Consider the following 57,170-nt stretch of genomic DNA (forward strand, 5'->3'; position numbering starts at 1 on the left):
ATGACAGAGGAACCAACCAATGATGCAGGCCAGGCCCTGTGGCAGGTCTGCGTTGAGCAACTGGGTCAGGAGCTGCCAGAGCAGCAATTCAACACCTGGATCAAGCCGCTGACGGCACTCGTTGCAGAAGATTTTTCCAAGGTCACCGTCTATGTGGCCAACCGCTTCAAGCTGGACTGGATCCGTGCCCAGTATGCAGGCCGCATCTCGGCCATGCTGGAGTCGCTCTACGGCCAACCCGTCACTCTTGAGTTAGCACTTGCTCAGCGGGAAAGCGTTGTTCGTACTTATGTGCGCCCTCCTTCATCGACTCAGCAGGCTGCACCGCAAACGCACAATGTCGCCGTGCCCACCGTCACCAGCGAAGAGGCCAGCGCACCGGTTTTCCGCACCCGATTGAACCCGGCCCTCACCTTCGAGACGCTGGTCGAAGGTACGGCCAACCGCATGGCGCGCTCGGCCGCCATGCATGTGGCAGGCTCGCCCGGTCATCTCTACAACCCGCTGTTCATCTACGGCGGTGTCGGCCTTGGTAAGACTCACCTGGTGCATGCTGTGGGTAACCAGCTGCTCAAGGACAAGCCCGACGCCAAGATTCTCTACATCCATGCCGAGCAGTTCGTCTCGGATGTGGTCAAGGCCTACCAGCGCCGCACCTTCGACGAGTTCAAGGAACGCTACCACTCGCTCGACCTGCTGCTGATCGACGATGTGCAGTTCTTCGCCAACAAGGACCGTACGCAGGAAGAGTTCTTCAATGCCTTCGAGGCCCTGCTGGCCAAGAAGAGCCATATCGTGATGACGTCCGACACCTACCCCAAAGGTCTGGCCAATATTCACGAGCGCCTGGTCTCGCGCTTCGACTCGGGCCTGACGGTGGCCATCGAGCCGCCCGAGCTGGAAATGCGCGTGGCGATTCTGATCAACAAGGCCCGCGCCGAGAACGCCGACATGCCCGAGGAAGTTGCCTTCTTCGTGGCCAAGAACGTGCGCTCCAACGTGCGTGAGCTCGAAGGCGCGCTGCGCAAGATCCTGGCCTATTCGCGCTTCAACCAGAAGGAAGTGTCGATCCAGCTGGCCCGCGAGGCGCTGCGCGATCTGCTCAGTATTCAGAACCGCCAGATTTCTGTGGAAAACATCCAGAAGACGGTGGCTGACTACTACAAGATCAAGGTGGCCGACATGTATAGCAAGAAGCGCCCGGCCAGCATTGCCCGGCCGCGCCAGATTGCCATGTACCTGGCCAAGGAGCTGACGCAAAAAAGCCTGCCCGAGATCGGCGAGCTGTTTGGCGGCCGCGACCACACCACGGTGCTGCACGCCGTACGCAAGATTGCGGGCGAGCGCCAGACCAACACCGAGTTGAACCAGCAGCTGCATGTGCTGGAACAAACGCTCAAGGGTTAAGAGCGTGTTCACGATCTGCTCGCGCCGACGTAGAGATCATGACCACGCTCTGAAAAACTCCCCCATGAATGTCACTCACACAGGGCAAAATGGGGAATTCACGCGGCATGAGGGAGCGTCCGCCCTGCCCTGCGGATGCCGCCGCGTCAAAACAAATGCGCACTTAAATCACTGAGGTTGACATGATCGTCCTGAAAGCCACACAAGACAAAGTTCTCGCGGTCCTGCAATCGGTGGCCGGCATTGTCGAGCGCCGCCACACGCTGCCCATTCTGGCCAATGTGCTGATCAAGAAGACCGGCAATGCACTGCAGCTGACAACCAGTGATCTGGAAATCCAGATCCGCACCACGGCCGAGCTGGGCGGCGACGCCGGCGACTTCACCACCACCATCGGTGCCCGCAAGCTGATCGACATCCTGAAGACCATGCCCGGCGACCAGACCGTGAGCCTGGAGACGCAGCAGTCCAAGATGATTCTGAAAGGCGGCAAGAGCCGCTTCACGCTGCAGACCCTGCCCGCCGAAGACTTCCCGCTGGTGCAGGAATCGGCCGCCTTCGGCCCCGCTTTCAGCGTGCCGCAGAAGGTGCTCAAGGACCTGCTGGGCCAGGTCTCCTTTGCCATGGCCGTGCAGGACATCCGCTACTACCTCAACGGCATTCTGTTCGTCGCCGAAGGCAACACCCTGAGCCTGGTGGCCACCGACGGCCACCGCCTGGCCTGGGCCAGCGCCACGCTGGATGTGGAAGTGCCCATCAAGCAGGAAGTGATTCTGCCGCGCAAGACCGTGCTGGAGCTGCAGCGCCTGCTGTCGGACGCCAGCGGCGAGAACCAGCCCGTCATCGAGATGCAGTTTGCCAACAACCAGGCCAAGTTCACCTTTGGCGGCATGGAGTTCGTGACCAAGCTGGTCGAAGGCAAGTTCCCCGACTACAACCGCGTCATTCCGCGCAACCACACCAACAGCGTGACCCTGGGCCGCGCCCCGCTGCTGGCATCGCTGCAGCGCACGGCCATCATGACCAGCGACAAGTTCAAGGGCGTGCGCCTGTCTGTCGAGCCCGGCACGCTGCGCGTGGCGTCCAACAACGCCGAGCAGGAAGAAGCCATGGACGAGCTCGATATCGACTACGGTGGCGACACCATCGAGATCGGCTTCAACGTGACCTATCTGATCGACGTGCTCACCAACATGAGCCAGGACATGGTCAAGATCGATCTGCAGGACGGCAACAGCTCGGCACTGGTCACCATCCCCGAGAACGAAAGCTTCAAGTACGTCGTGATGCCCATGCGCATCTGAGTGGACCGAACGCAGCCAGCCATTTCATTGCCTGAAATAACAGGAGCAGCTACCGCTCGTCCTGTAATGATTTCAGGCAAGTATTCATTTGAAAGTTATGCAGGTCAGGCGCCAACAGCTCCTGACCTTGTAGCAGCAAGGTAATTTCATGACCGAAGAGAACAAGCCAGACACCCAGACCGCCGCAGATGCAGGCGGCTATGGCGAAGGCGCAATCCAGATCCTGGAAGGCCTGGAAGCCGTGCGCAAGCGCCCAGGCATGTACATCGGTGACACCTCGGACGGCACCGGTCTGCACCACCTGGTCTTCGAGGTCGTGGACAACTCCATCGACGAAGCGCTGGCCGGCTACTGCGACGACATTCTGGTCACCATCCATGCCGACGGTTCGCTGTCCGTCATCGACAACGGCCGCGGCATTCCCACCGGCGTGAAGATGGACGACAAGCACGAGCCCAAGCGCTCGGCTGCCGAAATCGCGCTGACCGAGCTGCACGCCGGCGGCAAGTTCAACCAGAACAGCTACAAGGTCTCGGGCGGCCTGCACGGCGTGGGCGTGTCCTGCGTGAACGCGCTGTCGGTCTGGCTCAAGCTCACCGTCAGCCGCGACGGCCGACGCCACGAAATCGACTTCTCGCGCGGCTTTGTGCAAAACCGCCTGATCGAAGTCGTGGACGGCGCCGAAGTCTCGCCCATGCGCGTGGTCGGCGCCAGCGACAAGCGCGGCACCAAGGTGCACTTTCTGCCCGACCAGGAAATCTTCAAGGAGAACTTCGAGTTCCGCTATGAAATCCTGGCCAAGCGCCTGCGCGAGCTGTCCTTCCTGAACAACGGCGTGCGCATCCGCTTGAAGGACGAGCGCGACGGCAAGGAAGACGACTTCTCGGGCGCCGGCGGCGTCAAGGGCTTTGTGCAGTTCATCAACGGCACCAAGAAGGTGTTGCATCCCACCACCTTCCATGCCAACGGCTCGCGCCCTGCAGAAACCTATGGCGGCATTCCCGGCACCGAAATCGGTGTCGAAGTGTCCATGCAGTGGAACGACAGCTATGCCGAACAGGTGCTGTGCTTCACCAACAACATTCCCCAGCGTGACGGCGGCACCCACCTGACCGGCCTGCGCGCCGCCATGACCCGCGTGATCGGCAAATACATCGCCGACAACGAAATGGCCAAGAAGGCCAAGGTCGAAGTCTCCGGCGACGACATGCGCGAAGGCCTGTGCGCCGTGCTCAGCGTGAAGGTGCCCGAGCCCAAGTTCTCCAGCCAGACCAAGGACAAGCTGGTCAGCTCGGAAGTGCGAGCGCCCGTGGAAGACATCGTGGCCAAGAGCCTGACCGACTTCCTCGAAGAAAACCCCAACGACGCCAAGATCCTGTGCGGCAAGATCATCGAGGCGGCCCGCGCCCGTGAAGCCGCGCGCAAGGCCCGCGAAATGACACGCCGCAAGGGCGTGCTCGACGGCATGGGCCTGCCCGGCAAGCTGGCCGACTGCCAGGAAAAAGATCCTGCGCTGTGCGAAATCTACATCGTCGAGGGTGACTCCGCCGGCGGCTCCGCCAAGCAGGGTCGCGATCGCAAGTTCCAGGCCATCCTGCCGCTGCGCGGCAAGATCCTGAACGTGGAAAAGGCCCGCTACGAAAAGCTGCTGTCCAGCCAGGAAATCATCACCCTGATCACGGCCCTGGGCACCGGCATCGGCAAGGTCAGCGAAGACTCGGGCAAGAGCAGCAGCGACGACTACAACCCCGACAAGCTGCGCTACCACCGCATCATCATCATGACCGACGCGGACGTGGACGGCGCCCACATCCGTACTCTGCTGCTGACCTTCTTCTACCGCCAGATGCCTGATCTGGTCGAGCGCGGCCATATCTACATCGCCCAGCCGCCGCTGTACAAGGTCAAGAACGGCAAGGAAGAGCTCTACCTCAAGGACGGCCCGGCCCTCAACAAATACCTGCTCAAGATCGCGCTGAACCATGCCAGCGTGAACACCGGCGGCGACAATCCGCGCACCGTCGAGGGCGAAGAACTGGCCAAGCTGGCCAACATGCACCTGGCCGCCGAAACCGTCATCGAGCGCCTGTCCAACTTCATGGATGCCGAAGCCCTGCGCGCCATTGCCGACGGCGTACAGATCAAGCTCGACACCATCGAGGACGCCCAGGAGTGCGCGCCGATTCTGGAAGCCAAGCTGCGCGAGCTGACCACCACCGGCGTGCCCGCCGATGTGACGGCCGAGATCGACCCCAACAGCGAGCACCCCATCCTGCGCATCAGCCGCCATCACCACGGCAATATCAAGAGCTCCATCCTGACCCAGGAGTTCGTGCGCAGCCATGACTACGCCGCCCTGTCCGACGAAGCGCAGAACTTCGTCGGCCTGCTGGGCGAAGGCGCCAAGGTCACGCGCGGCGAAGGCGAGAAGGCCAAGACCGAAAAGGTCGGCGACTTCCGTCAGGCCATGGCCTGGCTGATCTCCGAAGCCGAGCGCACCACGGGTCGCCAGCGCTACAAGGGTCTGGGTGAAATGAACCCCGAGCAGCTCTGGGAAACCACCATGGACCCCAATGTCCGCAGCCTGCTGCAGGTCAAGATCGGCGACGCCATCGAAGCCGACCGCGTCTTCACCATGCTCATGGGCGACGAGGTCGAACCGCGCCGCAACTTCATCGAAGACAATGCGCTGCGGGCGGGGAATATCGACGTTTGATGTCCTCGGGCGACGTGGGTACCAGTATGGATCAGGATTCACAGGAGGCGCATGCGCTGCCTCCCATGCCTTTTGTTGAAGACTATCTGCCGGCGCTGCTAGCGCAGGCCAGCAAGCTAATTTCAGCTGAATTCCATACTGTGGTCGAGTCCGAGGGCTTCTCAATCACCGAGTGGCGAATCCTAGCCTCGCTGACAGGCACCTCCGGCATCAGCACCGGCCGCCTGGCGCAGATCTCGGTCAGCAAGCAGCCAACTGTCACGCGCCTTCTTGATCGCATGGAAGCCAAGGGCTATGTGGAGCGCTTCGCGCACGATACCGACCGACGTCTCACCATGGTGCGCATCGCGCCGGCCGGCCAGACTATTGTGGCCGACCTGATCCGCAAGGCCAAGGAGCACGAGTTGCGAGTGCTGCAGCCCTTCGGCCTCAAGCGCGCCGAAGCGCTCAAGGTCACGCTACGGCGCATCATCGAGCTACACCTGCCTCCGGGCTGAGAGGCGGATTCACTTCAATCCGCCTTGATGCCCTGCGTCCTCACGATAGGACCAAACAACGCCTCTTCCTCGCCGACCATGGCCGTCAGTTCAGCGGGCGACAGCGTCATTGGTTCGGCTCCGACCTCTGCAAACCGGGCTTTGATGACAGGCTGCGCGAGCAACCTGTTCAGTTCACGGTTCATGCGCATCACGTGGGCCGCTGGCATCGCTGCTGGCGCATAGACCGCAAACGGCGTGTCCACGTAGACTTTGCCAAAACCAGCCTCCTCAATCGTGGACACATCGGCAGCATAGGATGGCCGACGTCGGCTTGCCACGGCCAGCAGCTTGAGCTTGCCGGCCTTTACGCTGGGAAATACCGTGCCTGGCACCAGCGCATAGTCGACCTGGCCGGCCATCACGCTTTGGATTGCCGGCGCTGCCCCTCGATAGGGAATGTGCGCCGCGGTGATGCCCGCCGCCTGCTTGAACAGCTCACCGCCCACATGCGGCGTGGTGCCGTTGCCGGCCGATCCGTAGCTGAGCTTGCCGGGGTTGGCCTTCGCATAGGCCACGAATTCGGCCAGCGTGTCCGCCGCCAGCGTTGGCCGCGTCACCAAAAACAACTGGGTATTGGCCAGTAGCGCCACATGCTGCAGGTCCTTAGCAGGCTGGATCGGCATGCGCTCGAACATCAACGGATTGACCGACTCCAGCGTGGTCACGTTGACCAGGAAGGTGCGGCCATCGCTGCCGTTGCGTGCCACCTCCACTGCAGCGACATTACCGCTGGCACCGCTACGGTTGTCGATAATCACAGGCTGACCAAGCGCTTCGCTCAGTTGAGGTACCAGCAGGCGCATCAGCACATCGGCCAATCCTCCCGGAGGAAAAGCCACAACAAAGCGTACGGGCTTGCCGGGCCAGACAGCCTGGGACAGCGCCGGAGTGCCGACCATGGTCATAGCCCCTGCCAAGGCCAGCAGGTCTCGGCGGCGTGGAGAGTGAAAACGTGAGGCCATCAATATGCTCCTGGAAATGGTCCTACAGTGCCAGGCTGCCGACGCTGGTGCCGCCGCAGACGTAGAGTACCTGGCCGGTCACGAAGCTGTTGGCCGCATCGGCGAAGAAGCCGACGGCGCGCGCCACGTCGGCCGACTCGCCGAGCCGGCGCACGGGCACCGAGGCGGCGAGCTGGCGCTCGCGGTCGCTGCCCTGCTCCACCACGTCGTAGAACATGTCGGTGCGGATGGGCCCGGGCGCGACCACGTTGACGGTGATGCCCTCGGGCGCCAGCTCCAGCGCCCAGGTGCGCGCCATGCCCAGCATGCCGGCCTTGGTGGCCGAGTAGCTGGTGCGCGTGGCCAGGCCCAGCGCGGCGCGCGACGACAGCAGCACCACGCGGCCGAACCGACGCGCGCGCATGGCCGGCAGCGCCGCCTGCAGCATCTGCACAGCGCAGCCCAGGTGCAGGTCGACCAGCGCATCCAGGTCGCTGAGCTTCACGTCGGGCAGCAGCGCGGCGCGGATCACACCGGCGTTGTGCACGATGGTGGTGATCTCGTACCGCCGCACCATGGCCTGCACGGCCTCGGCCGTGGCGGCGCGGTCGGCCAGGTCTACTTCGATGCTGTGCAGCCGGGGGTGGGCTATCTCGGTGCGCCGCCGCGCCAGCGAGACGACTTCGTAGCCCTGCTCCAGCAGTTGTTCACAGATGACCTTTCCGATGCCGGCGCTGCCGCCCGTCACCGCCGCGACCTTGTTGGCCCCCACGCTCCCCGCTGCGCGAGGTTCGCTGCCCCCCAAGGGGGCGCTCGTGTTCGCTTTCATGCCTTGCCCTCCACCAGAGCCAGCACGCGCAGCGGGCTGCCGCTGCCGTTCTCGATCTTCAAGGGCGCCGCCACCACCAGCGCGCCGGTGGGCGGCAACTGGTCGAGGTTGGTGAGGCACTGCAGGCCGTACTTGCCGGCGCCGTGCATCAGCGAATGGCAAGGGTACGGCGGGCGCAGGTGGTAGCCCTGGCCGGCGTCGGTGCCTATGGATTCGGTGCCGAAGCCCAGCACGCCGCGCTGCTCGACCAGGAAGCGAACGGCTTCGGTGTCCGGCCCGGGCGTGTGCTGGCCGCTGGCGTCGAAGTTCTGGAAGGCCTCGGCATCGCGCGCCTGCGACCAGCGCCGCGCCCAGTCGGTGCGCATCAGCACCCAGTGGCCCTCGGGAATGCGGCCGTGCGCGGCCTCGAAACGCTCGATGTCGGCCACGCCCATCAGGTAGTCGGGGTCGGCCGCCGCCTGGGCGCTGCAGTCGATCACGCAAGCCGGCGCGATGAAGTGCTGCGGCGGGATGCTGTCCACCGCGTTGTTGGGCAGGTCGCGCCCTGAGATCCAGTGGATGGGCGCGTCGAAGTGCGTGCCCGTGTGCTCGCCGCAGGAGAAGTTGTTCCAGTACCAGCCGGGGCCGCGTTCGTCGTAGGCCGAGATCTGCTCGATACGGAAGGGCTGGCACTGGCCCATCTCGGGCGGCAGCGCGATGGCGGGGAAATCGGGACTCAGCGTCTGCGTCAGGTCGACAATGCGGATGCGGCCGGTGGCGATGGCAAGCGCCATGCCGCCAAGGAGTTCGAGGGGGGTCTGCATGTCAATATCCTCCTGCGGCGATTTCGCGCTCCAGTACCTTGGGGTTGTGGCGCCAGCGCTCCAGCCATTCCTGGGCAACGTCGCCGGGGTAGATGTCTTCCACGCCCTCTTTCAGCGCCTTCACGATGGCCGAGGCCAGCGCGGCCGGCGCCAGCTTCGGGGGCGGCAGGTTCTGGTTCCATTCGTCGTCGATGGGGCCGGGAAAGACGTTGATCACGCGGATTCCCGCCGCCCGCATCTCGGCGCGCAGGCACTGCGCCAGCGACAGCGCCGCGGCCTTGGAGGCCGAGAAGGTGCCGTGCGGCGGGAAGTTGGCCAGCGCATAGATCGACAGCAGGTTGACCCAGGCCGTGGCATGCGTGGCGCCGTCGGCCGCGCGGCCCTTGAGCGCCGGGCCGAAGCACTGCGCCAGCCGCAGCAGGCCGAGGTAGTTGACCTCCATCTCGGCCTTGGCCACGTCAGTGCCGCGCCGCGCGGCGATGCCAAAGCCACGGTGCAATTCGGCCGTGTTGACCACGATGTCGACCTTGCCGCCAATCTGGCCGGCCAGGGTGCTGACCGAGCGCTCGTCGGTCACGTCCAGCGGCACCAGCACGACCTGCGGCAGGGCCGCCAGCTCCGCCAGGCCCGGTAGCTTTTTCCAGGGCTCGGCGTGGCCCACCCAGACGAGGTCGGCACCGGCCTTGACCATGGCACGGACCACGGCCTGGCCGGTGGCGGACTTGCCGTCCGTCACCAGCACCTTGCGGTACTTCGGGTCGCTGGCCATCTCGCGCAGCATGGGGTCGTCAGCCATATTTTCCGTTCCTTTCTCGGGGTATCCGATCAGCACCGCCTGGCCGGCGCGGTCGAGGCGTGCGCCGACGCGCACGCGCTGGGGCGCCCCGCCGACCTCGCCATGCAGGTGCACCATGACGCTGGGGCCTGCGTCGAGCCGCACCATGCCCAGGCGCCAGGGCAGCCGCTCGCGGAAATACAGGTCGTTGCTGTGGGCCAGCGTGGTCGTGGCCAGCAGCTCGCCTGCGCCGCTCTGCGGCTGCCACGGCAGCTCGGGCGACAGGCAGCGGTGGCAGGCCTCACGCGGCGGGTACTGCACGGCGCCGCAGTCGGCGCAAACCTGCAGCGCGAAGCGGCCTTCGGCCGCCGCAGCGGTGAGGCCCAGCGCCACACGGCCGCGTGCGGCTGGCGGCAGGTTGATCTGCGGGGTGCGCAGCACCGGGTTCTTGCGCGGGGGCTTGATGAAGGGCATGGTCATGGCGCCTCCGCCGGGCCGCCCCAAGGAGAGCGCCGCGCCCCCTCGGGGGGCTGTGAGCACACGCAGTGCCGAACGTGGGGGTCTTTCATTCGCTTGTCTCCAGGATCACCGCCCCGGTGCACAGGCAGCGGTCGTAGGTCACCATGCCGAAGCCGCCCACCAGACCAGTGCGCGAACCGGCCACGCCGCGCTCGCCGGCCTGGCCGGTGAGCTGGCGCAGGGTCTCCGTCATGCCGAGAAAGCCGCCGGCCGCGCCCGCCTGCCCACACGAGAGCTGGCCGCCGCTGGTGTTGTGTGGAAAGTCGCCGGCATGCGTCAGGTCGTGCCCGCGCACGAAGGCCGGGCCCTCGCCCTTGTCGCAAAAGCCCAGGTCCTCGATCTGCATCATCGCGATCACCGGGTAGTCGTCGTAGGTCTGCAGCAGGTCGATGTCCTGCGGCGCGAAGCCGGCCTGGGCATACAGGTCGGCGCAGTCCATGCGCCAGCCGCCGCGCAGCATCACCGGGTCGTCGGCATAGGCGTTGTGGCGCTCGATCGCGCCGCGCAGCAGCACATGCGGCAGGCCCAGGTCGCGCGCTCGCTCGGGCGCCATCACTAGGAAGGCCTCGGCGCCGGCGCAGGGCATCACGCAGTCGAACAGGTGTATGGGATCGGAGATCGGCCGCGCCGTCATGTACTCATCGAGGGTCAGCGGCTTCTTGAACAGCGCGTTGGGGTTGCACAGCGCGTTCGCCCGCTGGGCCACCGCGATGCGGCCGAAATCCTCGCGCTGCGCGCCATAGGTGCGCATGTAGCTCGCGGTGATGAAGGCGAACATCGAGTTCGGCCCGCCCGCGCCATAGGGATAGCTGGCGTCGCGGGCGAAGTCGCTGAACGCGCCCAGCGTCTGGCGGAACGAATCCACATGGTTGGTATCGGCCGCCACGCAGGCCACCACCTCGGCGTCGCCGCACTGCACGGCGCGGGCCGCGCGGCGCAGCGCCATCACGCCCGAGGCGCCGCCGGTGGGGATGTGGTCCAGCCAGCGCGGCGACAGGCCCAGGTGCTGGGTCACGCCCACGGCCGTGTCGGGCGCCAGCGAGAAGCTGCTGACCGTGAGGCCGTCGATCTGCTCCTTGGCCAGCCCGCTGCCCGCAAGCAGGCCGCGCACGGCCTGGCCCAGGAACCAGTGCGCGCCCCGGATGGAGTAGCGCTCGTAGGGCACGGTGACGGGCACGGCCAGCGCCACGCCCTCGTAGCCCCTGCGTCGGATGTATGCGGTCATGTTCAGTCCAGCCTGATGCCGGCCGCGCGGATGATGCGACCGAATTTCTGGGTGTCGCCCTGGATGGTCTGCGCGAACTGCGCGGGCGTGCCGGCCACCACCGTCATGCCCACGCCGGACAGCAGCTCGCGCGTCTGCGGCATCTGCAGGATGCTGGCCAATTCCTGGTGCAGCCTGGCTATGACGGGCTGGGGCGTGCCGGCCGGCACCACGAAGCCGATCCAGGTCAGCAGATCGACGCCGGGCACGCCGGATTCGGCCAGCGTGGGGACATCGGGCAGCAGCGGGTTGCGCTGCGCGCTGGTCACCGCCAGCGCCCGCACCTTGCCACCCTTGATGTAGGGCATGGCCGGGCCCAGCGCATCGAAGATCAACGGCACCTGGCCGCCCACCGTGTCCGTCATCGCTGGCGCGCCGCCCTTGTAGGGCACGGCCAGCAGGTCCGCGCCGGTCGCGCTCTTGAAGACCTCGCCCGCCACCTGCGCCGGCATGGCACCATGCGCATAGGCCAGCTTGCCGGGCTGCGCGCGCGCCGCCGCCAGCAACTCGGACACCGTGCGCGCACTGACCGACGGGTGCGTCGCCAGCACCATGGGCATGGTGATGGCCAGCGTCACCGGCGCAAAGCTCCTGGCCGGGTCGTAGGGCAGCTTGCCGTACAGGCTCTGGTTCATGGCCAGCGTGGAATCGATGGCCACGAACAGCGTATAGCCGTCTGGCGCCGCCTTGGCGGCCGCCTCGGCAGCGATGATGGTGTTGCCACCGGGCCTGTTGTCCACCATGACGGGCACCTTCCAGCGCTCACCGAGGCGCGCCGCCACGGTGCGGGCCACCAGGTCGCTGCCGCCGCCGGGTGGAAAGGGCACGATGATGCGGATGGGCTTGCCGGGATAGGCATCCTGCGCGGCTGCGCCGCAGACCAGGCAGGCGCTGCACAGCAGCAGGGCCAAAGATCGTTTCAGGAAGGGCAAAGCTCGCATGGAAGCTCCTTCGGGTCAGCGCTTGAGCTGGATGCCGGCCGCTTCGCGGTCCCAGGTCTGCTCGGTGATGCCGCGCTCGCGCAGCTTGAATTTCTGCACCTTGCCGTTCTCGGTGGCGGGCAACGCGGCCATGAATTCGAGGTAGCGCGGAACCGCGAAATACGCCATGCGCGGCTCGCAGAAACGCACCAGCTCCACCGGGTCCAGCGCGGCGCCTTCGCGCGGCACGATGGCGGCCATGACCTCGTCCTCGGCCAGCTCGCTCTTCACCGGAAACACCGCCGCCACGGCCACGGCCGGGTGGCTCAGCAGCACCTGTTCGACCTCGTAGGATGAAATGTTCTCGCCGCGCCGGCGGATCGCGTCCTTGAGCCGATCGAGGAAGGTGAAGAAGCCGTCGGCATCGCGCACCACGCGGTCGCCGGTGTGGAACCACAGGTTGCGCCAGGCTTCCACGGTCTTGTCTGCCATGCCGAAATAGCCGGTGGCGAAGGCGAAAGGCTCGTCGGCGCGCAGCAGTAGCTCGCCGGGCGTGCCAGGCGGCACGTCCTCGTCGTGCTCGTCGGCCACCCGCGCGGTGAAGCCCGGCACGATGCGGCCCATGCTGCCGGGGCGCTGCTCGGCATCAAGGCCGATGACGAAGTTGCTCTCGGTGGAGCCATAGCCGTCAAGCAGCCGCATGCCGAAGCGCTCTCTGAACTGTGCATGAAAGCGCGGCGGAACGCCGGGTGCCAGCGCGATGCGCACGCGGTGCGCTCGGTCGTGCGGCGTCGCTTCCTTGGACAGCAGGATCGGCACCATCGCGCCCAGCACATAGGTGGCCGTGGCCTGGTGCCGCACCAGCGCGGCCCAGAAGCCCGAGGCCGAGAAGCGCTTCTCCACCACCAGCGTGGAGCCGGTCAGCAGCGCCTGGAAGAAGGCGTTCATCGCGTTGGTGTGGAACAGCGGCAGCGTGGTCAGCAGCACCTCGCCGTCGCCCAGTTCCAGCAGCGCCGCGGTGTGCCGGCCCCACCAGTAGAACTGCGCATGCGGGCAGCACACGCCCTTCGAGAGACCTGTCGTGCCCGAGGTGTAGAGGATGGCCAGCGTGTCGCCGGGCTGCACTGGTGCGGCATCCACCAGCGCATCACCCGGTGCCGGAAAAGGCTCGGTGCCGGGTTCCTGCGGCGCGTCTATGCGCCACACGCGCTCAAGCGGCAGACCATCGCGGTCTTCCAGCCCGCGCAGCGCCGCCAGTCCTTCGGCCTCGGCCACGAACAGCCGCGCGCCCGAGTTGGCCAGGATGTGCCGCAGCGTGGCGCCGCGCGCGGCGGTGTTGACCGGCACGGTGACAGCGCCGATCCAGGCGCAGCCCAGGAAGACTTGCAGGAACTCGGCGCGGTTGCCGCACATCAGCGCCACGCGGTCGCCGGCGCGCAGGCCGGCGGCCTGCAGCACCGCGCCCATGGCCTGGGCGGTGCGCAGCGCATCGGCGTAGCGCCAGCGGGTATCGCCCGCGACGAGCAGCGTGCGCTCGGGAAAGCGGCGGCACTGTTGCTCCAGCATCGCTGGCAATGTGCGGCCGGCAGGTGCGAAGGATTCAATGGCAGTGGACATCGCAAGGGGCCTCACATGAAGAGTTGCATGTTGCCGAAAGCGGCATCGCAGTTCACCAGGTCCACGCGCTTGAGGCGCATGCGCAGCGCGCCGTCGCCCTGGCCATCGCCCAGCCACACCAGCTCGTGGCTGGCCCAGCCGGCGTACAGCGTCTGCTCGTCCTGGCGCGTCTCGATGTAGTGGAAAGCCGTGCGGCAGGTGTAGGTGCCGGCCGCATCGTCGCGCGCCATCACGCGCGGCGTCTGCAGCAGGTGGTGGCAGCGGCTCGCGGGCTGCTGCGAGAAGGTGCGCGCGCCGCGCAGGCGCTCGATGCGCACCTGCAGCAGCAAGCGGTCTTCGTACAGCAGCGAGGCATGGAGCCGCGGGTCGGTCTGGCCGTGGGCCAGCGGCATCCAGTAGCGGCCATCGTCGGTGAACAGGGCCAGCCAGTCGCCCCAGCGCTGCTCGTCGAGCAGAGCGGCTTCGTCGAGCACGAAGTCGATGAGCTGCCGGTCGGTGGGCGGGAGTGTGTTCATGCCTCGGCTCCTTCGCGCATGCCGGCCGTCATGAAGCGCACCCAGGCGCGCATCTGGCTGCGCATCTGCCATTCGTTGGTGCCGTTGGTCACGGCCCCTGCTTGCGCGTCCTCCTGCACCTTTTCGGCCGGGTCGAACAGCCGGCCCAAGTTCACCCACTGCGAGCCGCGCGAGGCCAGGCCCTGCTGGGCGCGTTCGTACATCTCCAGGTCGTCGTGGCCGACCACCGAGGTGGGCGCGTTGACCAGGCGGTTGTACATGAGCGTGCGCTCCAGCAGCAGATCCGGCGCGCCCACGAGTCGGAAGGTCCAGCTCTCCACCAGCGTGCGGTCGGCCGCCAGCGGTCGGAAGATACGCAGCGTCTGGATCGGGCCCTTGACCATGATGTTGGGGAAGTACACGGTGTTGTGACGCACATCGCCCAGGATGTCCTTCGCGCGCTCCTCGCCGTAGGTGGCGACCATGCTCTCCCAGTAGCCGGGCGCGGGCGAATAGGCGGCGTGGATGGAGTCGCTGACGCCGGTGTGGCCGTGGCCGTTGGGCCAGACACGGATGCCCATGTTCTCGAAGAACTCGTAGGGATTCACGAAGGGGGCGAACAGCTCCACCGCCATGGGCTTGGGCGTACCCTCCGGCGCGTTCTCCCAGACCTTGACGGCCGTGCCGGCCGAGGACTCGTGCGCGACCATGGGGTGGCAAGTGTCGGTCTGGTTATCGACCAGCATCTTCCAGTTGCAGCGGTGCATGTAGCGCATCACGCCGCCGGCCACCTCGAGCCGGCCCTCGGGGGAGCGGTCGACCATGTTGTCCAGCGTCGAGAGCGAGGGACCGAAGAATTCCTCGAAACCCATGCCCTCTGGGTTCAGCCGGCAAAAGACGAAGTCGCGGTACACCTGCACCGCGCTCACGGCGGCCAGGCCCTTGCTGGCCTCGCAGCTTTCCAGGCCGGTGTTCTCGTAGCCCTTCTTCAGCGGGATGGACAGCAGCTTGCCGTCGGTGCGGTAGGTCCAGGCGTGGTAGGGGCAACGGAAAAACTTGCCGGTGCTGCCGCAGCCATCGGGCGCGACCTTCACGCCCTTGTGAGCGCAGCGGTTGTACAGCACCTTGATGCTCTGGTCGGTGTGGCGCACCATCACCACCGGCTGGTCGCCCACGGTGGTCGCGAAGTAGTCGCCGGGCTGGGGCACCTGGCTGGCGTGGCCGACGTAGATCCAGGTGTTGGCGAACAGCTGCTCCATCTCCAGCGCGAAGATCTCGGGATGGATGTAGCAGTCCTTGTGCACCTCGGTGTCGCGCACCAGGGCGCGGATGGCTGCGGGATTATCGCGATACTCAGACATGGCGGACATGGCGCCCTCCTTCAGTCCAGCTTGATGTTGGCTTCGCGCACCACGCGGCCCCAGCGTTCACGCTCCTGGGCTGCGAAGCGGGCCAGCTCCTGCGGCGTGCCGGGCAACGGCTCGATACCCAGGGTCTGCATGCGGGCGCGGATGTCGGCGGAGCTCAACGCGTCCACCAGGTGCTTGTTCAGCGTCTTCACCGTCGCGGCGCTGACGCCGGCAGGCGCCACCAGCGCCTGCCAGGCCGAGGCCTCGAAGCCGGACAGTCCCTGCTCGGACAGCGTGGGGATGTCGGGCATGCTGGCCAGACGCTGGGCGCTGGCCACGCCGATGGCGCGCACCTTGCCCGAGGTGATGAATGCGCCGCCGCTGGAAGTGTCGACGAACATGAACGGCAGCTGCCCGCCGACCACGTCGGCAATGGCCGGCGCCGCGCCGCGGTAGGGGACATGCGTCAGCGTCAGGCCGGTCTGCTGGCGAAACAGCTCGGTCGCCAGGTGGTGCGGGCTGCCGGTGCCGGGGCTACCGTAGCTCATGCCCGCAGGATCGCTGCGCACCCAGGCCATGAAGTCCTTGAGATTCCTGGGCTTGGCATTCGGCTGCACGACCAGCACCAGCGGAAAGCGGGCGATGGTGCCCACCGATGCGAAGTCCCTTTCCGCGCTGTAGGTCAGCTTGCTGTAGAGGAAGGGGTTGGCCGCGATCACGGCCGAGTCCGCGGTGAACACCATGTGCTCCGCGTCGCGCGCCTTGGCCACGTAGTCGCCCGCGATGTTCGAGCCGGCGCCGGGCTTGTTGATGATGATGATGCTGCGCCCCATGGACCTGCCCATGGCTTCGGCCAGCATGCGCGCCACGGTGTCGGAGCCGCCGCCGGGGGCGTAGCCGACCACCCATTCGATAGGCTTGCCATCGGCCAGGGCCAGCGAGGGCGCCGCTGCCAGCGGCAGCAGGGAGAGCACTTGGCGGCGGGACAGCGTGGTGGATTTCATCGCAGGCTCCTGGATTCGGATCGGTGGGAGAGGCAAAGAGGAAAAGCGCAGGTTCAGAGATCGAGCACCAGCCGTGCACTGCGGGCGCGCGAGACGCAGATCTGCATCACCTTGCCGCCGGCACGCTCGGCGGCGCTGAGCACGGCATCACGGTGGTCGATCTCGCCTTCGATCACCTCGGCGGCACAGACGCCGCATTCGCCGCGCTTGCAGTCGAACAGCGGATCGCAGCCGTGCTCGATCAGGCAGTCGAGGATGGACTGGCCGGCCGGCACGGTGAGCTGCCGGCCGCTTTGTGCCAGCACCAGATCGATGGGCTGGTCGCCCACGGCCGCCACCGGCGTGGTGAACAGCTCAAAATGCACCCGCTCGCGCGGCCAGCCGCGCGCATCGGTGGCCGCCAGCACCGCGTCGAGCATCGCGCGCGGGCCGCACACATAAAGCTGGTCCTCACCGGCGCAGCCGTCGAGCAAGGTGGCCACATCCAGCGCCGCGCCCCGGTCTTCATCGGCATGCACGGCCAGCGATTCGCCAAGCAGGGCCTGCAGCTCTGGCAGGAAGGCCATCAGCGCACGGCTGCGGCCCGCGTAGAGCATGCGCACCGGCAGGCCAGCGGCGCGGCGTGCCGCCGCCATGCTGGCCAATGGCGTGATGCCGATGCCCCCGGCCACCAGCACCGCGCAGCCCACGTGCGCGCCCAGCGGAAAATCGTTCTTCGGCGGCTCGATCGCGATGCACTGGCCCGGCTGCAGCCCATGCATCCAGCGCGAGCCGCCACGGCCCTCGTCCTCGCGGCGCACCGCGATGGTGTAGTGCGGCTGCGGCAGGCCGGTATCGGCGCCGGCATCGGTGTTCACTAGCGAGTAGTGGCGCCAGTCCTGCACCTCACCCTGAGCCTCGCCCGGCAGCCCCACCTGCACACGCACATGGGCGCCTGCGGCAAAGCCCGGCAGCAGGCCGCCATCCGCCGCGCGCAACGTGAAACGGCGGATCAGCGGATTCAGTTGGTCGGCGGCGACGACTTCGACAGCAATCGTTTCCATGGAGGTTCTCCTTCAGGCCAGGGCATGGCGCGCGAGCGCGGCCCGCAATGTCTTGCCGTGTTCATCGGCCAGCGCTGCCTCGCGCAGCTCGCGCAGCGTGGCCGGGGCCAGGCGCCGGCCCGCTGCGCGCACCGCGTCCATCAGGTACAGGTAGTTGGCCAGGCCGCGCGCATGGGTGTCGCTGTAGCCCTTGACGAGGCGCTGGCACTGCGCCACCTCCACCGCCAGCGCGGGGTTGTGCTGCGCGGCCGCTTCGATGTGCGCCAGCCACTGCTCGATGCGCGTGTTCTCGATCTCGTAGCGCAGCGTGCGCCGCCGCATGCCGCGCAGCCGCGACAGGCCCCACAGCAACAGGTAACCGCGCAGCGAGCTGGTGACAACCACACGGCCCTCGCGCGTGAAGCGCGCCAGCAGGCGGTGCACGGCATGCGGGCGCTGCAGCCAGCGACCCAGGCCGGCCGGCAGGGTCTCGCAGATCTCCTCGATGCGCGGGTGCATGAATTCATTGATCGCCAGTTGCTGGCCCTGCTGCACCCCCACCTCGGACTGCACGCGCGCAAAGCGCTGGGCGCGCGTCTTGAGGTCGGCCACGCGGATGGTGTCCTCGTAGCTCATCCACAGCGCGAGATGCCGCGCCGTCTCGCGCAGCAGCAGGCCGGAGCCTTCGGCCAGCGCCTGCACCCGCGCCAGCCGGTCGAGGTAGAACGCGGCATAGCCCGGGTCCTGGTAGTCGAGCATGCGGCGCACGCCCTCGATGATCACTGGCCGCGCGTCGGCCGCAAAGCCCTGCTCCACGCGCTGCAGCAGCGCCGCCACCTGGGGATCGCGCGGCGTGGCCACGGCGGCTGCGGCTGCGGCTGCGGCTGCGGCTGCGGCTGTTGCCGTTGCAGGCGATGCACTGTCCGCCTGCTGCGCCTGATCGCATGCGCCGCCAAAGGCCCCGAGGCTGGCCTTGACGCCCACGCCGCCGCGCTCGATCGTGGCCTCGAACTGCGCGCGGTTGAAGGGCAGGACGCCCGTGCCCGCCAGCGCGCCGAACAGCACGGCGCTGACCACGCTGCCGCTGGCCTGCGCAGCCGCGGCCATGTCGAAGCGCACGAAGCGCCTGGCGGCGCGCCCGGCATGGGCCAGCAACTGGGCGTCGTCCACGCGGCCGTCGCCCATGGCCGTCTTCTCGGCGATGGAATAGACGCGGTGCGTGGAGGAGATCAGCGTGGTACGGTCCGGCGTGACCAGGCCGCGCTGCACCGCGCGGCCGGCCTCCATCAGCTCGGATGCCAGCACCACGTCTACATCGCCCGGCAGCGGCATCAGCGCCAGCACCGGCTGCGCCCCGTCGCGGCGCGCCTGCTCCGCCGGGTACAGCTCGACGTAGTAGATGGTGGCGCCGGTGCGCTGCGCCACCCCGGGCACCGAGGTGGTCTGGGCGATGTAGTCGTTGTGCTCCGCGAGGTCGACGATCCAGTCGGCCAGCACGCCGCCGCCCTCGCCGCCCATGGCGAGGATCGCAATCTTGATGGGTTGGGTTTTCATGGCAGTGTCAGCTCAAAAGGCATGGCGGTCGAGGCGGCGCTGGTCGCGGCCCTGCAGCCAGCCGATCACGGCGCCGCGCAGGCGCTGGCGCAGGCGGTCCCAGCGCGTGGGGTTGCTCACGATCTGCGCGCGGTAGAACGAGGGGCAGAGCACGGCCGCGTGCGACACCTCGCCGCACAGGCCGCAGCCCACGCAACTGTCGATAACGGTCGCCACCGGGTCGGTGCGAAGCGGATCGGGGTTGGGCTTGATAGACAGCGACGGGCAGCCGGAGAGTCGGATGCACGAATGGTCGCCCGTGCAGGTGTCGGAATCGACGCCGAAGCGCTCGCGCACCACGCGCTCGCCGCGCGCTGCCGCGGCCCGCTGCTGCGGTTTGATGCGGCGCTGCTTGTTGAGCATGCATTCGCTTTGCGCCACCAGCACCTTGGGGCCCTGCTCCTTGGTGGTCAGCGCCTCGCGCAGCGTGCCGACCATGGTCTTCAAGTCATAGGTGCGGCGCACGGTCTTCACCCAGTTCACGCCCACGCCGCGCACCGCCTTCTCGATCGCATGGTTGGTGCTGCGCGTGGGGTTTTGTGCCGCCGACGAGAGGATGTCCTGCCCGCCGGTGGCCGAGGTGTAGCTGTTGTCGACGACGATGGTCAGGTTGTCGCTCTTGTTGAACACCGCGTTGGCGATGCCGCTGGTCAGGCCGTTGTGCCAGAAGCCGCCATCGCCCATGACCGAGATCACGCGCTTGCCGCCTTCCTTCGGCTGCGGGGGATTGAAGGCCGCCGCCCCTGCGGCGCCCAGGCCGTATCCCATCGTGGTGTTGCCCAGGTTGAAGGGCGGCAGGATGGAGAACAGGTGGCAGCCAATGTCGGCGCTTACATGGTGCTCGCCCAGCTCGCGCTCGACCAGCTTCATGGCGGTGAAGATCGGCCGCTCGGGGCAGCCGGTGCAAAAGCCCGGCGGGCGCGCCTGCACGCTGGCCTCGATCGGGCGCTCCGGCTCGGGCGGAGCAGGTTGCAGCGGAATGATCTTGCGCGGCGCGGGCTGCGGCTGCAGCCGGCCATGTGCTTCGAGGAAGGCGCGCAGCCCCTTGAGCACGGCGGCCGTGGTGTACTCGCCCGCGGCGGGCAGCACGTCCTTGCCATGCAGTTGGGTAACCGAGTCGGCTTGGCGCAGGATGGTCGCCACGTTCTGCTCGACGAAGTTGGGCTGGCCTTCTTCCACCACCAGCAGGGCGCGCTTGCCCTCGCAAAAGCGCAGCAGCTCGCCATCCACCAGCGGGTAGGCCACGTTCATCACATACAGCGGAATCTGCGTGTTGCCATAGGCATCGGCCAAATCAAGTTGCTGCAGCGCGCGGATCAGCGTGTTGTAGCTGCCGCCCTGGCAGGCGATGCCGATGTCGTCCGCGCCTTCGGCGAAGAACTCATTGAGCCCACGCTCCTCGATGAAACGCACGGCAGCCGGCCAGCGCTGCTTCAGCTTTTCCTGCTCGTGCAGGAAGCTCGCCGGCGGCAGCACGATGCGGTCCACGTCGCGCTGCGGCCGGGCCATGGCCTGCTCGATGGTGTAGGCCGGCCGGCGGTTGTCGCTGGCGGTGAACTGGCCGTGCACATGGCAGGCGCGGATGCGCAACTGCAGCATCACCGGCGTGTTGCTGGCCTCGGACAGCTCGAAGCCGTCCTTCACAGCCTGCACAATGCCCGGCAGGTTGGGGCGCGGGTCGAGCAGCCATATCTGCGACTTCATCGCGAAGGCGTGGCTGCGCTCCTGCATGATGGACGAGCCCTCGCCATAGTCCTCGCCGACGATCACCAGCGCGCCGCCCTTGACGCCGCCCGAGGCCAGGTTGGCCAGCGCATCGGACGCCACGTTGGTGCCCACCGTGGCCTTGAAGGTCACGGCGCCACGCAACGGGTAGTTGACCGACGCGGCCAGCGTGGCGGCGGCCGTGGCCTCGCTGGCGCTGTTCTCGAAGCGGATGCCGTGCTCGGCCAGGATGTCCTGCGCATCGGCCAGCACGTCCATCAGGTGCGAGATGGGCGCGCCCTGGTAGCCCGCGACGTAGTTCACGCCCGACTCCAGCAGAGCCTTTGTCACTGCCAGGATGCCCTCGCCGTGGAATACCTCGCCCGCGCCCAGGCGCAGCTTCTTGACCTCTTCGACAAACGAACGTTCTGCCATCGCAAGATCCTTCACAGGGCCCGCGTGGGAACGGGCATTTATGATTTTGGATGAATATGGCACGTATTACTTTAAAAATAAATATATCCAAAATCATTGTTTTCCCTAGCTTAAAAGGGGATGACAAATACCGTGTCACGGATCAAAAGCAGTGTGAAAACGCCTAGCGCACGCAATGGCCCATGCATGTGCGCCAAGGGGAGAGTGGTTCTGGAGACCCCGGGACGGTCCAGGATCAGGCACACGCCTGCCACTGTGGCCAAAGCCAAGAGCACCGAGGCCATGGATCTGATAGCGGCTAGCGGCTACCAGGAGATCGCTTCAGGCTGATTTGCGTTGAAATTCGAGCAATTTCAGCATCACACCCGATGTTCACAAGATGGGATTTGCCAGCTCTGGGCCGTGCTGCTGCAGCGGAACTACGCTGGTTCCGGGAATCCAAATCCGCCTTTGCCTTCAGCATTGCATAAATTTGCCCAGATACACGGAAGCCACTCGGAACTCAATGTCTAGTTGCACCTTATTTGCCGATCACCCCAGGCCATTCATGATGGTGTTGCACAGCGAATTGCGCAGATCCGGTGAGCTGTTGAACAGCTCCTTGCAGACCGCTTGATCAGCATCTGCTCTTACAACAACTGGCCCTTAAGCACACCACCGACATACAGAAGTTGCTCACCGTCGGTCAATTCGACCTCGAACACGCCATTCACCTTTTCGATGATTTCTGCCGAATAGGCTTTTTTCCTTTTCCGGCACCGGTCCACTACCCATGGCCTGGACCCTGTAGGTGCCAGCCTGGCTCAGACCCATGATTTCCTTGCCCACTTTTTTGAGCGAGTGATCGCGCTATCGCGTACCGTGAAGAGAGCCTATGGCCCTCTCCCATTGGGACGCAATCAGGCCTGCCACAGCCCTCATCACAAGCGCTATGGCGATTCACCGATACGCTGGCAGGCGTATTTCTTATCCCTTCACGTCCGGCATTTGAGATGCCGTCAGCCCAGCCTCTGCACCGAAGCCCTGGCCTTCACGCGCTCGAAATGGGCCGCCACGCGCGGGAATTCGGCGATGTCCACGCCGTCGCCCTTGAGCCAGCCGGCCACGGTGTAGAGATAGCCGTCGGCCACGGTGAACTGCTCGCCCATCACCCAGGTCTTGTCGCCCAGATAATGCTGCTCGATCACGGCAAAGCAGTCGCGCATGTTCTGCGGCACCTTGGCGCGCATGGCGGCCTGGGCGGCCTCGTCGTCGGCCCAGCGCGAAGCGCGCGGACGGTGGGCGTGGGCGATGTGCGCGGTAGAGGCCAGATAGGCATTGAATTCCTGCATCTGCGCCAGCGCAAAGGGGTCCTCCAGCGGCGCCAGTCGGGCCTGCGGATGGGTCTGCGCCACATACAGCAGCAGCGCCGGAGTCTCGGTCAGCACGCCGCGTTCCGTGGCCAGCGCGGGCACTCTGCCCTTGGGGTTGATGCTCAGGTATTCGGGGCTGCGCTGCTCGTTGTCGGCAAAGCTCAGCGTCTTGAGTGTGAACTGGGCATCGGCCTCATAAAGCGCAATCAGTACGGCCTGCGCGCAGGTGCCAGCTGCGTAGTAAAGCGTGGTTTGGCTTGCCAAAATCGTTCTCCCGTGGATGGTGATATGCCTGTGCAGTGTAGGCTGCTGCGCAGCCGGCTCAATCCCATGAGCCGGGTCTGCTCATAGCAATGACGCAAGGCAGACATCGACATCTCATGGCAGCATCGCGCTTCTCCCAGAAGTGCCCCACCCGAAATGAAATCCTCCATCCGCATTGTTGACGTCGACCGCCTGGAAACCTGGAGCAAGTACAAGGCCGGCATGTGCGACAGCTGCGCAGCCAATTGCTGCACCATGCCGCTGGAGGTACGCCTGCCTGATCTGGTGCGCCTGGAGCTGGTGGACCCGTTCGAGGTCGAAAACATCGAGCCCAAGCTGATCGCCAAGCGGCTGCTGAAGATGCGCCTGATCGACCACTTCAACCCCAAGCACGAGATCTTCACCATGGCCCGCCGGGCAGGCGGAGACTGCAACTTTCTGGACAAGAACACGCGCCGCTGCACGGTCTATGAAAAGCGCCCGGAGACCTGCAGATTGCATCCCAAGAAGGGGCCCAAACCGGGGTTCTGTGCCTACGGCAACAAGGCGCTTTCGCAGATCTGAAAGCTTCTGGGCAGCGCTTCAGACATCGGCCACGGCAGGCAGCCAGATGCGCGCCACCATGCCCGGATTGGCGTTGTGAAAACTGAGCTTGCCGCCATGCAGCTGGACAATGGCCAGCACGCTGGCCAGGCCCAGTCCGTAGCCTGGGCGATCCGATTCTGCGCGATAGAAACGGGTGGTCATTTTCTCCAGGGTCTGAGGATCTGCGCCCGGTCCCTGGTCCTGCACGGTGATCTCCACCCCCCATGCGCCATCGCTGCCCTGCTCCTGCGCCGGGGCCGCACGCAACAGCACGTCAGCGCCATGAATGTCGCTGGATGATGCTCCGTATTTGATAGCGTTATCAACAAGATTGGAGACGGCGCTGGCCAACAAGTCACCATCGCCCAGGGCCTGAACACCTTGCTGCACATCCAGCCTGAGAATGCCGCCGGCGTCTTCCACCAGCGGCTCGTAGAAGTCCACCACATCGACCAGCAAGGCCTGCAGGTCAACCGGCGCAAAGCTCTTGCGGCTGGCTCCGCTTTCCACTTCGGCAATCTGCAAAAGCTTCTCGAACACCACACCGAGTTCAGCGACTTCTTCGGCCACCAGCGCCAGCGTGGCGGACTGCATTTCGGGGCTGGCCTGCTGTGCGTTGCGCAGGCGCAGCAGGATGCGCGTCAGCGGCGTTCTGAGATTGTGCGCAATGCTGTTGGAGACATGACGTATGCCTTCCATCAACTGCTCGAGCCGATCGAGCATGGCGTTGATATCGCGGTTGAGCAGCGTGAATTCATCGCCGCGCTGATCGACCGGAATGCGCTGTCGCAAATCGCCCGCCGCAACGCGCGACATGGTGTTGCGAATGGCTGCCGCGCGCTCATCCACCACACGCCTGAAGACCATGGCACCGATCAGGGCCATGATGCAGGCTGCAACGGCCGCCAGCAAGCTGGCCTGACCGAACAGCTCCTCCATGTCGCGCTGCAGCTGCATGTCGCTGCCTACGGCCAGCAGATTGCCATTGGGCATTTCAACCACGGCAACCCGGCCCACCATCAGCCGCCCGTTGCGCTTCACGGTCAGCTCGCGCACGCCCATGATGCTGAGCTTGCGCGGAGGATAGACCTCGGCATTGCTGACAATGGTCTCGCCCTGCGGGTTCATGAGAATGAGGATTTCCGTGTCGGTATTCACACCGTCACGAATGGTCTGCAGTATCTCGCTTTCCAGCGCTCCGGGGCCGTATTTGGCTGAGTGCTCGGTCAGTCTGCGCACATGGTTTTCGGCCTGCTTGTCGAGCCTCACCCGCACCACGCCCACAGTCTGCACATAGAAGACGGCCAGCACAATGGCCATGGTCAGAACCAGGAGGCCGCCATAGCTGAGTGCCAGCCTGAAGGCCAGCGAACTCCAGGGTCTGGAGCGCATCATCAGACCACCTCGGGCAGGTCTTGCGGCTGGTCCGAAAGGCTGTATCCCACACCGCGCACGGTATGAATGAGAGGCGTGGCAAAGCCTTTGTCCACCTTGCTGCGCAGGCGGCTGATGTGCACGTCGATCACATTGGTCTGCGGATCGAAGCGGTAATCCCAGACCGACTCCAGCAGCATGGTGCGCGTGACGATCTGGTGCGCGTGCTGCATGAGAAACGCCAGCAGACGGAACTCGCGCGGCTGCAGCGACAGCGGCTGGCCGGCGCGCTCTGCGCTGCGCGAAATCAGGTTGACGCGCAGATCGGCCACCTGCATCTCGCGCGTGGGAGCCGGGATCTGGGCGCGGCGCACCAGGGCTTCGAGCCTTGCCGCAAGCTCGGAAAATGCAAAGGGCTTGGTCAGATAGTCATCGCAGCCGGCCTTGAGCCCGCGCACTCTCTCATCCGTGGCAGACAAGGCACTGAGCACCAGCACCGGTGTCTGCTTGCCCATGGAGCGCAGTGTCTGCAGAATCTGCAGCCCGTCAAAGCCATTGGGCAACATGCGGTCGAGGATGATGACATCCCAGTTCTCGCCAACGGCCTGTGCAATGCCTTGCACGCCGTCACCGCAGACGCTGACATGCGCGCCTTGCTGGCGCAACCCTTCAGCGATGTAACGCGCGTTGAGCGCATCGTCTTCGATGATGAGGTAGCGGTACATGCTGAGTCTGTCTCTGGCCGTTGGTGGACAGACACTATAAGCCGTTGCCTCCACCTTCGCAGCCGGCGATGCAGCAGCATCAGGAGGTGGTACAGGGGTTTGTGCCATCTCCCTCGCCTCGCTCAAGGCTGCACCTGTGGCAGATCGCCGCTGGCCAGACGCACTTCCCACTCCGCATCCAACATGTCCTTGACCAGCTCCAGATGCTCCAGCCTGTGCTCGGTGATCGAGCCCAGTGCATCGATCAGCTCCAGAATCGTTCCCTTGCCCAGCTTGTAGGCGTCTTGTGCCATCTGGTGCAGCGGCGCAATCTGCGCCAGCCCTTCCTTCTCGTAGTCGCGCACGGCCGTTCGGCGCAGCGACAGCTGCTGCAAGGCGCGCTGCAGCTCGGACTGGGCGGCAAGCACAGCCGCATCGCGGCGCAGCTCGGCCTGATCGGCCTCGACCTTGGCGCGCTCGATGGGGCCTTGACGGCGGTCGAACAGCGGGATCTCCACGCTCACGCCCACCTGGTTGAAACTGCCGTCCACGCTGTTACGAATGCGGGCCAGACCAAAGGATGGCGTGGGCAATGCTTCACGCTGCTCCAGCTTGATTTTCTGGCGCGACCTGTCGAGCTCGGCCTGCGCGGCACGCAGACTCGGCAACTGGGTCTGCGCCTGGTTCCACAGCTGCTCGTAGCTGGCTGCCTTGCGAATGTCAGTGGCCTGCAGGCTGCCTTCCACACGCACCTGCCATTGCGGCAAGGCCGCAATGCTGGCCACGCGTGATGCTGCATCCCGCAAGGCGGCCTGAGCCTTGCTGACCTGCATGCTCATCTGTGCCTGTTGCAGGTTAAGGCGCGCGCCGTCATAGCGGCTGCGCGTGCCTGCTTCGATCTGGCCCTTGACGATGTTGCCGGCCTTCTCCAGCTCATCACGGGCAGCCAACCACACCTGATAGCGCTGCTGGGCCACCAGCAGCTCATTGAAGGCATGGGCTGCATCGCTCATGGTGACGGCGACCGCCACGTCGGCATTCGCCGCTGCGGCCTTCTCGCCCAGCCTGGCGTTCTCGATGCGCATGCCGCGCTGGCCGAAGATGGGGATGGCCTGCTCCACACCCCATTCCTTTTCTCCGCGCTTGCTGGAGTAGTGCATGGCGGGATTGGGTATGGTGGCAGCCGTTTTGCTGTCTGCCTTTGCCAGATCCAGCTGCATGCGATCTGCCGCCAGATTGGGCTGGTTCTGCACGACGATGCGCAGATATTCCTGCAGGGTCACAGGCTGTGCAGGGGCCGCCAGACGGCCCGCTGCAGCATTGCTCTGTGCGGCTGCATCCATAGCCTCGGCAGCATGGCCTATGCCGCTGAAAGCACCGCAGCACAGTGCTGCGGCCATGGCCAGAGAGTGCCACTTATTCATCTTGAGCGCTTTCATCACGTTCTTCCTGCGTCAACATGTTCTTGGGGCCCAGCAAGGCATACAGCACGGGCAGCAGCACCAGCGCCACCAGTGGCAGCACCACCATGCCGCCAACGATGACCGAGGCAAAGGGGCGCTGGGTTTCGCTACCCACGCCGGTAGACAGAGCCATGGGCAGCAGGCCCAGCAGCGCCAGCAGCGCCACCAGAATGATGGAGCGCATGCGCTCGGCTGCACCTTCGATCAGCGCCTGCATCAGGGGCATGCCCTGGCGGCGCAAATCCTCGACCGCAGAGACCACCAGCAAGCCCGCCAGAGCCACCTGACCCAGCAAGGCGATAAAGCCGATGGCCGCGCTGATGGACAGCTCGATGTGTGCCAGATGCAAGGCTGCGATGCCACCCACCATGGCGAACGGTGCGCACAGCAGGATGATGCCGGCGCTGCGGGCCTGGCCCAGCGCGCCGAACAACAGGGCATAGACGATGACCAGAGACAGCGGCACCACCACCTTCAGGCGTGCAGCCGCACGCTGCTGGTTCTCCCACTCGCCGCCCCAGACGGCCTGGTAGCCTTCGGGCAGCTTCACGTTCTGCTTGAAGGTGGCCAGCGTGTCCTTCACCACCGAGCCGATATCGCGGCCTTCCACGTTGAACTTGAGCGCCATATAGCGCGCATTGCCTTCGCGGAAAATGGAGGAGTTGCCGATCTTCATGCTGACCGTACCTACCGATCCCAGGGGGACCGAACCACCATCGGGCAGCGGTATGGCGATGTTGCGAATGCGCTCCTCGTCCATGCGGTCCACATAGGGCAGACGCACGCGCACCGGTACGGGGAATTCACCCTCCCACAGAGTGGTGGCCACATTGCCTGCCAGAGCCACTTCCAGCGTCTTTTGCGCGTCTTCCATGGCGATGCCCTGGCGTGCCAGCGCCTGGCGATCGAACTGCACATGCACCTGCGGTGCCGGAGCATCGCGATACAGATCCAGGTCAACCACTCCGTCGATGCCTTTCACCAGCGACTTGGTCTGCTGAAGAATGCCGCGCAGGGTGGGAATATCGGGGCCGAACAGCTTGAGTACCACCTGGCCGCGCGCCCCCGATGTGGACTCTTCCACGCTGTCGCGAATGGGCTGCGCAAAGTTGAAGGCCACGCCGGGAATTTCACCCAGCGTCGCACGCATTTCCTCGATCAGCGCGGGCTTGGTCAAGCCCTTGCGCCAATCGCCATGGGGCTTGAGGCGCACCAGCACCTTGGCAAGATTGAGCGTCTCGTTGTCGGTTCCCGATTCGGGGCGTCCCTGCTCCGTGGTGACGGTGATCACCTCGGGGAAGACCTTGAGACGCAGACGCACATCGCGCAGCACTTCCTGGCCTTTTTCCAGCGAGATGGAAGCAGGCATCTGCACCAGCACATAGGCATCGCCCTCATCGAGCTCGGGCAGGAACTCGGTGCCCAGCCATTTGGCTGAAACCCCGGCCACCACCAGCACGCTCACAAACACGGCAATCACGGCCGTGCGGCGCTTGGCTGCGCCCAGCACCTTGGCGATCCAGTGCTGGTAGCCATGATGCGCGCGGTCGAAGATCTTGGGCTCTTCCACCATCACGTGCTTGGGCTTGAGCATCAGGGCGCACAGCGCAGGCACCAGCCCCATGGCAAACACCAGCGCACCCAGCAGGGCAAAGCTGTAGGTCATGGCCAGCGGGCGGAAGATGCGGCCTTCGATGCTCTGCAGCGAGAACACGGGAATCAGCGCCGCAATCACGATGGCCATGGCGAACAGCGTGGGCTTGGCCACGGCAACGGCCGAATCCACAATGATGTGGCGCATGTCGTTCGCCGTCTGCGGCTTGCGCTGGCGTGCATTGCGGATGATGTTCTCGGCCAGCACCACGGCACCGTCCACCATGATGCCGAAGTCGATGGCTCCCATGGAGATCAGATTGGCGGGCATGCCCAGCCAGTGCAGGCCGATGAAGGCCACCAGCAGCGACAGCGGAATCACGGTGGCCACGATCAGCGAGCCACGCAGGCTGCGCAGGAACAGCCACAGCACGGCCACGATCAGCGTGGCCCCGAACAGCAGGTTGTGCTGCACGGTCTTGAGCGTATGGCCCACCAGATCGGAGCGGTCATAGTTCGTGACCATGTGCATGCCTTCAGGCAGACCGCCACTGTTGAGCTCATCGACCTTGGCATGAATGTCATCGAGCACGATGGAAGGGTTGGCGCCGCGCTTTAGCAGCACAATGCCCTGCACCACATCGTTCTGGTCGTCCATGCCCACCGAGCCCTGACGCGGCGTATGCGACTGCGCGACACGCGCCACGTCGCCGATGGTCACGGGAGCCTTGCCACGCATGGCAACGACCACATCCTGAATCTCCTGCGGATTGCGCAACAGGCCGATACCGCGAATGATGAAGGACTGTTCGCCGCGGCGCATCAGACCACCGCCGACGTTGCGGTTGGACTTGGACAGTGCATCGCTCACATCGTCCAGAGACAGGCCCAGGCTGTATAGCTTCTCGGGGTCCACTTCAACGTGGAACTCCTTGACGAAGCCGCCAATGCTCACCACGTCGGCCACGCCCTGCACCTGCTTGAGCACGCGCACCACATGCCATTCCTGCTCGGTGCGCAGCTGCGCCAGAGTGTGCCTGTCGCTTTGCAGGCGATAGTAGAAAATCTTGCCCAGCGGCGTGTAGTCAGGCGCCATTTCAGGCGTCACGCCGTTGGGCAGATCCGCCTGCGGCAGACGCTGCGAAACCTCGGCGCGCGCGGTGAAACTTTTCGCGTCGTCGTTGAAGACCAGGTTGATCATGGAGAGGCCGAAATAGCTCTCCGAGCGCAGCGATATCAGACCCGGCGTACCGTTGAGCTCACGCTCCAGCGGCTGGGTGATCTGGCGCTCCACTTCTTCAGGAGCCAGCCCCGGTGCCTGGGTGATCACGCCGACCTGCACATTGGTCACGTCAGGATAGGCTTCGATGGCCGTCTGCAGATAGGCGTAGACGCCATAGATGGCAATCGCCAGCGTGGCGCACAGCGCCAGCAGCCGGCGATGGACGACAAATGCAATAAATGAACGCAGCATGGTTCAGACTCCTGCCGGGACTACAGCAGCTGACTGGCCGCGCCGTCGAGCAGCAGGCCACCACGCACCACGATCTTCTCACCGACCTTGAGGCCGCTGATCACCGGCACCATGCCGCGCGATGGACGCCCCAGCGTCACCACGCGTGCCTCGAACTGGTTGTTCTCATGCTGCACATAGACCACGCTGCGGCTCTCATCCTTGATGAGCACGGCAGTGACGGGAATCAGCATCTCCTGCAGATTCGACAACTGCACGCCCACCTTGGCCTGCATGCCGGGACGCAGCACCGGGTTCTGTTCGCTCAGCTCCACCACCACGGCAGCGCGGCGCGACTCCTTGTCCAGCGTAGCCCCCAGATGACGGACCGTGCCCTTGATCGGCTTGGGCAGCTGCGGTACCTCGACCTGCACGGAACTGCCCAGACGAATGCCGGGCAGATCGGACTCGAATACCTCTGCGACCACATTCATGGCCTGGGGATCGCCAATCATGAACAGCGCCGCTCCCGGCTCGGCAGCAGTACCCACCACAGCCTTGCGCTCGGCCACGATGCCGGCACGCGGTGCGCGCAGCTCGATCCGATCGCCGCCACCGGAGCCCAGCAGCGCTGCCGTGCCCTGTGCACGACCAAGCTCCTGCGAGGTTTCACGCAGCTTGGCCTGCGCGGCACGCAGATCGACTTCCACGCCCACGCCCTTGTCCACCATGGTCTGCTGGCGCTGGGCTTCCACCACAGCCACGTCGTGTGCGGTCTTGGCCGCAGCCACGTCATAGCGGGTGCGCAGTGCATCGGGGCTGACCAGCGTCGCCAGCAAATCACCGGCCTTGACCATATCGCCCACATGCGCATTGACAGCCACGACACGCGCCGATAACGGCACTGCAACCGAAGCCACACGATCCTCGACAAACGCCACGTGCGCAGGAGCCCAGGCCATCTGCACCCCTTGCGGATCGGCCACGGGCGCGATCTCCAGCATCTTCACGGATTCCGGCTTGACCTGAATAAAGCCTTTGGGCAGCTGCGCAACCGGTTTCTTCGCTTCCTCGGTGGCCTTGGAGGCATCACAGCCACCCAACAGACCCGCCACGGCAATGGCCGCAGCCACCACCGGCAGTCTTGCCCATGTCCAGTTTGGTAAATGTGCCGCTCCCGGCAGTCCCACAAGGCTTTTGTTCATCGTTCACCCTTTTCCATGACTGGCAAGTGACGAGCTGGTCCGCGGCTTCACTTGCAGTGATGCCACCATGCTAGGAACAGCCCCCAGCTGCGTGGATGACACACGCATTACGGTTTGGTAAGACCGGACACAGGTACAAGCACGACCAGAGAGCAGCCGGGCCAGGGTTGAACAGGGAAATCAGCCTGCAGACTCGACGAATTGCCCGTTTTTCAGGCAATTCATTGACAGCATCTGTCAATTGCTCAAAAAACAGGCATTTTTCATGTATTTTTTCATACATGAGTATTAAAAGTAGCCAAAAATCGTGACCAAAGCCAAGGCCACGCCTGATCTCTGAATTCCTCAGAAAACACGATCAATCCATTGATAAGCAATGGATATCTACTATCAAAAGTAGAGCTTTGAAGTTATCCACGCAGTGGATAGATTGCGCCCCTCCCTCCTCCGCATCCCGGATTTCAACAGAAATGACCGCTCTGGCATACAAACCAGCGGCATGACCGTCATCAGTGGAAAATTCAGAGCCTGCATGCCTTCATGAGCAGATCCTTCGAACCTGTGGATAAACCGAGAACTCCATACCCTGCAAGAGCGATACAAGCCATGGATAAACTTACTCACAGCGCTTGAAAACTATGCAGATCCCGAAAAATCTCAGCAGTATCGAAATCTAGAAAAAGCTTTTTATTCATAAAAATTTAACAACCATATCCACAGACATGAATACATGGTTGTCTCCAGGATATGTACAGGCCAATTCTCGGATATCTCTGTGGATAAGTTTCTTGGTAACTACCATGGACGAAATCCACAACTACAATGAACAAGTCACATACAAGTGGTGGAAAAGTTTCATTGAAACCGCCCACTAGATACAAGCGCAGAACATACAAACTCCCCTGTTTTGTATGCCGTATCACATAAGAAATTCAATCTTATTTGATACATATCTCTGTACGAATACTTATAAAACGCCAAAGCACAGCGTCTTTGCGTCTCAAAAAACGCTGAAATGCATGAAAAAAAGTGGGCTGAAGAGGCCCTGAATTCCTTTGATGCCGTGGTCGGGGCCATGCCGGGGTTTCGCAGTCGTGATGGACAGCGAAAAATGGCGGCCCAGATCGCGCAAACGCTGAGCCAGGCCCAGCTCGGAAAAGTCGATGAAGGCGAGCCAGAACCGCGTCGTGCCATCGCTGTCGTGCAAGCCGGAACCGGGGTCGGAAAATCGCTGGCCTACAGCATTCCGGCCATTCGCATGGCGCTGTCGCGCGGCACGCGCGTGCTGATCTCCACAGCCACGGTGGCGCTACAGGAACAGCTGGTGAACAAGGATTTGCCGGCTCTGGCGCAAAAGCTGGACCAGCCATTCAAATTCGCACTGGCCAAGGGGCGTGGCCGCTTTGTCTGCAAACTCAAGCTGGAACGTCTGGCGAGCACGGGGGAAGCACAGGACGAGATGGACGATCTGTTTGGCGATGAGCAGGGCCAGACCAAGTTCAGCCGTCCTCAGCATGAACTGCAGGCCCGCATGCAGTTCTACAAATCCATGGCCGATGCGCTGGCCACGGAGGCCTGGAACGGCGACCGCGATTCGCTGGAGACCCCGCCTGAGGCCGAGGCCTGGAGCCCCGTGGCAGCCGAGTCCTCTTCATGCACCGGAAAGCACTGCCCGGCCTTCGGCAACTGCGTCTATTACGAACGCCGCAAAGACCTGGTGGCGGCGCAAGTCATTGTCGCCAATCATGATTTGCTGCTTTCCTCGCTGGGCTCCAAGCTGCTGCCCGAGCTGGACAATTGCCTGCTCGTGCTCGATGAGGCCCACCACCTGCCCTCCACGGCTCTGGACCAATTTGCCGGCGAGATGGATCTGAGCCGCCTGGGCTGGATCGACAAGCTGGCCAGCCGTGCGCTGCGCGTGAACCAGGTCGCCGAAGTCGAGGAACTGGCCGACGTGCCCAAGCATGCGGGTCAGCTGCGCCAGCAGATGCAGGAGCTGGCGCGACTGGTCATGGAGCACTACGGAGAGACTCTCAAATCGCAGAAAGACAGCTATGGGCCAGCCAGGGTACGGGCACCCCGCGGAATGCTGCCAGAGGCCCTTCTGGAGCCTCTGGGACAGATTGCGCACCATGCCGACGGCTTTCTGGATGCGCTGCGTGCCGTCTCCAAGGCCCTGCGTGCCGAAATCAAGGAACAACCCGAGGAAGCACAGCGCCTGTCCACCGTCTATGCGCAGGTAGGCGCCCTGGCGCCCAGGCTGGAAGCCATTTTCAACACCACGCAATTGCTGCTGCAGAACAACGAGAGCGATGGCGACGGCAAGATGGTGCCCCATGCCAAGTGGTTCACGCTGGAGATGGACGGCGAGTTCATCGTGGTCAAGGCCCATGCCAGCCCCATACAGCCCGGCTCCACCCTGCGCCAGCACCTGTGGTCGCAGGTACGCGGTGCGGTGCTGACATCCGCCACGCTGACCAGCTGCGGCCACTTCGACTTCTTTCTGCGCGAAGCGGGGCTGGCCAATGACGATTCCGTCACCACGCTGGAAGTGCCCAGCCCATTCGACTATGCGCGCCAGGGCACTCTGGTGGCCCGTGAAACGGCCTCAGACCCGCGCGAAGCCGCCCGCTTTACCGAGGAGATGGTCGAGGCCCTGCTGAACGATCTGAGCCGCATAGAGGCCGGCGCACTGGTCCTGTTCACATCCCGCGAGCAGATGCGCCAGGCCGTGGATGCGCTTTCCACCAGCATGCGCAACCAGGTGCTGGTGCAGACCGCCCTGCCCCGCCAGACTCTGCTGGCACGCCATCGTGAGGCCGTGGCGATGGGCGAGCCCTCCATCATCTTCGGCATGCAGTCCTTTGGCGAAGGACTGGACCTGCCCGGAGCGCTCTGCGAGTCCCTGTTCATCACCAAGCTGCCCTTTGCTCCGCCCGATGACCCTGTTGGCGAGGCAAGAGCCGAATGGCTGCGCAGCAGCGGCCGCAACCCCTTCAACGAGCTGGTGGTGCCGGCCACGGCCATTCGCCTGGCCCAGTGGGTAGGCCGTGCCATCCGGACCGAGGAAGACCAGGCCCATGTGTACTGCTATGACCGCCGCCTGACGGGCACCAGCTACGGCCAATTGCTCATCAAGGGCCTGCCGCCCTTCACGCTGCAACGGCGCCCTGTTTCAATGCCTTGAAGTCCTGAGCGAAGCGCGCCTTTCACACTGCTGATCCAAGGCCGTTTCGCTGCTCTTTTGCGCCATTCCTGAGGCAGGTTTTCAGCGCTCCAGGCCTTTGCAGCATGGCTCTTTTCTGCACTGCTGCAGCGCCCTTCCTGCGCACGTTCACTCAGTCCCGGCGCACTCCGCGCAGTTGTAATTTTTCTAACAGTTGCCGGGCAATGCGAGACGGCATCCGTCTTGCAGGACTGGCAACCCGCAAGGTCTTGCCCGAAGCGGCGCAGCCGGGCAGGTGCGCTGCATACCCCATGGTTGTTGAGCAACTCCGGATTTCAGACCTGTCGGTATTGGCGGGTGCCGCACTTTCCCAGTGCTTGCCATATCTGGTCCGGGTCTTGCTCCACCGACAAGCGAAAAGTTCTTTTAAAACAAGGATCTATAGATCATTGAATTTTTTTGAATGAGTAGGGCGCAATCATGGCTGATATCGATTGCACGCACTTCTGGCCAGTTTCCCCCAGCTGTTCATAACATTCTGTGGATAACAGTCGCTTCAAAGACTCTTCAATGGGAATTTATCCCCACCTCCGATCATTGAGGAGGCGCATCTTACGCCAATTTTTCGAGATCTGGCGCGTCAATTTTCCCAAAGCCCTTTTTTTCTGAACTTCCCTCTGAATCAAAGGGATTGGAGCGCCTGATCAGCTGCAGTTTTGCATGGCCCGGGCTCTTGCCTGCGACTTTGCCTTCAGTTGTTCTTTAGAAGTTTTATAAAAATATAGTCGTAGTAGTAAGACTTGGCATCTGGTGTTGATAACTTTAAAAACTCAAGGCAAATCAAGCATCTTGCGTAATGACAAACATGGAGACAAATGACGGTTGCTGCTGTCCTCGATCCATGAACAACTTGGCCTTCTTCCATATTTTTGTGGAAAACATGAAAGTTGATATCTGCTTATCCACAGAAATCCATTTTTCTGTTGATGGGCAATAAATTCTCTTTATCCGTTGATATATATACTCTGTTAGCTATTATTTTTATAGTGAACAACTGATGAAGACATGCTTGAGCACATCGGATGTCAAGGGTGTGATGTAGCAAGAACTTCTTGAAGCCGATCTGATCAGCCTCTTTTTTTATTCAGACCATCTACGATTGCTGTGTACACTTCGGCCAAAGTTGTTATTTCTAGTCTTATCTTTTTACTTAGTAGTAATAGTAAGTAGTCCACTTAATTGTTGATAAGTAATTAAGTTAATTTAAAATCAATAACTTAGACTTTTCCAAAGTCTGTGCCCTTACATGGGCTGCCGATGTCATTGATTTGGGAACAACTTTCCAGAAGCCAGCCTGGCTGTGGAAAACAGAAAATTTCCTTGGCTTTTATCACCATGTTTATTCACAGGCCGTGCAACCGCTGCAAAGCATGAAAAAAGCCGCCCGTTGAGCGGCCAGGTCAACCCGGATAGCGCTGCCCCGGGAATTCAGAAGTGGCGTGCGTATCGCAGCTGAAGAAAGTTCTCTCCCGGATTGGGGCGCTTGATGCCTGCATTGGACTGGTGCTCGAAGCGCAGGCTGATCTCGTTTTTCAGTTGCTCGCCAAACAGGTAGCCGATGCCTATATGGCTGGCAAAGTTGTAGCGGGTCGAAAATTCCTTGTGATCGGTGATGAAGCGGTGGTTGATGGCATAGCTCACGCCCAGGCCGGCTTGCAGGAACCAGGGAGACTGGCCTTGAGAGGGGCGCCAGCGCAATGTGGGTTGTGCTCCCAGAACCCAGGTTGAACGATTGCCGCCCTGATAGTCGGCCGACCAGCGGCTGACAGAGAGATCCCAGTAACCCGTCATCCGACCCGAGCCAAGGGCGTAGCTCCAGTTCCAGGGGAGGATGACGCCGCCTGTCCAGCTGTCGGTGCTGTGCTCCGCCGAGCCGTATTGCAGATAGAGGCCGGTCGTCGATGCTTGAACAGGCTGTGCATGAAGCATGGGGCTGCCCAGGCTGATCAGCATCGGGATTACGAGATTCGTTGCCAATTGCAGTTTTTTCATGTCAATTGCCATCTAAATGTTTTGAATCTGGTCGCGACATCAATGCTTGGGTCATGCCTGGATTTCGCTCCCTCTGTGGATATGAATTTAGAAGCTTGTGAATAAATGTTCTGTCGGCAAGCGCTTGCGTTGGTAGTCAGCCAATTGATATCGAAATGAAAAAAGCCCCCGGTCATGACGACCGGGGGCTTTTATGGAGAAGGCGATTGAACTCGGCTTACTTTGCCGCAGGGGCTGGAGCTGCGGGACGCTCCTGGCCGGGTTTGCCGCCATGATGGCCATGATGGTGCTCACCGCGCTGGTGATGCATGTGCAGGGTGGCCGCATCGAAGGTCTTTTTCTGCTCGGCATTGAGCTGGGCGTAGAAGGCCTTGGTGGCTTCGGCACGGCGGTCCATTTCCGCCATGCGCTTGCCGCGCATTTCACGCATCTTGTCGATGCGCTCGGGCGTGGTCAGCTTGGCAAAGGCTTCGCGGTCGCCGGGGGCAGGGCGTTCACCGGGCTTCATGGCCTGGGTGTAGGTGGTCCAGGCAGTTTGCTGCGCAGGCGTCAGCTTCAGATCGGCCTTGAGTTTTTCCATGCGCTGCTTCATATGCTCCATGCGGTCGCCGCGCTTGTCACCACGCTGGTGCTTGTGCGGCTCTGGCGCTTTCTGGGCTGCGGCAGGCTGCTCGGCGGCAGCGGTGGTCTGGGCAAAGCTGGGCAGGCTCAGCGAGGCGAGCAGGGCGGTTGCCACAGCGGCGCTGGTCAATGTCTGGCGAAAGCGGGTCATGTCTGTTTCCTTTTCGGTTGAAGTGGAAGAAGTGGCCGCCTGGTCTTGCTCCTGAATGGGCATTCGGTAGCGGATGACTGAAGTGTGGACCCCCCATGTTTCTGAGACGTGAGGTTTTGCAGCCGCTCTGTAAAGATTTGATAAGTTTGAGTGGCTGCGACTGCGCAACAATGCATGCATGGGCTGCATTGGCGGCCGATTTTTTTCCGCGAGATCCAGCTGCAGGAGCTGGCGACGATTGAAGGTTTAGCAAAGGTTTTTGATGTTCAAGAACATGATTGTTTATCGCATTGCCGAGAGCTGGCAGGGCGATCTGCAGCAGCTCGAAGATGCGCTGCAAAAGACGGTGTTTGAGGAGTGCGGTGCGACCCAGGAGCGTTCCGTGGGCTGGGTGCCGCCGCGCGGCGAGGCCCATGGCCCGCTGGCGGAAAGCGTGGCCGGACAGTGGGTGATGCGCTTCATGAGCGAGTCCAAGATGCTGCCGGCCAGCGTGCTCAACCGCAAGGTCAACGAGAAGGCCGAGCACATCGAAAAGACCGAGGGCCGCAAGCCCGGCAAGAAGGAGAAGAAAGAGCTCAAGGACGAGGCCAAGCTGGACCTGCTGCCCATGGCCTTCACCAAGCAGGGAGCCATGTGGGTCTGGATCGATGCGCAGGCGCGCACGCTGGTGCTCGATACCAGTGCACAAGGCCGTGCCGACGAGATCGTGACGCTGTTGGTCGAAGGCCTGCCGGGCTTTGCGGTGGCGCTGCTGGATACGCAGACCAGTCCGCAGGCCGCCATGGCGCACTGGCTGATAACGCAGGAGCCGCCTGCAGGTTTTTCCATAGACCGCGAGTGCGAGCTCAAGGCCGCCGATGAGTCCAAGGCCGTGGTGCGCTATGCGCGCCACCCGCTCGATATCGACGAGGTGCGCCAGCATATCGAGCATGGAAAGTTGCCGACCAAGCTGGCCATGACCTGGGACGACCGCGTGAGCTTTGTGCTCAGCGAAGGTCTGCAGATCAAGAAGATCGCGTTGCTCGACGCAGTGATGGACGGCAACAGCCAGGACGATGGCGGTTTCGATACCGATGTGGCGATTGCCACGGGCGAGCTCTCGCGCCTGATTCCCGATCTGATCGAGGCGCTGGGCGGGGAAGGGCGCACGGGCCTGGGCGACGGCCTGCCTGCATCGCTGTCGTCGGCTCCTGCCGCAGAAACTCTGCCCGTGCGTCTGGCACAGGGGCGGAGCCAGGGGACGGTCACCGGGCCGGCCACGGCGCCCGCCGATACGGCCCCGGAAGAGGCACCGTTTTGACGCTATTTATGCTGTAGCTGTCTGCGCTTTCCAGGCAATGAATTCAGTATTTATTAATGCTGAAATCAAGCACTAGAAAGCGCAAGAAGCTATCAAAAAAGGCCTGCCAGATCACTCTGGCAGGCCTTTTTCATGGGCATTTCAGGTTCCCGGAAACGCGGGGATCAGACGCGCTCGAAAATCGCGGCGATACCCTGGCCGCCGCCGATGCACATGGTCACCAGCGCATAGCGGCCGCCAGTGCGCTGCAGCTCGTAGAGCGCCTTGGTGGTGATGATGGCGCCGGTGGCACCCACAGGGTGGCCCAGGGAGATGCCGGAGCCGTTGGGGTTGACCTTGGCAGGGTCCAGAGCGAGCTCCTGAATCACGGCGCAGGCCTGGGCGGCGAAGGCTTCGTTGGCTTCGATCACGTCCATCTGTTCGATCTTCAGACCGGTGCGTGCCAGCACCTTCTGCGTGGCTGGGACCGGGCCGATGCCCATGTATGCGGGCTCGACGCCGGCGTGGGCGTAGCCGACCAGGCGGGCAATGGGCTTGGCACCGGAAGACTTCAGTGCCTGCTCGCTCATCATCAGCACGGCAGCCGCGCCATCGTTGATGCCGGAGGCGTTGCCGGCGGTGACCGTGCCGCCTTCCTTCTTGAACGCGGGCTTCATGCCGGCCAGGGTGTCCAGCGTGGTGGCCGCGCGCACATGTTCGTCGGTGTCGAACAGCACCACGCCCTTGCGACTGGCAATCTCCACGGGAACGATCTGCTCCTTGAAGCGGCCGGCCTCGATGGCGGCAGCGGCGCGCTGCTGGCTGATGACGGCCAGCTCGTCCTGCATCACGCGGCTGATCTTGTAGCGCTCGGCCACGTTTTCAGCGGTGATGCCCATATGCATTTTTTGCCAGGGATCGTGCAGGATGCCCAGCATGTAGTCGATGCTCTTGGCATCGCCCATGCGTGCGCCCCAGCGCGCGGACATGTCGAAGTAGGGGCCGCGGCTCATGGATTCGGAGCCGGCGCCAATGGCCACTTCGCAGTCGCCCAGCGCAATCGATTGAGCTGCCGAGACGATGGCCTGCAGGCCAGAGCCGCACAGGCGGTTGACGTTGAAGGCAGGGGTTTCGATGGGGCAGCCGGCGTCCACCGCCGCCACGCGGGACAGGTAGGCGTCGCGCGTGTCGGTGGGGATGACGTTGCCCATCACCACATGACCCACGGTGTCGGCAGCGATGCCGGCACGCGCGATGGCGGCCTTGACCACGGTGGTGGCCAGCTGTGCGTTGGGAACGTCCTTGAGGCTGCCGCCAAAAGTGCCGATGGCCGTGCGCGCGGCGCTGACAACGAAGATGTCTCTGGTGCTCATGGTTTGTCTCCTGCATCGCGTCGGCAATGCTTGTGCTTGAGTGATTTGAAAAGATGAATGAGAGCAACCGCATTCATCGCACAGAGTATTCTGCAGTATTTGCTGCAGTGCAACATGTCTCGTTGTTGACGCTGCCCTGCGTGGGCGGCGATGGTTTCACGTGAAACCCGCAAGCCGCCTCAGGCTGCAGCCCTGCGCCTGCTTCTCGGAGTGGGAGCCCTGGGCTCGTGATGGGCCGGCGTCAGGTCGGTGTCCGCGCTGGCCAGGTCGTCGAGGATGGGGCAGTCAGGCCTGTCATCGCCGTGGCAGCAATGCACCAGAGTCTGCAGTGTGCGCTGCATGGACTGCATGGCGGCAATGCGCTCGGTCAGAGTGGCGATGTGCTTTTGCGCAATGGCCTTGACCTGGCTGCTGGCGCGGCCCTGGTCCTGCCACAGGCCGAGCAGGGTGGCGATCTCGTCCATGGAAAAGCCGAGATCGCGCCCGCGGCGGATGAAGCGCAGCGCATGCACATCGGCTTCGGTGTACTGGCGATAGCCGCTGTCGGTGCGGTGCACGGGTGGCAGCAGGCCCAGTGACTCGTAGTGACGCACCATGCGCGCAGAAACCCCGGCGCGGCGTGCAGCCTCGCCGATGACGACAGGCCAGTTCTGAGCGATTTTTTGTGTCGATGGGTGGTTGGGCATGGACGATCCTGAAAAAACGCGCCAGCGGCCTTCTGATGGCTCGCGTGAGGTGCTGGCGCGGTAGGGGAGGCTGCGCTCAGGCTACCTTGTAGCCCTCTTCGGCAATGGCGGCTGCCACGGCCTCGCGGCTGGCGCCGGTTTCGACTTCCACTCGGTTGGCGGCGCGGTCGATCTTGATCTGCGCCTGGGCATCGACGCCCTGGATGGCATTGGTGACGGCGCGTTCGCAGTGGCCGCAGGTCATGCCTTGAACTTCAAAAACTTGTTGCATGGATGGCTCCTTCAGAAAGTGAGTCGACCGGACTGGCGGACTCCATGTCTTGAATGGTTAACCCTAACATCATGGCAAGGTCAAGCCTTTGACAAGACATGAAGCCGGCAGGGTTGATAAGCCGCAAAGACTGCCGATAAGAACTTGTCATATTGCTGATCGCCATGGCTTGGGCATCGCAGTCACGGGGTTTTCTTGGTGTCGGTGACAATCTGAAACAATTTGCAAGTTCTGGCCCGACAATGCCAGTCGTTCAAAGTGGAGAGGGATTCATGAGTCTGTTGGAAATGATGCGGGGCTTCACCATCCGCACGCGCATGCTGGGCGCCATTGGTGTGGTGATGGTGTTGCTGAGTCTGCTGGGGGGCGCCGGGATGTTGGGCATGTTCCGCATCCAGGACATGAGCCAGGAGTTTCTGAGCAACGCCTTTGTCAAATCGGGCCATATGGCGCAGTTGCGCACCGAGCTGGGTGGCATCCGTTCCAGCGAGAAGGACATGGTCATCCAGTACGAAAAGCCCGAAGAGGTGCGCAAGGCCTATCAGCAATGGGTCATGTTCATCGACAAATCCAAGGTGACATTGGGCAAGTTTGTGACCGACCAGAACGCGCAGGACGCACAGCTGACCAAGAGCATCATTGGGCACATCGACGCTTATCGAAAGCTCTTCGAACCTGTTGCGCGCCAGCTTGAAGCCGGTGGCTATGACTCGGCCACCACGGCCAACCGCATGAGCGGCAAGGCTCTGGCCGAAGTCATGGAGGCCGACAAGCTGCTGGCGCAGCTGGACAACTTGCTGCGTGAGCAGGCCAATGCACTGGCCGCAGCCGAGCGCGACGTGGCCGACCAGACACGCTGGATGTTTGTGGCGGCCGTGATCCTGGCGCTGGTGGTGGTGATTCCGCTGACTTTGCTGAACATGCTGTCCATCTGCCGTCCGCTTGAAGTGGCCCGCCAGATGGCACTGACGATTGCCGGCGGCGATCTGTCGCACAGGGCCGAGGTCAGCGGCAAGGATGAGCTGACGGATCTGCAGCGTGCGCTGGACCAGATGCAGCAATCGCTGAGCACCACGGTGGCCCAGGTGCGCGATGCCAGCGGCAATATCGCCACGGCCAGCCAGGAAATTGCCACGGGCAATCAGGATCTGTCGGCCCGCACCGAACAGACTGCCAGCAATCTGCAGGAAACCGTCGCGTCGCTGGCTCAGCTGACGGCCACGGTGCAGCAGACCGCATCGTCGTCGCAGCTGGCCAACCAGCTGGCAGCCTCGGCCTCTTCGACGGCCGTGCAGGGCGGCGAGATCGTCGGCCAGGCCGTCAACAGCATGCAGGAGATTTCGGCCTCCAGCCGCAAGATCGGCGACATCATCGGCCTGATTGATTCCATTGCTTTCCAGACCAATATCCTGGCGCTGAATGCCGCTGTGGAAGCGGCCCGTGCCGGCGAGCAGGGCCGTGGTTTTGCCGTGGTGGCGGCCGAGGTGCGCAGCCTTGCCCAGCGTTCGGCCCAGGCCGCCAACGAGATCAAGTCCTTGATCAACACCAGCGTGCAGACCGTGGACGTGGGCGCGCGCCAGGTGGAGAGCGCAGGCAAGGCCATGCAGGAGACCGTGGACAGCGCACAGCGTGTGGGCGACATCATCGGCGAGATTACGGCGGCGTCCAGCGAGCAGTCGCTGGGCATCGGCCAGGTCAATCAGGCCGTGGGTGATATCGACCGCATGACCCAGCAGAATGCGGCCCTGGTGGAAGAGTCTGCCGCCGCCGCAGAATCGCTGCGCGAGCAGGCGGCGCGACTGGCACAGCTGGTCAGCCAGTTCAAGCTGGCGGGCGGCGCGATGCATGCAGTCATGCGCAGCCCCAGAGGCGCAGCCCATCCCGGCATGGCACCGTCGGTGCCTGCATCCGCTCAGACTGCTTTGCCTGGTCAGAAGGCGCAATTGCTGGAACATGCCTGAGCCCCGAGCGGCTCATTCCTGAGCGGCTCGTTCCATGAAAAAAGCCCGGTTGCAGTGATGCACCGGGCTTTCGCTTTTTATTCGACAGGCTCCAGCCAAATCAGAGAAAGGACTGGAGGCTTGATGGATTGAAGTTACTGGCTGGCAACCGAGGGGTAGTCGGTATAACCATCGGCACCGCCCCCGTAGAAACGTTCGCTGTTCCAGGCATTGAGCGGCAGATCGTCGCGCAGACGATGTACCAGATCGGGGTTGGAGATATAGGCCTTGCCGAAGGCCACGACATCGGCATAGCCGCTTTCCACAGCGCGCGCGGCCAGCTGGCGGTCATAGCCGTTGTTGACCATCCAGGCTCCCTTGCCGCCTGCAGAGCGATAGGCCTGCTTGAGTGCCTGGTAGTCGAAGGGACGATCCGCCAGCTCGCGCGGACCGCCTGTTGCGCCTTCGATCACATGGATATAGGACAGGCCCAGCGGGGCGAGCTGGCGCACCAGATATTCGAACAGCACCTGCGGGTTTTCGTCCACGATGTCATTGGCGGGTGTGACCGGCGAGATGCGGATGCCGACCTTGCCGGCACCGATGGCATCGGCCACAGCGCGCACGCATTCCAGCACCAGACGGGCGCGGTTCTCGATGCTGCCGCCGTAGTCGTCGCTGCGCTGGTTGGTGCCGGTCTTGAGGAATTGATCGAGCAGATAGCCGTTGGCTGCATGCAGCTCCACGCCATCGAAGCCCGCCGACTGTACGGCTTCGCGCGCGGCGGTGGCGAAACTGTGAACAATGCCCGGCAGCTCCTGCTGCCGGAGTGCGCGCGGTGCCGAGGTGGCGACAAACTGGCCTTGCCCCGTCTGCTTGTCGATCACATAGGTCTTGGAGCGGGCCGTCAGCGCGGAGGGCGCGACCGGGGACTGGCTGTCTGGCTGCAGCACGTTGTGGGAGATGCGACCCACATGCCAGAGCTGGGTGACGATGCGGCCACCCTTGGCATGCACGGCATCGGTGACTTTTTTCCAGGCCCGCAGTTGCTCTTCGTCATAAAGACCGGGCACATCGGCATAGCCTTGTCCCTGGTGGCTGATGGCCGTGCCTTCGCTGATCAGCAGACCGGCGGAGGCGCGCTGGACGTAGTAGGTCTGCATCAGCGGCGTGGGTATCGCGTCGGGGGCGCGGTTGCGCGTCAGCGGTGCCATGGCAATGCGGTTGGGCAGACGCAGGCTGCCTGCTTCAATCGGTTCGAACAATGAGGTCATGCAGAACTCCAGATGAAAAAAGCTCGGTGGGTACCGAGCTTTTGAGTTTGCATGGATGTCGAAAAACTTACTTGAGCAAGCCCTCTGCCTTCATGGCAGCCTGCACTGCGGGGCGCGCCAGAATGCGCTCGCGATAAGCCTGAAGGTGCTGGAGTTCAGAGATGTCCAGGCCCACAAATTGGGCCCAGCCTGTGACCGTGAAAAAGTAGGCATCGGCCACGGTGAACTGATCGCCCATCAGATAGGACTTGTTGGCGAGCTGCTCGTTGACCCAGCTCAGGCGCTTGAACAGATTGCCGAGCAGCACAGGCTTGAAGTCTTCGGGCGTTGCGGGGCTGAACAAGGGGCTGAAGCCCTTGTGCACCTCGGTACTGATGAAGTTCAGCCATTCCTGAAGGTGGTAGCGGGCCACGGTGCCGTTGGCCGGCGCCAGGTTCTTTTCGGGGGCCAGGTCGGCGAGGTACTGAACAATGGCCGGACCTTCGTGCAAGGTGTCGCCGTTGTCCAGCACCAGAAAGGGCACATAACCCAGCGGATTGATGCCGTAGTAATCCGTTCCGTCCTGGAGCTTGTGGCTCTTGGTGCTGACCATCACGGTTTCATGCGGCAGGCCTGCTTCATGCAGCACGATGTGCGGAGACATGGAGCAAGCGCCGGGGCTGTAGTAAAGCTTCATGGTGAGTGGCTCTCTATGCAATGAAAAGACAAGCGCCCATGCTAAACCGGTTGCACTTCATATGCATGCGCAGCCGGCAGAAGTCCGGATCGGAGAGGAGATTGCTCAGCCCAGGCGCCCTGCAGCCCACAGCACCTGCTGCACAAGAGCCTCCATGCCTTGCTGGTTCTGTGTACGCAGCAGATGACCCTGGGCATCGAAAGCCTCTGCAGCATGGCTCACGGCATGGCTGCGCGGTGCTACCCAGCATTCCAGATTCAATAGCAGCGCTGCGAGGTGAGACTGGGCTCTCAGGCCGCCTAGACCTCCAGGCGAGGCACTGGCCATGCCGACGACCTTGTTGCGAAAGGGCAGGACGCCATCAGACCACTGTGCATCGCCCTTGACCGGGCTGGAGGCCCAGTCAATCGCGTTCTTGAGCAGGGCAGGGTAGCTGCCGTTGTACTCGGGGCTGCAGACAATCCAGGCTGCATGGCTGTGCATGGCCTGCTTGAGGCGAATGACGTCGGCAGGCGTTCCCTGAGCTTCTAGGTCGGCGTTGTAGAGCGGAATGTCGTAGTCCGACAATTCCAGCAGGCTGGGCTGTGCGCCCTGTTGTTCCGCGATGGAGGCTGCCACCTTGGCCAGCTTGCGGTTGTATGAGTCCTGGCGGGTACTGCCCGCAAAAATGAGAATTTGCATGCAGTGATTGCAGCACAGAGCGATTGCATTTTTCATGCATAGACGGGGCTATCAGGGCAAACATCTAGGCTGGGCTTCAGGCCGCCATGTTTCACGTGAAACCCCCCTGGCAAGGCATTGTTGCGCCAATGGTGGGAAAATTGCAGGTTCCCCAGCAGGGCTGGACATGGCGCGAGAACATGTCCGCCTGCCGTGAGAGCCGAGGCATGGTTGCTTCGTGCAGGGGCAAGGGCCGGGCTTGGCCCGGAGCAGGAATATGTTGTACCCACAGGAATTTGATGTGATCGTGGTCGGTGGCGGCCACGCCGGCACCGAGGCTGCGTTGGCCGCTGCGCGCATGGGCAGCAAGACATTGCTGCTGACCCACAATATCGAAACCCTGGGGCAGATGAGCTGCAACCCCAGCATCGGCGGTATCGGCAAGGGCCATCTGGTCAAGGAGGTCGATGCCCTGGGCGGCGCCATGGCCCTGGCGACAGACAAGGGCGGCATCCAGTTCCGCATCCTGAACAGCTCCAAGGGCCCGGCCGTACGCGCCACGCGCGCCCAGGCCGACCGCATTCTGTACAAGGCCGCGATTCGCGAGATGCTGGAAAACCAGCCCAATCTCTGGCTCTTTCAGCAGGCCGTGGATGACCTGATGGTGGAGGGCGACCGCGTGGTAGGTGCCGTCACCCAGGTGGGTCTCAAGTTCCGCAGCCGCACCGTGGTGCTGACGGCGGGCACCTTCCTCGATGGCAAGATTCACGTGGGCCTGAACAACTATGCAGCAGGCCGTGCCGGCGATCCTCCGGCCGTGAGCCTGTCGGCACGCCTGAAGGAACTCAAGCTGCCACAGGGGCGCCTGAAGACCGGCACGCCCCCCCGCATCGACGGCCGCAGCATCGATTTCAGCCAGTGCGAGGAACAGCCCGGCGACGGCATGCCTGGCGGCGTGAACGAGGGTGAAGTGCCTGTATTCAGCTTCATGGGCAACCGTGCCATGCATCCCCGGCAGATGCCTTGCTGGATCACGCACACCAATGCGCGCACGCACGAGATCATCCGCAGCGGCTTTGACCGCAGTCCCATGTTCACCGGCAAGATCGAGGGTGTAGGTCCGCGTTACTGTCCCAGCGTGGAAGACAAGATCAACCGTTTTGCGGACAAGGAAAGCCATCAGATCTTTCTGGAGCCCGAAGGCCTGACCACGCACGAGTTCTACCCCAACGGGATCTCCACCAGCCTGCCGTTCGACATCCAGTACGAACTGGTGCGCAGCATGAAGGGTCTGGAGAACGCCCATATCCTGCGTCCCGGCTATGCCATCGAGTACGACTATTTCGATCCCCGCTCGCTCAAGAGCAGTTTCGAGACCAAGCAAATTCAAGGTCTGTTCTTTGCGGGTCAGATCAATGGCACGACCGGCTATGAAGAGGCGGCCGCCCAGGGCCTGTTCGCCGGCTTGAACGCAGCGCTGCAGTGCCGTGGCGAAGGCCCCTGGATGCCGCGTCGTGACGAAGCCTATCTGGGCGTGCTGGTCGACGATCTGATCACCAAGGGCGTGACCGAGCCCTATCGCATGTTCACCAGCCGCGCCGAGTTCCGCCTGCAACTGCGTGAAGACAATGCCGATATGCGCCTGACCGAAGCGGGCCGCCAGATGGGGCTGGTCGACGATGCGCGCTGGGATTCCTTCAGCCGCAAGCGCGATGCTGTTTCACGTGAAACAGAGCGCCTCAAGTCCACCTGGGTGAACCCGCGCGTTGTGGCAGCGGAAGAGTCAGAGCGCGTGCTGGGCAAGGCCATGGAGCGCGAATACAACCTGTTCGATCTGCTGCGTCGCCCGGGTGTGGACTACGACAAGCTCATGGGCATGAACCAGGGCCGGTATGCATCTGCCGATGTGCAGCCCGAGGCTCTGGGTGAACTCAGCGCTCCAGTGATCGAGCAGGTGGAGATTGCCGCCAAGTACTCTGGCTATATCGACCGCCAGAAGGATGAAGTCGAACGCGCTGCACATTTCGAGCGCCTGCGCCTGCCGCTGGACTTCGACTACATGCAGGTGGCGGCGCTGTCCTTCGAGGTGCGCCAGAAGCTGCAAAAGCACAGGCCCGAAACCCTGGGTCAGGCTTCGCGTATTTCGGGAGTGACGCCTGCCGCCATCTCGCTGCTCATGGTGCATCTGAAAAAAGGCGGCTTCAAGGGCTTTGCCAATCAGAACGAAGAGGCTTCCGCATGAGTCAGGTTTTGCGTACCCAACTGGAGCAGGGCGTTCAGGCACTGAAGCTGGAACTGGCTCCGGCGCAGATCGATCTGCTGATGTCCTTCATGGATCTGCTGCAGAAATGGAACAAGGTCTACAACCTGACGTCGGTGCGTGATCCCCAGGAGATGCTGACGCATCACCTGCTCGACAGCCTGGCCGCCGTGCCCGCCTTGCTGCGGCATGTGAGCCGCCTGCCGCTGGAGGAAGGCAAGCGCCTGCCGCTGCTGGACGTGGGCTCCGGCGGTGGTCTGCCCGGTGTGGTGTTTGCCATCTGCTGCCCGCAGATCGATGTGAACTGCGTGGATACCGTGGGCAAGAAGGCCGCTTTCATCCAGCAGGTGGCTGCAGCCTTGCGCCTGTCCAATCTGCGCGGCATTCATGACCGGGTGGAAAACCTCAAGACCCGGTATCCGGTCATCAGCTGCCGCGCCTTTGCGTCCTTGGTGGACTTCACCACCTGGTCGCGCAAGGCTCTGGCCGAGGATGGCATCTGGTTTGCCATGAAGGGCAAGCACCCTGATGAGGAAATTGCTGCGCTGCCTGCCGATGTGAAGGTGTTTCACGTGGAACCATTACAGGTTCCCGGCCTGGATGCCGAGCGCTGCGTGATCTGGTTGAAACTGGCTTCTTGAGCGGTAAAGCTTGGTCGGGCACTTTGTTTCCAAGGGGAGCAAAGTGCCTTTTTACATACTGTGTCAGGCAACATCTGTGCAATGCAGATGCGTCGGTCACGGCCCTCGCATAAACTTGCTGTTTTCCATCGCGCAGGGTTTGAATGTTTGGCATCTCTGATTACGGCGCTTTTGCAGCCGCCGTTACCGTCTTCTTGCTGATCCCTGGACCAGGCAATCTGGCCTTGATTACCTCCACGGGCAAGGGCGGATGGAGAGCCGGTGTCGCCTGCTGTCTGGGTGTGATGGCTGCCGACCAGGTGCTGATGTGGCTGGCTGTAGCCGGCGTGGCTGCGGTGCTGGCAGCCTATCCGGCAGCCTTCCATGCCGTGCAATGGGTGGGGGCGGCCTATCTGGCCTGGCTGGGCTACAAGCTGCTCACGGCCAAGCCTGGCGATGCGCCGGCCATTGAAATCCAGCCGCGCCAGTATTTCCGCCAGGGTGCTTTGATCACCCTGATGAACCCCAAGGCCATCGTGTTCTACATGGCCTTCTTTCCCATGTTCGTGGACCCGGCCCGGCATCAGGGCGTCATCACCTTTGGTGTGATGGCAGCCACGGTGGCAGCAATTACCTTTATCTACAGCGTCATCGTGGTGATGCTGACCACGGTGCTGGCAGAGCGCTTGCGTGCCAACCCGGCCGTGGTGAAGTGGCTGGAAAAAACAGCCGGTGTGTTTCTGATCGGTTTTGGCCTCAAGCTGGCCGCCAACTAAAAGAGAAGTTCAATGGCCAAAATTTTCTGCGTTGCCAATCAAAAGGGTGGAGTGGGCAAGACCACGACCACGGTCAATCTTGCAGCCGGTCTGGCCAAGGTCGGCCAGCGTGTGTTGCTGATCGACCTGGACCCGCAGGGCAATGCCACCATGGGCTCCGGCGTGGACAAGCGCGCGCTGGAGTTGACGGTCTACGATGTGCTGCTGGAAAACGCCAGCGTCAAGGAAGTGGCCCAGAAGTCCGAGCAAGTCGGCTATGACGTGCTGGGCGCCAACCGCGAGCTGTCGGGAGCCGAGATCGAGCTGGTCTCGCTGGAGCGCCGCAACGAGCGCCTCAAGACCGCTCTGCAGGCCGTGGCCGCCGACTACGACTTCGTGCTGATCGATTGCCCGCCTTCGCTTTCCATGCTGACTCTGAACGGTCTGTGCTCGGCGCATGGCGTGATCGTGCCCATGCAGTGCGAGTACTTTGCACTGGAAGGCCTGACCGATCTGGTCAACACCATCAAGCAGGTGCATGCCAATATGAATCCCGACCTGCAGATCATCGGTCTGCTGCGCGTGATGTTCGATCCGCGCACCACGCTGCAGCAGCAGGTCAGCGACCAGCTCAAGGAGCATTTCGGCGACAAGGTGTTCGATACCGTGATTCCGCGCAATGTGCGCCTGGCCGAAGCCCCCAGCTACGGCCTGCCCGGCGTGGTGTTCGATGCCTCGGCCAAGGGCAGCAAGGCCTTTGTCGAGTTCGCCGAAGAGATGGTGCGCCGCATCAAGAAAATGTGAGTGTTTCACGTGAAACAGCTCCCAGTCTCCCATCCAGCCATCGCCAACCGTCATGACCTCTGAAGCACTGAACCCGCAGCATGTCTGGCTGCTGCCCGGCTGGCAGAACTCCGATCCCGGCCATTGGCAGAGTCTGTGGCAGGACCGGTATGGCTACCAGCGGCTGGAGCAGCATAGCTGGCAGCATCCGCTGCGCGGCGACTGGAGCATTCGCCTGCAGGAAACCGTGCTCGACGCTCCGGCTCCCGTCACCCTGGTGGCGCACAGCCTGGGCTGCGTGCTGGTGTCCTGGTGGGCGGCACATTCTCAGGTTGCCAGGAGCAAGGTGCGCGCAGCTTTGCTGGTGGCACCCGGCGACACCGAGCAGGAGAGTCTGCGCGGCGTCCTGCCGGGCTGGTCGCCCGTGCTGCTGCAAAAGCTGCCCTTCCCGTCGATACTGGTGGGCAGCGAGAACGACCCCAATTGCTCTGTAGCGCGCGCGCAGGCCATGGCACAGGGCTGGGGCAGCCGCTTCGTGAATGCGGGCGCCGCAGGCCATATCAACACGGCCAGCGGACTGGGACTGTGGGAAGCCGGGCATGAGCTGCTGCTCTCCCTTTAAAGAAAGAATTCAGCAATGGTGACTAAGAAACCCAAGGGCCTGGGACGAGGTCTGGAAGCCCTGCTGGGCCCCAAGGTCAGTGAAGCAGAGCAGGTCGCTGCGAGCGGGCAGCAGGCCAATCTGCCGAGCAGCCTGGCGCTCAATGTGATGGTGGCCGGCCAGTACCAGCCGCGCACCCGCATGGACGAAGGTGCCTTGTATGAGCTGGCCGAGAGCATCAAGGCCCAGGGCATCATGCAGCCGATTCTGGTGCGCCAGCTCTCCAGGGGCGACAACGCCGGCAAGTACGAAATCATTGCCGGCGAGCGGCGCTTCCGTGCCGCGCATATCGCGGGTCTGTCCGAGGTTCCGGTGCTGGTGCGCGAAGTGCCCGACGAGGCCGCTGCGGCCATGGCGCTGATCGAGAACATTCAGCGCGAAGACCTGAATCCGCTTGAAGAGGCGCAGGGGCTGGCCCGCCTGGTCAAGGAGTTCGGCCTGACCCACGAGCAGACCGCGCAGGCCGTGGGCCGCTCGCGCAGCGCCGCCACCAATCTGCTGCGTCTGCTGAATCTGGCCGAGCCCGTGCAGACCATGCTGATGGCCGGCGATATCGACATGGGCCATGCACGAGCACTGCTGACGCTGGACCGAGCCACCCAGATCACGGCAGGCAACCAGATCGCAGCCAAGAAGATGTCGGTGCGCGAGGCCGAGTCGCTGGTCAAGAAGATCGGTGCCGAGTTCAATCTGACGCGCCAGAAAGCCAAGAAGGATGGCAAGTCGCGCGACGTGAAACGCATCGAGGAAGAGCTGTCCGACCTGCTCACGGCCGATGTAGAGGTGCGCATCAAGAAGACCGTGCGTCGCCACGGCAAGCAGCAGGAAATGGGCGAGATCGCCATCCAGTTCGGCTCGCTGGAGGAGCTCAACGGCATCATCGAAAAGCTGCGTGGCGAAGTCTGAGTGCCTTACCACACCAAGGCTGATTCTGCGGCAATGGACGCCGCAGGATCTGCCGGAGTTTGCCGCGCTCAATGCGGACACGCAAGTCATGCGCTACTTCCCCAACGTGCTGGACAGACAGGCCAGCGATGCCCTGGCCGCCAAGGCCGAGGCTCTGATTGCCGAGCGTGGCTGGGGATTCTGGGTTGCGCAAGATAGAGCCACCGGGCACTTGGCAGGAATGATTGGCTTGCACACTCCCGCAGCAGAGCTACCGTTTTCACCCTGCGTGGAAGTGGGCTGGCGGCTGGCCCGGCCATACTGGGGCAAAGGTCTGGCGACAGAGGGCGCAAGAGCCGCGCTGGATTTTGCGTGGAATGAGCTGCAGCTGGATGAAGTTGTGGCGTTCACGGCGGTGCCGAACAAACCCTCACAGGCCGTAATGCAGCGCCTGGGAATGCAGCCCGATGCGCAGACATTCATGCACCCTGATCTGCCATCCGGCCACGCGCTTGCTGAGCACTGTCTCTACCGTATTCGCCGCAGCTGATGCTGCAAAAAAGGGCATCCATCTGGATGCCCTTTTTTGATTCCGGAGCGGTGTTCTAACTGCGATAGCCGGGGTCGATTCTGTCGAGCTTGCGCAGCAGGGCGGGCCAGGCAAACTGGCCGCCCATGCCGCCGGTCTGTACCTTCATGGCATGGGCGATGCCTTGCAGAATCTGCGGGTCGACCTCGGTGAGTTCGGCGCCGCCGGACTGGGCAGAGATCTGGATCTGACAGGCGGACTCGAAGACGTACATGGACAGAAAGGCGTCGGCAATCGTGGGGCCGCAGGTCAGCAGACCGTGGTTGCGCAGCATGAGGAAGTTGGCCTCGCCCATGTCGGCCAGCAGGCGCGGCTTCTCGTCCTCGCGAAAGGCCACGCCTTCGTAGACGTGATAGGCCAGGGACCCCAGGACAAACGTGCTTTGCTGGCTGATGGGCAGCAGACCTTGCTTCTGGGCCGCAACGGCCACGCCGGCACGCGTGTGGGTGTGGATCACGCATTGCGCATCGGCGCGAGCCTCGTGCACGGCGCTGTGGATGACGAAGCCGGCCGGGTTCACGGGGAAGGGCGAGTCCATGAGCTTGTTGCAGCCCAGGTCCACCTTGATCAGCGAGGATGCCGTGATCTCGTCAAACATCAGCCCGTAGGGGTTGATGAGAAAGTGATGTCCGGGGCCCGGCAGCCGTGCGCTGATGTGGGTGAAGACCAGATCGCTCCAGCCGTACAGCGCCACCAGCCGGTAGCAGGCGGCCAGATCCACGCGCAGCTGCCACTCTTCGGGGCTGACCAGATGCTGCACGCTGGGGATGTTCAAGGGCTCTTGGCTCACGGGCGACTCTCCTTCATCGTTGATGAGATGAATGTAGAGACTCGCGCGCCAGCGGTCTGTTGGCTAGGCGACAGAAGTTTGGAAATACGGATTACGCCAATTCAGATCAGGCAGGGTGTGCTCTCGATGGAAATGACGGCTGTGTCTTCCTGTTCGCGTAAGTAGCTGGAAATAAAAAAGGAGCTTGCAGCGCAAGCTCCTTTTGATTTTCAGATCGCTTCTGTACGAAAACTGAAGCAAATCAAGCGAAAGCAGCTATCAAAACCGCTTACTTGATCTGGCCGCGCGATAGGTCCTGGATCATGCGGGCGGCCAGATACAGGCGCGGTGCGATGGTGTTGATCTGCACGTATTCGGCATCGTTGGAATGCGCGCCATAGCCCGACAGGCCGAAGCCCTCGATCACGCCGCCCTTGGCCTTGAGGGCCGCGAAAGCCGCATCCGTGCCGCCACCCGTGGCCTTGTCCATGACCTTCATCGGCAGCTTCAGTTCCTGCTCATAAATGCCCTGGGCATGGGCGGCCAGCTTGCGCGCCGTGGCATTGGCTTCCAGCGGTGGGCGGCGCACTTCGAATTTCAGTTCCACCTTGCTGGCGGGGAGCAGCTTGTTGCCGATCTTGTCCTGCATGGCTTTTTCCAGCGCCGTGAAGTCGGCCACGCGCAGCGCGCGGGCATCGGCCTGGGCCGTGGCTTCGGCGGGAACCACATTGCGGTTGGTGCCGGCCTTGGACACCGTCCAGTTGAGCTTGAGGCCGTCCTGGGGCTGGGACAGATCCTTCATCTGCAGCAACTGATGCGACATCTCGTACAGCGCATTCACGCCGTCTTCGGGCTTGGCGCCCGCATGAGATGCCTTGCCCGTGACCTTGAGGTAGGCAGCGCCGATGCCGCTGGTGGCCAGGCGCAGGCTGCCGTCGGTGCCGCCGCCTTCAAAGCTGAACACGGCGTCCTGCTCGGCCCCCAGGCGGGTGATGGTGCTGCGTGCTCCGGGCGAGCTGATTTCCTCGTCGCCGTTGATCAGCACGGTCAGCGTACCGTAGTCCTCGATGCCCAGCTTCTTGAGCAGGGGCACGATATGCATGATCAGGGCCACACCCTGCTTGTCGTCGGCAATGCCCAGGCCATAGGCCTTGTCGCCGTCGATGCGAAAGGGCTGGTCCTTGAGCATGCCGGGCAGATAGACGGTGTCCATATGCGCAATCAGCATGATGCGGCTGCTGCCCTTGCCCTTAAATTCGGCATGCACCATGGGGCCGACTTTCTCGGGCGTGTCATCGAGGCGGTAGATGTCGCTGGGCTCGATCACCTCGACCTTGCCGCCCTGCGCGCGCAGCTTGCCGGCGATGTACTCGGCGATCTTCTTCACGCCCGCCACATCCTTGCTGCCGGACTCGATGTGCACCAGATCGCGCAGCGTATCCAGATAGGGCTGCTGCTCCTTTTTCGCATGCTCCAGCCATTCGGCCTGAGGGGCAGCCTGGGCAGAGCCGAAGGCCAGCACCAGGGCCAGGGGCAGGGCGCGCAGCAAAGGGGCAGAGGGCGTGTTCCAACGCATAGAAATTCTCCTTGGGGGGGCGGGCCGCTCCCGGATAGGGCCGCGGCAGGAAAGCGGCGTGATGCGCCGCTGAGGGAATTCAGCTTAGCAGCGGTGTTTGCGGCCTCCGGGCTGCCGACCTAGGGATAAATACCAGGGTAACTTGATCTCTCGCGCCGACAAAAAAGCCCTGCAGCTTGCGCGGGCAGGGCTTGGTGGGTTGCGCCGTTTGCTCAGGCCGCCGCCAGATGGGCCTTGGTCTTCTTGCTCACACCGTCGCCGACGATGACGGCCGAGACCACAGACAGTACAAGCGCAATTGCCGAGCCATAGAACACTGCGTTGGTCATCTGGTGGTCCAGCATGTAGCCGAAGACCGGCGCCGCCAGGCAAAAGCCCAGATCCAGGCCCGAATACACCGTGCCGTAGACGCGGCCCGTGGCGCCGGGGGGCGCTGCGCGCTTGATCAGCATGTCGCGCGAGGGGCCGGCCAGGCCCGTGCCCAGACCGGCGACTGAGGCCACGACCACCGCCACCATGCCGGGCAGCCAGCCCGTTCCGACGACAAACAGCAACAGGCCCGAGCCCAGCATGCAGATGGAGATCACCTTCTCCAGCCGCTGCACGCGGCCGACCAGAAAGCCGCCCACCACCATGCCCGCAGCGCCGCACAGCATATAGCCGGTGACGATCAGCGCCGTCACGGACAGCGGCAGGCCGTACATGGATTGCAGGGCCGGGCTGGCAAAGCTCTGGATGGCGCTGAGCGCGCAGGTGCTCCAGAAGAAGAAGGAAAAGCACAGCCACACCGATGGCAGCTTCATGAAGGCCATGGGGTGTTCCTGGGGCGTGGCAACAGTACCGGCGGCGGGCTTGGCGGCCGCGCCGGCGGCTTCGGCACGGTCGTCGAGCGCGTCGCGGTTGAAGACCATGATGGCCAGCACCACGGCGGCACAGATGGCGCCGCACAGGCAGGCCAGACGCCAGGAGCCCGTGGCCGTGGTGATGCCGGCCATGAACAGCGGCGCCAGCGCCCAGCCGATATTGCCCGACAGGCCATGCACCGAGAACGCATGGCCTATGCGCTGCTGCGACACGCGCTTGTTGAGGATGGTGAAGTCCACGGGGTGGAAAGGCGCATTGCCCAGGCCCGCAAAAAAGGCTGCGGCCAGCAGCATGCTGTAGCCTTGGGCCGTGCTTGCAATCAGGCCGGCCACGACAAAGCTGCCGAGGGCGGCAAACAGGATGGGACGGGCACCAAAGCGGTCTACCGCAAAGCCGGCCAGCGCCTGGCCGGTGCCGGAGACGATGAAGAACAGCGAGACCATGACGCTGAGCTCGGCATAGCTGTAGCCGAATTCCTGGATCAGCCAGGGGAACAGCGGCGGCAGCAGCAGGTGGAAGAAGTGCGACGAGCCATGGGCCAGGCCGATGAGGCCGATGGTGCGCGCATCACTGCGCAGTGTCTCTGGCGCCTGGTTTTGAGGTGTTGTGGAGGCAGGGCGGTTCATATGTCGCATCTTAGGCAGACTGCTCGCGTCTTGTATGCGATAGTCTGCCAATTGCTATCGCAAGCCAGCCAAACCATCATGTCCAGCCTCCACGACCCCGAGCCCCTGCGTGCAGGCAAGGCCACCGCCTATGTGGAGACGCTGACACCCCATCTCTACATACCCACGGCACAGCGTCCGGTGCGTGCCAAATGCCGCTGGCTGGAGGCCGACACCCAGGTCAAGCCGCACCGTCATCCCTGGGGGCAGCTGGCCATCTCCACCACAGGCACCATACGCCTGACGGTAGCGCAGGGCACCTATATCGTGCCGCCCTCGCGCGTGCTGTGGGTGCCGCCGGGCATGGAGCATGCCGTGACCATGGTGGAAAGCGCCGATCTGCGCACCTTGTACTTCTATCAGACGCAGGGGCGTTGCGGCCCCGATGTGGCCCCCGGCGAAGAGGCGGCCTGGCGCCAGTGCCGGGTGCTCAATGCCTCGGATCTGCTGCGCGCCGTGGTGCGCGAGCTGCCCACGCTGCCCGATGACAGCCAGCAACTGTGCGAGCAGGACAGGGCACGCGAGCACCATCTGAGCCAGCTGCTGCTCGACGAGCTGCGCCGTGCCAGTGCCGTGCAGCTGGGCGTGAACCTGCCCCAGGACAAGCGCTTGCGCCAGCTCTGCGAGGCCGTGCTAGCCGATCCCACGCGCAACGAAACGCTGGAGGACTGGGCACGCGATACCGGGGCCAGTCCGCGCACGGTGGCGCGACTGTTTCGCCAGCAACTGGAATGCAGTTTTACCCAGTGGCGCCAGCAGGTGGTGCTGGCCCATGCCGTCAGCTTGGCAGCGCGCAACTGGCCGATTCAGCGCATTGCGGCCGAGCTGGACTACAGTCCCAGCGCCTTCAGCGCCATGGTGCGCCGCACGGTGGGTATGCCTCCGGCACAATTTTTCGGCATGCATGCGCAAAATGTATAGCTGCTAGCGCTTTGTGCAAAAGGTCTTTAGGCTGTTTTTGTTATTTTGAGGGGCGGAGCCTCAAACAATATTTGCAGCGGCATGGAATGAAAGCTGCAAACCTGCGCTCTTTAGCACCATGATCTTCTCCGCCGAGTCGCGCTACAACCAGTGGGTGCGCGAGCACTACCGCTTTTTGCTGCGCAGCGCCTGGGCGCTGACGGGCTCTCGCGCCACGGCCGAGGATGTGGTGCAGGATTGCTTCACCAGCGCCTGGCGCTTTCGCCACCAGCTGCGCGACCAGAGCATGGCCAGGGCCTGGCTGTTCCAGATCATGCGCCGCCATGTCTTCAGGCACTTCGATCCTGTGCAATCGCAGACCGAATCTCTGGATGAAGCCTGCGAGCAGGGCGTGAATCATCACGATGCACTCGATGCGCAACTGGACGTGGTCAAGGCGTTGAGC

General features: G+C 63.3%; 47 protein-coding genes (1 of these 47 running past the window's edge). 17 read left to right on the plus strand and 30 right to left on the minus strand.

Annotation, left to right across the window (positions count from 1 at the left end; genetic code table 11):
- From dnaA to MPZ60_RS00020, 4 genes are all read left to right on the plus strand, one after another.
- A complete protein-coding gene (gene dnaA, locus MPZ60_RS00005; protein WP_003064795.1) occupies positions 1 to 1,407 on the plus strand; it encodes a chromosomal replication initiator protein DnaA in 1,407 nt (468 codons plus the stop codon).
- 182 nt (positions 1,408 to 1,589) lie between these two features.
- Positions 1,590 to 2,711 (plus strand): DNA polymerase III subunit beta, encoded by a 1,122-nt coding sequence (gene dnaN / locus MPZ60_RS00010; protein ID WP_003064798.1) that lies wholly within the window; start codon positions 1,590 to 1,592, stop codon positions 2,709 to 2,711.
- Positions 2,712 to 2,859: 148 nt separating this feature from the next.
- On the plus strand, positions 2,860 to 5,427 hold the full coding sequence (gyrB, locus tag MPZ60_RS00015; RefSeq protein ID WP_034351106.1) for a DNA topoisomerase (ATP-hydrolyzing) subunit B: 2,568 nt from the start codon (positions 2,860 to 2,862) through the stop codon (positions 5,425 to 5,427).
- Between the two features lie 26 nt (positions 5,428 to 5,453).
- Positions 5,454 to 5,924 (plus strand): MarR family winged helix-turn-helix transcriptional regulator, encoded by a 471-nt coding sequence (locus tag MPZ60_RS00020; RefSeq protein ID WP_050788956.1) that lies wholly within the window; start codon positions 5,454 to 5,456, stop codon positions 5,922 to 5,924.
- 14 nt (positions 5,925 to 5,938) lie between these two features.
- Here MPZ60_RS00020 and MPZ60_RS00025 read toward each other — a convergent pair whose 3' ends face one another.
- The 14 genes from MPZ60_RS00025 to MPZ60_RS00090 form a co-directional block, all read right to left on the minus strand.
- On the minus strand, positions 5,939 to 6,928 hold the full coding sequence (locus MPZ60_RS00025) for a tripartite tricarboxylate transporter substrate binding protein (RefSeq protein WP_034351110.1): 990 nt from the start codon (positions 6,926 to 6,928) through the stop codon (positions 5,939 to 5,941).
- A 22-nt stretch (positions 6,929 to 6,950) separates the two neighbouring features.
- Positions 6,951 to 7,679 (minus strand): SDR family oxidoreductase, encoded by a 729-nt coding sequence (locus MPZ60_RS00030; protein ID WP_034351547.1) that lies wholly within the window; start codon positions 7,677 to 7,679, stop codon positions 6,951 to 6,953.
- A gap of 53 nt (positions 7,680 to 7,732) precedes the next feature.
- The gene (locus MPZ60_RS00035) at positions 7,733 to 8,539 is read right to left on the minus strand and encodes a cyclase family protein (protein ID WP_034351112.1); all 807 of its coding nucleotides are present in this window, start codon (positions 8,537 to 8,539) and stop codon (positions 7,733 to 7,735) included.
- A 1-nt stretch (position 8,540) separates the two neighbouring features.
- Positions 8,541 to 9,794 carry an SDR family NAD(P)-dependent oxidoreductase gene (locus tag MPZ60_RS00040; RefSeq protein ID WP_034351114.1) on the minus strand — a complete coding sequence of 418 codons (1,254 nt, stop codon included), beginning with the start codon at positions 9,792 to 9,794 and terminating at the stop codon, positions 8,541 to 8,543.
- 85 nt (positions 9,795 to 9,879) lie between these two features.
- The gene (locus tag MPZ60_RS00045) at positions 9,880 to 11,058 is read right to left on the minus strand and encodes a thiolase family protein (protein WP_034351117.1); all 1,179 of its coding nucleotides are present in this window, start codon (positions 11,056 to 11,058) and stop codon (positions 9,880 to 9,882) included.
- 2 nt (positions 11,059 to 11,060) lie between these two features.
- On the minus strand, positions 11,061 to 12,038 hold the full coding sequence (locus MPZ60_RS00050; protein WP_034351119.1) for a tripartite tricarboxylate transporter substrate binding protein: 978 nt from the start codon (positions 12,036 to 12,038) through the stop codon (positions 11,061 to 11,063).
- Positions 12,039 to 12,053: 15 nt separating this feature from the next.
- Positions 12,054 to 13,634, minus strand: a complete 1,581-nt coding sequence (locus MPZ60_RS00055; RefSeq protein ID WP_034351122.1) for an ATP-dependent acyl-CoA ligase — start codon at positions 13,632 to 13,634, stop codon at positions 12,054 to 12,056.
- A gap of 11 nt (positions 13,635 to 13,645) precedes the next feature.
- Positions 13,646 to 14,149, minus strand: a complete 504-nt coding sequence (locus MPZ60_RS00060; RefSeq protein ID WP_034351124.1) for an aromatic-ring-hydroxylating dioxygenase subunit beta — start codon at positions 14,147 to 14,149, stop codon at positions 13,646 to 13,648.
- Positions 14,146 to 15,489, minus strand: coding sequence for an aromatic ring-hydroxylating dioxygenase subunit alpha (locus tag MPZ60_RS00065; RefSeq protein ID WP_034351551.1), 1,344 nt, complete (start codon positions 15,487 to 15,489; stop codon positions 14,146 to 14,148). The genes MPZ60_RS00060 and MPZ60_RS00065 overlap by 4 nt, the downstream gene beginning before the upstream one ends.
- Positions 15,490 to 15,509: 20 nt before the next feature.
- Positions 15,510 to 16,481 carry a tripartite tricarboxylate transporter substrate binding protein gene (locus MPZ60_RS00070; RefSeq protein ID WP_034351127.1) on the minus strand — a complete coding sequence of 324 codons (972 nt, stop codon included), beginning with the start codon at positions 16,479 to 16,481 and terminating at the stop codon, positions 15,510 to 15,512.
- A 53-nt stretch (positions 16,482 to 16,534) separates the two neighbouring features.
- Positions 16,535 to 17,524 (minus strand): PDR/VanB family oxidoreductase, encoded by a 990-nt coding sequence (locus MPZ60_RS00075; protein ID WP_034351129.1) that lies wholly within the window; start codon positions 17,522 to 17,524, stop codon positions 16,535 to 16,537.
- A gap of 12 nt (positions 17,525 to 17,536) precedes the next feature.
- Complete coding sequence (locus tag MPZ60_RS00080) at positions 17,537 to 19,057, minus strand: indolepyruvate oxidoreductase subunit beta family protein (RefSeq protein WP_034351132.1); 1,521 nt, start codon at positions 19,055 to 19,057, stop codon at positions 17,537 to 17,539.
- Between the two features lie 12 nt (positions 19,058 to 19,069).
- Positions 19,070 to 21,235: an indolepyruvate ferredoxin oxidoreductase subunit alpha gene (locus tag MPZ60_RS00085; protein WP_034351553.1), complete on the minus strand. Its 2,166-nt coding sequence runs from the start codon at positions 21,233 to 21,235 to the stop codon at positions 19,070 to 19,072.
- A gap of 998 nt (positions 21,236 to 22,233) precedes the next feature.
- The gene (locus tag MPZ60_RS00090) at positions 22,234 to 22,851 is read right to left on the minus strand and encodes a glutathione S-transferase family protein (RefSeq protein WP_034351135.1); all 618 of its coding nucleotides are present in this window, start codon (positions 22,849 to 22,851) and stop codon (positions 22,234 to 22,236) included.
- Positions 22,852 to 23,007: 156 nt separating this feature from the next.
- Between MPZ60_RS00090 and MPZ60_RS00095 the strand changes: the two genes are divergently transcribed.
- The gene (locus tag MPZ60_RS00095; protein ID WP_003065319.1) at positions 23,008 to 23,415 is read left to right on the plus strand and encodes a YkgJ family cysteine cluster protein; all 408 of its coding nucleotides are present in this window, start codon (positions 23,008 to 23,010) and stop codon (positions 23,413 to 23,415) included.
- Between the two features lie 18 nt (positions 23,416 to 23,433).
- On the opposite strand, the gene MPZ60_RS00100 is transcribed toward MPZ60_RS00095, so the two are convergent.
- From MPZ60_RS00100 to MPZ60_RS00120, 5 genes are all read right to left on the minus strand, one after another.
- Entirely contained in the window at positions 23,434 to 24,831 is a 1,398-nt protein-coding gene (locus MPZ60_RS00100; RefSeq protein WP_012836544.1) for a HAMP domain-containing sensor histidine kinase, read from the minus strand.
- Positions 24,831 to 25,535, minus strand: a complete 705-nt coding sequence (locus tag MPZ60_RS00105; RefSeq protein ID WP_034351139.1) for a response regulator transcription factor — start codon at positions 25,533 to 25,535, stop codon at positions 24,831 to 24,833. Before MPZ60_RS00105 ends, MPZ60_RS00100 begins: the two co-directional genes overlap by 1 nt.
- Before the next feature lie 122 nt (positions 25,536 to 25,657).
- Positions 25,658 to 26,953: a TolC family protein gene (locus MPZ60_RS00110; protein ID WP_034351142.1), complete on the minus strand. Its 1,296-nt coding sequence runs from the start codon at positions 26,951 to 26,953 to the stop codon at positions 25,658 to 25,660.
- Positions 26,931 to 30,044 carry an efflux RND transporter permease subunit gene (locus MPZ60_RS00115; RefSeq protein WP_012836546.1) on the minus strand — a complete coding sequence of 1,038 codons (3,114 nt, stop codon included), beginning with the start codon at positions 30,042 to 30,044 and terminating at the stop codon, positions 26,931 to 26,933. Before MPZ60_RS00115 ends, MPZ60_RS00110 begins: the two co-directional genes overlap by 23 nt.
- 20 nt (positions 30,045 to 30,064) lie before the next feature.
- A complete protein-coding gene (locus tag MPZ60_RS00120; RefSeq protein WP_034347924.1) occupies positions 30,065 to 31,228 on the minus strand; it encodes an efflux RND transporter periplasmic adaptor subunit in 1,164 nt (387 codons plus the stop codon).
- A gap of 1,015 nt (positions 31,229 to 32,243) precedes the next feature.
- On the opposite strand from MPZ60_RS00120, the gene dinG reads away from it, so the two are divergent.
- The gene (dinG, locus tag MPZ60_RS00125; RefSeq protein WP_072248247.1) at positions 32,244 to 34,415 is read left to right on the plus strand and encodes an ATP-dependent DNA helicase DinG; all 2,172 of its coding nucleotides are present in this window, start codon (positions 32,244 to 32,246) and stop codon (positions 34,413 to 34,415) included.
- Positions 34,416 to 35,882: 1,467 nt separating this feature from the next.
- Here the strand turns inward: dinG and MPZ60_RS00130 are convergent.
- Positions 35,883 to 36,446, minus strand: coding sequence for an acyloxyacyl hydrolase (locus MPZ60_RS00130; protein ID WP_034351557.1), 564 nt, complete (start codon positions 36,444 to 36,446; stop codon positions 35,883 to 35,885).
- Between the two features lie 217 nt (positions 36,447 to 36,663).
- On the minus strand, positions 36,664 to 37,218 hold the full coding sequence (locus tag MPZ60_RS00135; RefSeq protein ID WP_034351558.1) for a Spy/CpxP family protein refolding chaperone: 555 nt from the start codon (positions 37,216 to 37,218) through the stop codon (positions 36,664 to 36,666).
- 262 nt (positions 37,219 to 37,480) lie between these two features.
- Between MPZ60_RS00135 and MPZ60_RS00140 the strand changes: the two genes are divergently transcribed.
- Positions 37,481 to 38,518 carry a recombination-associated protein RdgC gene (locus MPZ60_RS00140; protein WP_034351145.1) on the plus strand — a complete coding sequence of 346 codons (1,038 nt, stop codon included), beginning with the start codon at positions 37,481 to 37,483 and terminating at the stop codon, positions 38,516 to 38,518.
- Positions 38,519 to 38,682: 164 nt separating this feature from the next.
- Here the strand turns inward: MPZ60_RS00140 and MPZ60_RS00145 are convergent, their stop codons facing one another.
- The 3 genes from MPZ60_RS00145 to MPZ60_RS00155 all read right to left on the minus strand — a co-directional run bounded on the left by MPZ60_RS00145 (position 38,683) and on the right by MPZ60_RS00155 (position 40,827).
- The gene (locus MPZ60_RS00145; RefSeq protein WP_003072098.1) at positions 38,683 to 39,870 is read right to left on the minus strand and encodes an acetyl-CoA C-acyltransferase family protein; all 1,188 of its coding nucleotides are present in this window, start codon (positions 39,868 to 39,870) and stop codon (positions 38,683 to 38,685) included.
- A 179-nt stretch (positions 39,871 to 40,049) separates the two neighbouring features.
- Positions 40,050 to 40,556, minus strand: a complete 507-nt coding sequence (gene cueR / locus MPZ60_RS00150; RefSeq protein WP_034351148.1) for a Cu(I)-responsive transcriptional regulator — start codon at positions 40,554 to 40,556, stop codon at positions 40,050 to 40,052.
- 76 nt (positions 40,557 to 40,632) lie between these two features.
- Positions 40,633 to 40,827, minus strand: a complete 195-nt coding sequence (locus tag MPZ60_RS00155) for a heavy-metal-associated domain-containing protein (RefSeq protein WP_012836553.1) — start codon at positions 40,825 to 40,827, stop codon at positions 40,633 to 40,635.
- Between the two features lie 272 nt (positions 40,828 to 41,099).
- On the opposite strand from MPZ60_RS00155, the gene MPZ60_RS00160 reads away from it, so the two are divergent.
- A complete protein-coding gene (locus tag MPZ60_RS00160; protein WP_242881944.1) occupies positions 41,100 to 42,788 on the plus strand; it encodes a methyl-accepting chemotaxis protein in 1,689 nt (562 codons plus the stop codon).
- 134 nt (positions 42,789 to 42,922) lie between these two features.
- Here MPZ60_RS00160 and MPZ60_RS00165 read toward each other — a convergent pair whose 3' ends face one another.
- The 3 genes from MPZ60_RS00165 to MPZ60_RS00175 all read right to left on the minus strand — a co-directional run bounded on the left by MPZ60_RS00165 (position 42,923) and on the right by MPZ60_RS00175 (position 45,398).
- Positions 42,923 to 44,041, minus strand: a complete 1,119-nt coding sequence (locus MPZ60_RS00165) for an alkene reductase (protein WP_034351153.1) — start codon at positions 44,039 to 44,041, stop codon at positions 42,923 to 42,925.
- 67 nt (positions 44,042 to 44,108) lie between these two features.
- A complete protein-coding gene (gene gstA / locus MPZ60_RS00170; protein WP_003065291.1) occupies positions 44,109 to 44,717 on the minus strand; it encodes a glutathione transferase GstA in 609 nt (202 codons plus the stop codon).
- Positions 44,718 to 44,822: 105 nt separating this feature from the next.
- Entirely contained in the window at positions 44,823 to 45,398 is a 576-nt protein-coding gene (locus MPZ60_RS00175; RefSeq protein WP_034351157.1) for an NADPH-dependent FMN reductase, read from the minus strand.
- A 256-nt stretch (positions 45,399 to 45,654) separates the two neighbouring features.
- On the opposite strand from MPZ60_RS00175, the gene mnmG reads away from it, so the two are divergent.
- From mnmG to MPZ60_RS00210, 7 genes are all read left to right on the plus strand, one after another.
- On the plus strand, positions 45,655 to 47,619 hold the full coding sequence (gene mnmG, locus MPZ60_RS00180; protein ID WP_034351159.1) for a tRNA uridine-5-carboxymethylaminomethyl(34) synthesis enzyme MnmG: 1,965 nt from the start codon (positions 45,655 to 45,657) through the stop codon (positions 47,617 to 47,619).
- Positions 47,616 to 48,278, plus strand: a complete 663-nt coding sequence (gene rsmG, locus MPZ60_RS00185; protein ID WP_034351162.1) for a 16S rRNA (guanine(527)-N(7))-methyltransferase RsmG — start codon at positions 47,616 to 47,618, stop codon at positions 48,276 to 48,278. The genes mnmG and rsmG overlap by 4 nt, the downstream gene beginning before the upstream one ends.
- Positions 48,279 to 48,421: 143 nt before the next feature.
- On the plus strand, positions 48,422 to 49,033 hold the full coding sequence (locus tag MPZ60_RS00190; RefSeq protein WP_034351164.1) for a LysE family translocator: 612 nt from the start codon (positions 48,422 to 48,424) through the stop codon (positions 49,031 to 49,033).
- A 12-nt stretch (positions 49,034 to 49,045) separates the two neighbouring features.
- Positions 49,046 to 49,816, plus strand: coding sequence for a ParA family protein (locus MPZ60_RS00195; protein ID WP_003059963.1), 771 nt, complete (start codon positions 49,046 to 49,048; stop codon positions 49,814 to 49,816).
- Positions 49,817 to 49,868: 52 nt separating this feature from the next.
- Positions 49,869 to 50,417 (plus strand): alpha/beta hydrolase, encoded by a 549-nt coding sequence (locus MPZ60_RS00200; protein ID WP_034351167.1) that lies wholly within the window; start codon positions 49,869 to 49,871, stop codon positions 50,415 to 50,417.
- A gap of 15 nt (positions 50,418 to 50,432) precedes the next feature.
- The gene (locus MPZ60_RS00205) at positions 50,433 to 51,362 is read left to right on the plus strand and encodes a ParB/RepB/Spo0J family partition protein (protein ID WP_012836560.1); all 930 of its coding nucleotides are present in this window, start codon (positions 50,433 to 50,435) and stop codon (positions 51,360 to 51,362) included.
- Positions 51,349 to 51,891 (plus strand): GNAT family N-acetyltransferase, encoded by a 543-nt coding sequence (locus MPZ60_RS00210; RefSeq protein ID WP_034351171.1) that lies wholly within the window; start codon positions 51,349 to 51,351, stop codon positions 51,889 to 51,891. Before MPZ60_RS00205 ends, MPZ60_RS00210 begins: the two co-directional genes overlap by 14 nt.
- A gap of 55 nt (positions 51,892 to 51,946) precedes the next feature.
- Here MPZ60_RS00210 and MPZ60_RS00215 read toward each other — a convergent pair whose 3' ends face one another.
- The 3 genes from MPZ60_RS00215 to MPZ60_RS00225 form a co-directional block, all read right to left on the minus strand.
- On the minus strand, positions 51,947 to 52,720 hold the full coding sequence (locus MPZ60_RS00215) for a class II aldolase/adducin family protein (RefSeq protein WP_034351173.1): 774 nt from the start codon (positions 52,718 to 52,720) through the stop codon (positions 51,947 to 51,949).
- A 268-nt stretch (positions 52,721 to 52,988) separates the two neighbouring features.
- Complete coding sequence (locus tag MPZ60_RS00220; RefSeq protein ID WP_034351176.1) at positions 52,989 to 54,275, minus strand: M20/M25/M40 family metallo-hydrolase; 1,287 nt, start codon at positions 54,273 to 54,275, stop codon at positions 52,989 to 52,991.
- A 212-nt stretch (positions 54,276 to 54,487) separates the two neighbouring features.
- Positions 54,488 to 55,765, minus strand: a complete 1,278-nt coding sequence (locus tag MPZ60_RS00225) for an MFS transporter (RefSeq protein ID WP_034351179.1) — start codon at positions 55,763 to 55,765, stop codon at positions 54,488 to 54,490.
- 78 nt (positions 55,766 to 55,843) lie between these two features.
- Here MPZ60_RS00225 and MPZ60_RS00230 point away from each other — a divergent pair, with 78 nt between their 5' ends.
- Complete coding sequence (locus MPZ60_RS00230) at positions 55,844 to 56,725, plus strand: helix-turn-helix domain-containing protein (protein WP_034351559.1); 882 nt, start codon at positions 55,844 to 55,846, stop codon at positions 56,723 to 56,725.
- A 118-nt stretch (positions 56,726 to 56,843) separates the two neighbouring features.
- Positions 56,844 to 57,170: the 5' portion of an RNA polymerase sigma factor gene (locus MPZ60_RS00235; protein ID WP_034351180.1), read on the plus strand. The gene runs 234 nt beyond the window's last position; 327 of the gene's 561 nt are visible here — the first part of the coding sequence; the start codon lies at positions 56,844 to 56,846; the stop codon falls past the right edge of the window.

This window comes from Comamonas sp. 7D-2 (genome assembly GCF_022749555.1).
Taxonomy (GTDB): Bacteria; Pseudomonadota; Gammaproteobacteria; order Burkholderiales; family Burkholderiaceae_C; genus Comamonas; species Comamonas thiooxydans.

What these genes read in the sequence shown, in the direction of transcription:
- dnaA (WP_003064795.1), top strand. Translation starts at nt 1, where the DNA reads ATGACAGAGGAACCAACCAATGATGCAGGCCAGGCCCTGTGGCAGGTC.
- dnaN (WP_003064798.1), top strand. Translation starts at nt 1,590, where the DNA reads ATGATCGTCCTGAAAGCCACACAAGACAAAGTTCTCGCGGTCCTGCAA.
- gyrB (WP_034351106.1), top strand. Translation starts at nt 2,860, where the DNA reads ATGACCGAAGAGAACAAGCCAGACACCCAGACCGCCGCAGATGCAGGC.
- MPZ60_RS00020 (WP_050788956.1), top strand. Translation starts at nt 5,454, where the DNA reads ATGGATCAGGATTCACAGGAGGCGCATGCGCTGCCTCCCATGCCTTTT.
- MPZ60_RS00025 (WP_034351110.1), bottom strand. Translation starts at nt 6,928, where the DNA reads ATGGCCTCACGTTTTCACTCTCCACGCCGCCGAGACCTGCTGGCCTTG.
- MPZ60_RS00035 (WP_034351112.1), bottom strand. Translation starts at nt 8,539, where the DNA reads ATGCAGACCCCCCTCGAACTCCTTGGCGGCATGGCGCTTGCCATCGCC.
- MPZ60_RS00040 (WP_034351114.1), bottom strand. Translation starts at nt 9,794, where the DNA reads ATGACCATGCCCTTCATCAAGCCCCCGCGCAAGAACCCGGTGCTGCGC.
- MPZ60_RS00045 (WP_034351117.1), bottom strand. Translation starts at nt 11,058, where the DNA reads ATGACCGCATACATCCGACGCAGGGGCTACGAGGGCGTGGCGCTGGCC.
- MPZ60_RS00050 (WP_034351119.1), bottom strand. Translation starts at nt 12,038, where the DNA reads ATGCGAGCTTTGCCCTTCCTGAAACGATCTTTGGCCCTGCTGCTGTGC.
- MPZ60_RS00055 (WP_034351122.1), bottom strand. Translation starts at nt 13,634, where the DNA reads ATGTCCACTGCCATTGAATCCTTCGCACCTGCCGGCCGCACATTGCCA.
- MPZ60_RS00060 (WP_034351124.1), bottom strand. Translation starts at nt 14,149, where the DNA reads ATGAACACACTCCCGCCCACCGACCGGCAGCTCATCGACTTCGTGCTC.
- MPZ60_RS00065 (WP_034351551.1), bottom strand. Translation starts at nt 15,489, where the DNA reads ATGTCTGAGTATCGCGATAATCCCGCAGCCATCCGCGCCCTGGTGCGC.
- MPZ60_RS00070 (WP_034351127.1), bottom strand. Translation starts at nt 16,481, where the DNA reads ATGAAATCCACCACGCTGTCCCGCCGCCAAGTGCTCTCCCTGCTGCCG.
- MPZ60_RS00075 (WP_034351129.1), bottom strand. Translation starts at nt 17,524, where the DNA reads ATGGAAACGATTGCTGTCGAAGTCGTCGCCGCCGACCAACTGAATCCG.
- MPZ60_RS00080 (WP_034351132.1), bottom strand. Translation starts at nt 19,057, where the DNA reads ATGAAAACCCAACCCATCAAGATTGCGATCCTCGCCATGGGCGGCGAG.
- MPZ60_RS00085 (WP_034351553.1), bottom strand. Translation starts at nt 21,235, where the DNA reads ATGGCAGAACGTTCGTTTGTCGAAGAGGTCAAGAAGCTGCGCCTGGGC.
- MPZ60_RS00095 (WP_003065319.1), top strand. Translation starts at nt 23,008, where the DNA reads ATGAAATCCTCCATCCGCATTGTTGACGTCGACCGCCTGGAAACCTGG.
- MPZ60_RS00100 (WP_012836544.1), bottom strand. Translation starts at nt 24,831, where the DNA reads ATGATGCGCTCCAGACCCTGGAGTTCGCTGGCCTTCAGGCTGGCACTC.
- MPZ60_RS00105 (WP_034351139.1), bottom strand. Translation starts at nt 25,535, where the DNA reads ATGTACCGCTACCTCATCATCGAAGACGATGCGCTCAACGCGCGTTAC.
- MPZ60_RS00110 (WP_034351142.1), bottom strand. Translation starts at nt 26,953, where the DNA reads ATGAAAGCGCTCAAGATGAATAAGTGGCACTCTCTGGCCATGGCCGCA.
- MPZ60_RS00115 (WP_012836546.1), bottom strand. Translation starts at nt 30,044, where the DNA reads ATGCTGCGTTCATTTATTGCATTTGTCGTCCATCGCCGGCTGCTGGCG.
- MPZ60_RS00120 (WP_034347924.1), bottom strand. Translation starts at nt 31,228, where the DNA reads ATGAACAAAAGCCTTGTGGGACTGCCGGGAGCGGCACATTTACCAAAC.
- dinG (WP_072248247.1), top strand. Translation starts at nt 32,244, where the DNA reads ATGCATGAAAAAAAGTGGGCTGAAGAGGCCCTGAATTCCTTTGATGCC.
- MPZ60_RS00130 (WP_034351557.1), bottom strand. Translation starts at nt 36,446, where the DNA reads ATGAAAAAACTGCAATTGGCAACGAATCTCGTAATCCCGATGCTGATC.
- MPZ60_RS00135 (WP_034351558.1), bottom strand. Translation starts at nt 37,218, where the DNA reads ATGACCCGCTTTCGCCAGACATTGACCAGCGCCGCTGTGGCAACCGCC.
- MPZ60_RS00140 (WP_034351145.1), top strand. Translation starts at nt 37,481, where the DNA reads ATGTTCAAGAACATGATTGTTTATCGCATTGCCGAGAGCTGGCAGGGC.
- MPZ60_RS00145 (WP_003072098.1), bottom strand. Translation starts at nt 39,870, where the DNA reads ATGAGCACCAGAGACATCTTCGTTGTCAGCGCCGCGCGCACGGCCATC.
- cueR (WP_034351148.1), bottom strand. Translation starts at nt 40,556, where the DNA reads ATGCCCAACCACCCATCGACACAAAAAATCGCTCAGAACTGGCCTGTC.
- MPZ60_RS00155 (WP_012836553.1), bottom strand. Translation starts at nt 40,827, where the DNA reads ATGCAACAAGTTTTTGAAGTTCAAGGCATGACCTGCGGCCACTGCGAA.
- MPZ60_RS00160 (WP_242881944.1), top strand. Translation starts at nt 41,100, where the DNA reads ATGAGTCTGTTGGAAATGATGCGGGGCTTCACCATCCGCACGCGCATG.
- MPZ60_RS00165 (WP_034351153.1), bottom strand. Translation starts at nt 44,041, where the DNA reads ATGACCTCATTGTTCGAACCGATTGAAGCAGGCAGCCTGCGTCTGCCC.
- gstA (WP_003065291.1), bottom strand. Translation starts at nt 44,717, where the DNA reads ATGAAGCTTTACTACAGCCCCGGCGCTTGCTCCATGTCTCCGCACATC.
- MPZ60_RS00175 (WP_034351157.1), bottom strand. Translation starts at nt 45,398, where the DNA reads ATGCAAATTCTCATTTTTGCGGGCAGTACCCGCCAGGACTCATACAAC.
- mnmG (WP_034351159.1), top strand. Translation starts at nt 45,655, where the DNA reads ATGTTGTACCCACAGGAATTTGATGTGATCGTGGTCGGTGGCGGCCAC.
- rsmG (WP_034351162.1), top strand. Translation starts at nt 47,616, where the DNA reads ATGAGTCAGGTTTTGCGTACCCAACTGGAGCAGGGCGTTCAGGCACTG.
- MPZ60_RS00190 (WP_034351164.1), top strand. Translation starts at nt 48,422, where the DNA reads ATGTTTGGCATCTCTGATTACGGCGCTTTTGCAGCCGCCGTTACCGTC.
- MPZ60_RS00195 (WP_003059963.1), top strand. Translation starts at nt 49,046, where the DNA reads ATGGCCAAAATTTTCTGCGTTGCCAATCAAAAGGGTGGAGTGGGCAAG.
- MPZ60_RS00200 (WP_034351167.1), top strand. Translation starts at nt 49,869, where the DNA reads ATGACCTCTGAAGCACTGAACCCGCAGCATGTCTGGCTGCTGCCCGGC.
- MPZ60_RS00205 (WP_012836560.1), top strand. Translation starts at nt 50,433, where the DNA reads ATGGTGACTAAGAAACCCAAGGGCCTGGGACGAGGTCTGGAAGCCCTG.
- MPZ60_RS00220 (WP_034351176.1), bottom strand. Translation starts at nt 54,275, where the DNA reads ATGCGTTGGAACACGCCCTCTGCCCCTTTGCTGCGCGCCCTGCCCCTG.
- MPZ60_RS00225 (WP_034351179.1), bottom strand. Translation starts at nt 55,765, where the DNA reads ATGAACCGCCCTGCCTCCACAACACCTCAAAACCAGGCGCCAGAGACA.
- MPZ60_RS00230 (WP_034351559.1), top strand. Translation starts at nt 55,844, where the DNA reads ATGTCCAGCCTCCACGACCCCGAGCCCCTGCGTGCAGGCAAGGCCACC.